This window comes from Ruegeria sp. D3 (assembly GCF_056534465.1).
In genome coordinates, this window is the sequence record NZ_JBQFPK010000003.1 from 111125 (window position 1) to 165187 (window position 54063).

Consider the following 54063-nt stretch of genomic DNA (forward strand, 5'->3'; position numbering starts at 1 on the left):
CCAACCATTTGGCCGTCAACGCCGGGCCCGCCGTAACGGTCAGGCTGGTGTCATTGCCCAGCCGCCGGGCCGCCTGCCACGCGGCTTGTAGCTTGGCGAACCCGTCTGCCGCACCGGGGGCCAAGGCGCGCCCGGCTTCCGTCAATTCTACCGCCCGGTTGAGGCGACGAAACAGGGGGCGTCCCAGATGCTCCTCCAGCGATTTGATCTGAAAGGACAAGGCTGCGGGCGTGACATGCAGTTCTTCTGCAGCCTTGGAAAAAGACATGTGGCGCGCGGCGGCATCAAAGGCCCGTAGGGCGGTAAGTGGCGGTAGGTAGTCGCTCATAGGGTAAGAATATCTTAACTGGGATCAGAAGAAAGCTCGTTTGTCGGCCGTAAAAATAAGCCTCATATAGATCTCAAGTCAAACAACGCTGAACTGAAAGGAGATATTCCATGATCGAGGCAACCTCCAGCCCATCTGTCGCCCGCGCCTTTCGGCGTGCCCATTTCGAACGGTCCCGCGCGATCGGTGACTTGGTGAAATGGCTATTCGGTTCCCGCTGAGCGCAGCGCGCGCGTTCTTACGGGATAAAAAAGGGCCGGTCTTAAAAGACCGGCCCGTTTTCGTTTTGCACAGGGATCAGACGAAGAACTGCGCACCGTTGGCCGAAATGGTCGAGCCATTGATGAATTGCGAGTCATCCGATGCCAGGAAAGCCACGCAGCGTGCGATTTCCTCGGGTTCACCCAAACGTCCTGCGGGGATTTGGCCGATGATCGACTCGCGTACCTTTTCAGGCACAGCCATGACCATCTCGGTTGCGATGTAGCCGGGGCAGATGGCGTTTGCGGTGATGCCGGCGCGTGCGCCTTCTTGGGCCAGCGATTTCACGATGCCCAGATCACCCGCCTTGGTCGCGGCATAATTCACCTGTGCGAACTGACCTTTCTGACCATTGATCGAGCTTATGACGATGATGCGGCCGAATTTGCGTTCGCGCATACCGGGCCAAACGGGGTGGACGGTGTTGAACACGCCGGTCAGGTTGGTGTCGATCACCTGATGCCACTGTTCCGGGGTCATCTTGTGGAACGGGGCGTCGCGGGTGATGCCCGCGTTGGCGACGACGATGTCGATGGGGCCAACCTCGGCCTCAACCTTTTCGATACCCGCTTTGGATTCGTCATAATCAGCCACGTTCCACTTGTATGTGGCGATGCCGGTTTCCTCGGTGAATTTTGCGGCCGCTTCGTCGTTTCCGGCATAGGTGGCTGCAACATTATACCCTTCGGCTTTCAGCGCCTTGGAAATTGCTGCGCCGATGCCGCGGGAACCGCCGGTGACGAGTGCTGTACGTGCCATTTAGGCTTCCTCCAATTTAAGTCGTCTTGGTAATGCTGTTACTTTGATAGGTAGTCTTGCGCAATATTATTTCGCCGAGAATCTTCGAAACCCATAGGGCAATATCGTCGCATCTTTGGGTCAGCCCCAATGTAACAAAAAAGGGCGCCTGCCGGGCGCCCTTTCTATGTTCAATGCTTAAAAGCTTAGTCGCGCTCCACGCACAGGGCGACGCCCATGCCGCCGCCGATGCAAAGGGTCGCCAGACCCTTTTTCGCATCACGGCGCTTCATTTCGAACAGCAGCGTGTTCAGAACCCGGCAACCCGAGGCACCGATTGGGTGGCCGATGGCGATGGCGCCTCCATTCACGTTCACGATCGACGGATCCCAACCCATGTCCTTGTTCACAGCACAAGCCTGTGCGGCGAAGGCTTCGTTGGCCTCGACCAGATCCAGATCGTCAACCGACCAACCCGCTTTCTCCAGCGCTTTGCGCGAGGCATAGATCGGGCCGACGCCCATGATCGACGGGTCCAGACCCACAGTGGCGAAGGAAGCGATGCGGGCCAGAGGCTCAATCCCGCGCTTTTCCGCATTCTCGGCCGACATCAGAAGTGTCGCCGCCGCACCGTCATTCAAACCGGATGCGTTCGCCGCCGTAACCGAACCCTCTTTGGTGAAGGCAGGGCGCAGTTTGCCCATGGCCTCCATGGTTGCGCCGTGGCGGATATATTCGTCGCTGTCCATCACGATGTCGCCCTTGCGGGTCTTGATGGTGAAGGGCGTGATCTCATCCGCGAACTTACCAGCCTTTTGCGCAGCTTCGGCCTTGTTCTGGCTGGCGACGGCAAATTCGTCCTGCATGTCGCGGCTGATTTGCCATTGCTCGGCTACGTTTTCAGCGGTCTGACCCATATGATAGCCGTTAAATGCGTCCCACAGACCGTCGCGGATCATGGTGTCGATGTATTTCATGTCGCCCATCTTGTGACCGGCACGCAGTGCTGCGGCGTGGGGCGACAGGGTCATGTTTTCCTGACCGCCGGCGGCGACAATATCGGCATCTCCCAGTTGGATGTGCTGTGCGCCCAGGGCAACCGCCCGCAGGCCCGAACCACAAACTTGGTTGATGACCCATGCGGCGCTTTCTTTGGGCAGACCCGCGTTGATGTGCGCCTGACGCGCAGGGTTCTGACCCTGTGCTGCTGTCAGAACCTGACCCATAATGGTCTCGCTGACCTCGCTCTTTTCGATGCCTGCACGTTCGACAACGGCTTCGAGAACGGCGGTACCCAAGTCATGCGCGGGTGTGTTTGCGAACGAGCCGCCAAAACTGCCGACACCAGTGCGTGCTGCGGATGCGATTACTACGTTGGTCATTAAGACAATCCTTTACCGTCAAGGTTCTGTGGGAAACGTGACGGCGCAGGCAACAGGGAAAGGTCCCTATCGGTTCAGAGCGCCTCATGATCCCCCGCTCCAACTGATATTGGAATAACGCAATGCTGCTGCTGCAGCAACGGTCAGCTTGTCTCAGGTAGGGTGCCGCTAGGTAATGGAGCTCACCCCGCTGTTTTTATTTCGTTTTTTGTCTTCCAAGGGGCGGACACCGTGGGGGCGCCGAACAAGAAACCTTGAAGGCAATCGACGCCGTTAGCGACCAGAAATTCTGCATCTTCTTTGGTTTCGACCGATTCGGCTGTAACCAGAATTTCGAACTCGCGCGCGACGGCAATAAGCGCGCGAACCAGGGCTTGATTGTCCGGATTCGCGCTGATCCCACGTATGAACTGGCCGTCAATCTTGGCTGCATCAAACAAAAATTCGCGGAAATGCCGAAAGCTGAAATTGCTGGCGCCAAAGTCGTCCAGTGCAAAGGCGACGCCGCGCGGCTGCATCCGGTCCATGAAGTCCATGACCAGTTCTGGAACTGTCATGGCAGAGTTTTCCGAGATTTCCAGGATCAGCCGCTCTCCGATACTGGTGTCTCTCTTCAGGAATCTTTCGAGGACGCGCGACCATCTGCTGTATCCAATTGATCGTGCCGACATGTTGACGGACATGCGTATCTCCGGATTCCGGGCCAATGCGCGCAGCCCCATTTCCAGCGCGATACAGTCCAACTCACGGCCAATTGGCGTGTTTTCCAGTTGAGGCATAAAGTCTCGCGCCGGTATCACCCGGCCGGTTTCATCCAGAACCCGAATGAACCCCTCGTAAAACGCGACACCATGCGGAGGGTTCGCCTGCATCACCGGTTGAAACGCCAGTTTACATTGTTTGTGCTTCACAGCGTCGGTTGCCATTTGAACCGTTGACGCATCTCGAGAGATCACGGCCGCATTTAAAGGGCTGTCGGACCCTTCTGGCAAATCCGCGAGTTTCTTGTCCGTCATGCGTGGTCCACCTTTTACCGTCATCGGTCATGGGTGGATTTCAGGACAAACTTGTGAATTTGCGGTTAATGCAGCTCGATTACGTTAGCGCGCGATCGGCGACATCCGTCCGACCGAAATGGCCGCCCCGATCACCGCTCCGGCAAAGCCGAGGGCCATCATGGCAAAACCGAGTGCCACGATCGGAGACGCTGCGCCGTTCAAAGCGGTCATCATGGCGATAACAAGACCCGTCAAACCCAACACTGTGGATATGGTCACTAAACGGGTCATTTCGGGTCTCCTGTCGGATGGCTACATATCAAAGTGATATGGGCGACGGTGACCGGTTTTCAAGGAACGACCCCAGGTCGGTCGGCGGGTTCAAGCCTGTTTTGCCTCAGAATTAGGCGCTTCGGGCTGGAAACGCTCGAATCCGGGCGTTCCGCGATCTTCGGGATGCATTGCGATGTGCTTGGCTTTGATCTGATCCGAGTTGTCACGGCTGCCGTCATGACTGTAGCCGGGCGGGGCAAAGCAATAGGCCATTCGCTGACGAAGGCTAAGGCCGGGTTGTGTTGCGTCGCGCCAGATCCCGACCCATTCATGGAAGGCCACGCGAAGCGGGTTAAAGGTTCCGATATTATGGACCAGCCCGAAATCGACGCGATCATCCTCTTGCTCGGGTACGAATGTACCAAACATCTTGTCCCAGATGATGAAGACACCAGCATAGTTGCAATCCAGATAGCGCGCATTTCGGCCATGATGGGCGCGGTGGTGGCTGGGTGTGTTCATCACAGCCTCGAACCAGCGCGGCATTTTGCCAATCGCTTCGGTGTGGATCCAGAACTGATAGATCAGGTTCAGTCCGCCCACGAACAGCACCATAGCCGGGTGGAACCCCAACAGGATCAGAGGCGCGCGCACCACCATCATGAAGGTGAAAGTATAAGTCCAAGTTTGCCGCAGCGCAGTCGTCAGGTTGTAGTGCTGTGAGCTGTGATGATTGACGTGGCTGGCCCAGACCCAGCGGATGCGGTGGCCGAACCGATGAACCCAATAGTACCTTAAATCGTCCAGTACAAAACACAGAATGATGACCGGGATCGAGGTGCCCAGGTTCAAGGGCGTGACCTGCCACAGCCACATGAAGAACGCATAGGCGATAAAGCCCAATAAGAGGCCCGAGGCGATATTCCCCGCACCCATGATCAACGAGGTCACCGCGTCACGCGTCTCGTACCGGCCACCTCTGCCTTTGACGGCGATCCAAAGGAACTCGGCCAGAATGGCGGCGATAAAGAAAGGAACGGCCCACTGAACGGCGTCGGGGAAGGTTACTTGGTCGGTCATACGGGCTCCATCAGGTTTTGCCAGTGCTGGCGCTCGAAATCGTCAAGACGGATAAGAACTTTGGGTGTGGCGAAATCGTGAAACCGGATTTCAAACCCTTCGGCGCGGTCAAGCCTGTCAAAATCCAGAAGGTGACGCGCCACGGTGTCGGCGCCGAACGACCAGACAAGGCCGTTGCCCACAGGTGTTCGGATCAAGGCCGTATGGCCGTCATTGGTGATTGTTACATCAACAACCTCGTCGCCGGGTACGTGTCGCAACCAAGCGGCTTTTGCGCTGTCCGGGGTTAGCTGCGTGATACGAGACTTGCCCGCAAGATGCATCATCAAGGTGATCCCCGCGATCCCCCCGATCACCAGAACCAGCAATATTCCAAGCGGCATGGCCATCCTCCCGCAGGGCAGAGTGCAAGTCGCTTGCGGCAGTGTCAAAGGTGGCGTTGCGTAAGCCTCTCGCAGAAAAAGACCAGCCCGCGAGGTACGGACCGGTTACCGCATTTTCAAAGTCGACTGCGATTAGCTTTCGCCGCCCACCAATGCGCCAACAATTGCTTTTGCACTGTCGGAGTTCCATTCGGCATCGCCGATCAGGCGGGCTATTTCATCCCCGTTGGGATCAAGGATCACAGTGATCGGCAAGGCAATCACGCCAAATTCTCGCGCCACAGCCGAGCCCGCGTCCTGATGGCGGGGCAGGTTGTCGATGCCGTTTTCCTCGAAGAACTTCTTGATCCCGGCAGGCGAATTGCGGCCGGTGGCCAGCGTCACGACCTCGAACTTGTCGCCGCCGAACTCTTCCTGTAGCTCAGCAATCTGTGGCATTTCCTTGCGGCAGGGTGCGCACCACGTGGCCCAGAAATTCACCAGAACGTATTTGCCCTTGTAATCAGCCAACGTTGCGGTGCCGCCGTCATCTTCCAACTGGAACTCAACGGGGGCCTTGGGCTTGGGTTCCTTGTGCAAGATCAGGCGTTTTAGAGTGCCGTCGCGCAGCGGCGCCAGAGTTTCGGCATCTGCGGCCAAAGCGGCATTTGCACCTAACGCAAGGGCCATATAAAGGGGGATCAGACGAAATAGGCGCATATCAACTCCGGGTTTTCTTACATGACCGATCAATCCTCGAACCAGATGTGGGGCGGCCGCTTTGCCGCCGGTCCAGACGCGATCATGGAGGCAATCAATGCCTCGATCGGGTTCGATCAGCGGATGGCAGCCCAGGACATCGCAGGCTCGCGCGCCCATGCCGCCATGTTAGCGGCCACAGGCGTCATAAGTGATAGTGATGCGCAGGCTATTCGGGAAGGGCTGCTCACAGTCTTGTCAGAAATCCAGTCCGGTTCGTTTCAGTTTTCGACCGCGCTGGAAGATATTCACATGAATGTCGAGGCGCGCCTGAAAGAAGTCATCGGAGAACCCGCGGGCCGTTTGCACACAGGCCGCAGCCGCAATGACCAAGTCGCGACCGATTTCAAACTTTGGGTGCGTGATCAGTTCGACGCTGCGGAAACCGGCCTTCTGGCCCTGATCCGGGCGCTGTTGATACAGGCCGAGGCTGGGGCCGATTGGGTCATGCCCGGATTCACCCACTTACAAACGGCGCAGCCCGTCACCTGGGGTCATCACATGATGGCCTATGTCGAAATGTTTGGCCGCGATCTGTCCCGCGTATGCGACGCGCGCGCCCGGATGAACGAATCCCCGCTGGGTGCGGCGGCGCTGGCAGGCACATCTTTCCCGATCGACCGCCAGATGACGGCTGAGGCATTGGGCTTTGACCGTCCCGCCGCAAACTCGTTGGATGCAGTCAGCGACCGGGATTTTGCGCTGGAATTCCTGTCGACGGCCTCGATCTGCGCGATCCACTTGTCGCGCTTCGCAGAAGAGCTGGTGATCTGGTCGTCGGCCCAGTTCCGGTTTGTGACGCTGTCGGATCGGTTCTCGACCGGCTCTTCAATTATGCCGCAGAAGAAAAACCCCGACGCGGCCGAACTGATCCGCGCCAAGGTCGGCCGGATCTACGGCGCGAACACCGCGCTGATGATGGTGATGAAGGGCCTACCGCTGGCCTATTCCAAGGACATGCAGGAAGACAAGGAGCAGGTCTTTGACGCCGCTGACAACTGGATGCTGGCACTGGCCGCGATGGAGGGGATGGTTAAGGACATGACCGCCAATCGCGACAGTCTGGCGGCTGCAGCAGGCTCGGGCTTCTCGACCGCAACAGATCTGGCCGACTGGCTGGTGCGCGTTCTGGGCCTGCCATTTCGCGACGCGCACCATGTCACCGGGTCGCTTGTGGCCATGGCCGAAACCAAGGGCTGCGATCTACCTGATCTGACGTTGGACGACATGCAATCGGTCCACGGCGATATTACCGATGATGTCTATTCTGTCCTTACGGTCGAAAATTCGGTAAACTCGCGACAATCCTACGGCGGTACGGCCCCCGATCAGGTTCGTACCCAGATCAAGCGATGGAAGGCTCGGCTGTAATGCGGATTGTGCAAGTTCTGGTTTTGATTGCTACCGGTTTCGGCCTTGCGGCCTGCGGAGCGGATGGCGAGCCAATCCAACCCACAATGAGCGCGAATATCGGTGTCGGAAGCAGCGGTACTTATGGTGGCGTAGGCGTTGGGCTGCGCAAAGGCGGCCTTGGTGTCTTTTTGGGGCTGTAACTGCGACGGCCTTGCTTGACGCACAACGTTTTTCACACGAGAGCAAAATGAAACTGACCGGCCTTATCCTGACCCTTGTCGTGCTTGCGGCATGTGACCCGAATTATGCACCACGCCCAGAACCAGAACCCGAAACCAGCGGTTCTGGCATTTCGATTTCCGGTTATGGTCGGGTGGGTGTGTCAACATCCAACTAAGGCAACGTTGCAAGTCGAACGGAATCCATTGATCCGCAGACCTCTTTTGGTCTAAGCGCGCAGGTATGGATCACTTTCTCTACCGCGACGGCGCGCTTTTCGCCGAGGATGTCCCGATTTCCGAGATCGCAGCCGCGGTCGGAACCCCCTTCTATGTCTATTCGACAGCAACTCTGCTGCGGCATTTCAAGCTGTTTGACGATGCGTTGGAGGGGATGGATCACCTTGTCTGCTATGCGATGAAGGCCGCCAGCAATCAGGCGATTCTGAAGACGCTGGCGCAGGCGGGCGCGGGGATGGATGTGGTCTCGGGCGGGGAATACCTGCGGGCCAAAGCCGCAGGCGTGCCCGGCGACAAGATCGTGTTCTCGGGTGTTGGTAAAACAGCGGATGAGATTCGCGCCGCGCTGACCGGCGGCATTCGCCAGTTCAACGTTGAATCCGAGCCTGAGATGGAAGTGATCAACGCCATCGCGCTGGAACTGGGCGTGGTCGCGCCGATCACCGTGCGGGTGAACCCGGATGTGGATGCCAAGACCCACGCCAAGATCGCCACCGGCAAGTCGGAAAACAAATTCGGCATCCCGATCGCCCGCGCCTCTGAGGTTTATGCTCATGCCGCCACCCTGCCGGGTCTGGATGTGATTGGTATCGATGTCCATATCGGCTCGCAACTGACCGAGCTGGCACCGTTCGAGCTGGCCTATACCAAAGTCGCCGAACTGACTGAACAGCTGCGCGCCGAAGGCCACAATATCCGCCGTCTCGATTTGGGCGGCGGGCTGGGCATCCCCTACACCCGCGCCAATGACGCGCCGCCGCTGCCGGTGGAGTACGGGGCGCTGATCCAGAAAACGCTGGGTCATCTGGGCTGCGAGATTGAGATCGAGCCCGGTCGGCTAATTGCTGGCAACGCGGGGCTAATGGTCAGCAAGGTGATCTATGTGAAATCTGGCGAGGGGCGCGATTTCCTGATCCTTGATGGTGCGATGAACGACCTGATCCGCCCCGCGATGTATGAGGCGCATCACGACATCGTCGCCGTGAACGAACCCGCGCCGGGTGTGGAACAACAGCCCTATGACATCGTGGGCCCCGTGTGTGAAACGGGCGATACATTCGCAAAACAGCGCAACATGCCGCCTCTGGCCGCTGGTGATCTGGTCGCTTTCCGCAGTGCCGGAGCTTACGGAGCGGTGATGTCCAGCGAATACAACACGCGCCCTCTGATCCCCGAGGTTCTGGTGCATGGGGATCAATTTGCAGTTATTCGTGAACGGCCAAGCTTTGACGAAATCATAAACCGCGATACCATACCCGAGTGGCTTTGACGCGATTGGCGCGTGGGCCTGCTGATGGAGGCTCGCCTTTATGGCCAAACAGACCTTGCCGATCCCAAGACTGTCCCTGTGGCTGACGCATGCGGGTATGCTGGCCGAACGGGTTTGGCGCGCATTTTGGCCTCTTTTCTCGGGTATTATGGCCGTTTTGGCCGCTTTGATGCTGGGCCTGCAAGATCTCGTATCGGTCGAGACCGTATGGATTATCGGTTCTCTGGCCGTGCTTGGCCTTATGGCGGCCTTGGCGTTTGGGGTGCAGCGATTCCACCTACCGACTCGGACCGAGGCGCTTGCGCGTTTGGACGAGACTCTGCCCGGTCGCCCCATTCAGGCGCTGATGGACGATCAGGCCATTGGGGCAATGGATGCGGATTCTGTGGCGTTGTGGCATGCGCATCAGCAGCGAATGGCGCAACGGGCGGCGCAGGCTGATCCGGTCAAACCCAACCTGCGTCTGGCAGATCGCGACCCCTATGCTTTACGCTATTCTGCTTTGCTGGCTTTGGTTGTCGCTGCCTTGTTCGGGTCGTTCTGGCGAATTGGGTCGGTGGCCGAGATGGCGCCCGGTGCAGCCGTCGCTGGGCAGGGTCCGACGTGGGAAGGCTGGGTGGAACCTCCGCGCTATACCGGATTGCCGACGCTTTATTTGGCGGACCAATCCGATCCGACACTGTCTGTTCCACAAGGCAGCCGCGTCACCCTGCGGTTTTATGGCGAAGTCGGCGCACACAGCCTGACCGAGACGACCACTCCGCTTGGCACCGAGGCTGCAACTGAACCCGAACAGGAATTTGTTGTGGACCGGCCGGGCGAGCTGAAGATCGAAGGCCCTGCGGGTAAGGACTGGGCGTTGAAGGTCATAGCCGATGCCCCGCCGATGATCAGCGTGGCCGACGTTGCCGAGGCCGAGGCCGGGGGGCAGATGAAGCTGCCATTCGCAGCCAGCGATGATTATGGCGTCGTGTCCGGTGCGGCCGTGATCGAGTTGGATCTGGCTTCGGTTGATCGTCGTTACGGCCTGACAACAGATCCCGAGCCGCGCGAGTTCATTCAGGTCGAGCTGCCCATGCCAATCACCGGTGATCGTGCGGATTTTGTCGAAGACCTGATTGAGGATTTTTCACAGCATCCATGGGCACATCTGCCTGTCAAAATCTCTCTGACAGCGCGTGACGCTGCGGATCAAGAGGGGCAGTCTGAGCCCTACATGACCGCTCTGCCAGCTCGTCGGTTCTTTGATCCGTTAGCCGCGGCGATCATAGAGCAGCGGCGCGATCTGCTGTGGTCGCGTGAGAACGCGCCCAGAGTGGCCCAGATGTTGCGGGCCGTTTCGCATCTGCCCGAGGGGTTCTTTCGCTCGGATACCGCATATCTGCGCCTGCGGGTGACCTTGCGCAGGCTCGAAACATTTACCGAATATGATCTGAAGCCGAAACAGCAGGAAGAGATCGCGCAATCGCTGTGGGAATTGGCGGTTCTGATCGAAGATGGGACGCTGGCTGATGCGCTGGAGCGTATGCGTCGCGCGCAGGAACGTCTGACCGAAGCGATGCAGAACGGCGCGTCGGACGAAGAAATTGCCGAGCTGATGCAAGAACTGCGCGAGGCGACGCAGGACTATATGCGCCAGCTGCAGCGCCTGGCGCAGGAAAATGGCGAAGGTGGTGAAAACCAGCAAGGTCAGAACGGCGAGACCATGCAAATGACGCAGGACGATCTGCAACGGATGATGGATCGCATTCAGGAGCTGATGGAACAGGGCCGCATGGCCGAGGCGCAGCAAGCTCTGGAAGAGTTCCAACAGATGATGGAAAATATGCGAGTCACCCAAGGCCAGGGTCAGGGGCAGCAGTCCGAAGGCCAACAGGCCATGGAAGGTTTGGCCGAGACTCTGCGCGAGCAGCAGGGCCTCAGCGACCAGGCATTCCGGGATTTGCAGGAGCAGTTCAACCCCGGCGCGCAGGCCGGTGAAAACCAGGGCAACGAGGGCCGCAATGGTGGTCAGGGCCGCGGTGAAAGCCACGAAGGCCAAGGGGGTCAGGGTCAAGGTTCGGATCAGGCTGGTGAGGGCCAACAGGGCCAAGGGTCACTGGCCGATCGCCAGCAGGCCCTGAGAGACGAGCTGGGACGACAACAGCAAAACCTGCCCGGTGCAGGAACGCCCGAGGGTGACGCCGCGCGGGATGCGTTGGGACGCGCTGGACGCGCCATGGATGAGGCCGAGCAAGCGTTGCGCAATGATGAATTGGCCGACGCAATCGACAACCAGTCCGAAGCTATGGAAGCTCTTCGCGAGGGAATGCGTTCGCTTGGTGAAGCGCTGGCTCAGAACCAACAGAACCAACCGGGTCAGGGCGCGCAGGAAGGCGACATGCAAGCCAACAATCGTGACCCGCTTGGTCGCAGCCCCGGTTCTTCAGGCACGATTTCGACTGATGACAGCCTGTTGCAGGGCGAAGATGTCTATCGCCGCGCGCGCGAGTTGCTGGACGAAATCCGCCGCCGCACGGGTGAGTCGGATCGCCCCGATATCGAATTGGAATACCTCAAGCGGCTTCTCGAACGGTTCTGATTACAGGATTAGCTTCCTGATCCCGTCTGTGCCTCAAGCCACAAACGGGCTTGGTCGACCAGTGAAACATAGCTGCCCAGAACCGGATCGGCTTGCGGTACGGCTTCGGAAATCTGCTGCGCGTTGGCATAGAGCAACAGCAAAACAACACCGATGACGATGGCGATCACAAAGCCGCGCTTGAAGCCGCTGCCCGAGCTGCGTGGCAGGGGCTGAACCTCATTTTTCTTCGCTACAGGTTCATCGCTGCGCAGGCTCGAGTTTATAGCCTCAACATCCGGTAGCGGTTCGACTTCGGCCGCATCCTTTGCTGCCTCGGCGCGGGTCAGTTCCTTGATACGTTCCTCGGGATCAGGCGCTTGCGGAGGATCCAGGCCCAGATCGGGCTGGGTCTCAAGGTTTTCGGCTTCTTTTGCGCGTAGATCAGCCTCGCGTGCGGCCTCTTCCTTAAGAATACTGGCAACGTCAGGATCGACATGGACAGATTTCTGCGTGTCTTCCGATTTGGCCGGTTGTTCAGCCGCAACGTCGGGTTTTTGTGGCGCAGGGGCCAGAGCCGGTTCGTCGACCGGCGGAGCAACCGGAACGGTCTCGGGCTCAACCTTTGACTCAACCTCTGCCGTATCGGCTACGGGGTGTTTGCTTTGAAACCAGGTCTTTTCACAGTTCGAACACTGCACATCCCGCCCCTCGGCGGGAATGACCTCATCTGGAACCTCGTACTGGGCACTGCAATTCGGACATGTAAGACGCATGCTGCCTCCGGGCCGGGGAACTGGCCTGATAATAGTTTTTTCAGGGATGATATTCCGTTAAGACCTGACAGCAAAGGGTGTTTTCGGTTTCGCCAACTAAGTGTCACCAATTCGACCCGGTGCAGGCATTGAAACAACAACGACGCTCGGGCAAGAAGAGCAGCAAGCAAACTGGGGGCTTTCGTGATCGAGCTGGAAAATGTCAGCTATACTTATGGTGGTGGCGCCCTGCTGAGCGATGTATCCTTACGGTTGCAGTCCGGATCATTCCATTTTTTGACCGGTCCGTCGGGGGCAGGGAAAACGACGCTGCTCAAACTCTGCTATGGCGCTTTGTTGCCGACGTCGGGTCGGTTGTCCGCATTTGAACAAGACATTGCCGGGCTGGACCGGGACCAGATGGCGCTGCTGCGCCGCCGGATTGGTGTAGTGCATCAGGATTGCCGATTTCTGGATCACATGTCCCTTGCCGAAAACGTAGCGCTGCCGCTGATGGTGTCAGGGCGCGGTGAAGCTGCGCAACAAGAGGACCTTTCGGAGCTGCTGAACTGGGTTGGTTTGGGAGACCGCAAGGACGCGCTTCCGCCGGAACTGTCCGGGGGTGAGCGCCAACGCGCGGCACTGGCGCGTGCGGTGATCCTGTCTCCTGACGTCGTTTTGGCAGATGAACCCACCGGCAACGTTGATTGGGAAATGTCCCAACGACTGCTGCGCCTGTTGGTCGAGTTGAACAAGATGGGTAAGACGGTGCTGATCGCTACGCATGACCTTAGCCTGATACGGGCGGCCAAAAGTCAGGTTCAGGCACGGGTGTTGCGTATTTCTCAGCGACAAGTGCAATTGGCGGGGGCGGATCTATGAGTAACGGTGCCATCCGCAACCTGTTGACGCGGGACACCAGCGCTGATCGTGTTGTCCCGCCCACCGGCTATACTGCGCAACTGACCGTGTTCGTGTCAGGCGCTATGGCGTTCCTGGCCGTTTTTGCCTTGGCTTTGTCACTAGCTTCGGGACGGTTGGCGGATCGTTGGGCCACCGAGCTGGCCGGGGCGGCGACCCTGCGCATCAACGCGCCCGCAGATCAGCTTGCGGCCCAAACCGAGGCTGCGCTGGCCGTTCTGTCGCAAACACCTGGCGTGGCGTCAGCCCGTGCTTTGACGGCCGAGGAACAAATCGCCCTGCTCTCTCCTTGGTTCGGTTCTGATCTGCCACTGGACACGCTGCCGGTCCCGCAATTGATCGAAGTGATCGAAGGCGAGCCCGGTATGGATGCCGCAGGTTTGCGTCTGCGCCTGGGGGCCGAGGTGCCCGGAGCGGTGTTGGATGATCATACCCGATGGCGCGAGCCTCTGGTCGATGCGGCGATGTCCTTACGCAGGCTGGGGTGGGTCTCGATCCTGCTGATCGGGGGCGCTACAGCGGCGATGATCACGCTAGCGGCCAATGCGTCGCTTGCCGCAAATGCCCAGATCATCGAGGTTCTGCGTCTTGTTGGGGCGCAGGACCGGTTTATCGCCAATGCGTTTGTCAGACGGTTCACGTATCGTGCGTTCTTTGGGGCGATGGTTGGAATGTTTCTTGGTATGACCGGTGTTCTGCTGTTGCCCGAGGCTTCGGATGAAGGTGGTTTTTTGACTGGGCTTGGTTTCAAGGGGGTCGGCTGGCTACTGCCAATCCTGATTCCGATACTGGGGGCCACTGTCGCGTTTCTGGCGACATGGAGCGCCGCCAGCCGTAAACTGAAGGAGCTTTCTTGATGGCAACAACGGTTCAGTGGTTTCGCTCTTTGGTTTTCATGATCGTCATCTATGTTTGGATGCTGATCCTTGGTATCGTCTTCGCGCCTTACGCCATCTTTGCAAAGCAGGGGGCTCGGAAGGCGTGCAAGTCCTATGCGCGTTCTACTATGTGGCTGGCGCGTTGGATGGTTGGTATTCGATGCGAAGTGCGTGGAATCGCGCCAGTAGATGAGGTTGTCGTAGGCGCGAAGCACCAGTCTTTCTTGGATATCATCATGATCTTCAACGCGATGCCGCAGGCCAAGTTCATCATGAAACGAGAGCTTATGTGGACCCCGATTATCGGAGTTTACGCGCGTCGTTTGGGGTGCATTCCTGTGGACCGCGGTAAAAAAGGTGCGGCGGTGGCAAAGATGGTCAAGGACGTCGCGAAAGAATTCTCCGAACCCGGTCAATTGGTCATCTATCCCCAGGGAACGCGCGTCGCGCCTGGGGTGCAGAAACCTTATAAGGTGGGCACTGCGGTCCTGTACGAGGGGCTGGGTTTTCCCTGTGTACCTGTCGCCACAAATGCAGGTGTGTTCTGGCCGCGCTCGGGCATCATGCGTAAACCCGGCCTGGCGATTGTCGACTTTCTTGATCGGATCGAACCGGGTGTTGAACGGGGTTCATTTTTGGAACGCCTAGAAGATGTGATAGAGGATCGCTCGAATACGTTGATGAAAGAAGTGGGGTTTGATCCTGATGAATTTCGTTGAGGATATCGAAACCCTAAAGGGTTTGTATGGTACGCCGGCGGCGCCTTCGCTGCGCAAGGTGGTGCACAGGATGACGCCATTGTATCGCAAGTGGATAATGGCCTCACGCCTATGCGTTCTCAGCACTGTGGGCCCCGAAGGCGTAGATGGCAGTCCACGCGGGGATGACGGCCCGGTGGTTCTTGAATTGGATCCGCACACAATTGCCATGCCGGACTGGCGCGGAAATAATCGCCTCGATAGCCTGCGCAACATAGTCCGCGATCCTCGCGTATCACTGATGTTCGTGGTGCCCGGTTCCAACAACGTCGTGCGCGTGAACGGAACCGCCAAATTGACTGCTGACGAGAATCTGGTGGCTCGGTTCGAAAAACAGGGTAAACGACCGACCACCGTGATTGTCGTTCAAATCGCCGAAATCTATTCGCAATGCGCCCGCGCCTTGATGCGCGCTCGAACCTGGAACAACGGGGACGAGACGGCCGATCTGCCCACAGTTGGTGAACTTCTGGCCGAAGCGTCAGATGGAGACGAGGGCGGCTTGCGCTATGACCGGGAGTGGGGCGCACGCGCCGCACAAACGATGTGGTAAGCAGAATGTCAAATTGCGGCTGCTCCGATCTTAGCGATATGTGAGATCCATTGTTCCACGAGGCCTTCTTTGGGTTGGCTCGCCCCGGCGAAATAAGTGAATCGGGTCGGTTTAAAGCCGACAAATCCAAGAATCTGACCTTTGATCTGCCTTACCAGAGCCTGCCGGTAGACAAGCCGCATAAACCAGCCAGGTGTGTCTGACGTCAGGATCACGCGCGCTGTGCGGCCGGAAAGTAAGGGTGCGGGCAAGCCTGCCAGGGTGGTGTTTCTGGTGTCAAAGGTTCGGCCGGGGATGAACATCCGGTCTATCAATCCCTTCAGCTTGGCGGGAAGACCACCCCACCACATGGGTGTCGTCAAAACCAGATGATCACTCCATTCGACGTCTTGCAAAACCTGCTCCAACACCCGCTCCAACGGTTTGAAATTCTGGTAATTGCCCTGGCCAAAGTCGTGATCGAACTGCAGTTCGCTCAGATGAACCATCCTTATTTCATGTCCTTTGGCGCGTGCAGCGTCTGCGTAGGTCTGTGCGAAAGTCCGGGACAGGCTGTTTTCAGCCGGGTGCCCATCAAGGATGAGGATCTTTTTGAGTTTCATTTGATTTCTCCTAAAATTGACCACGGTCATTTATTTAGAATCAAAAATGACCATGGTCAATAAAAAATTTGACCATGGTCAAAAACTGTGCGAAAGAACCTTATGCAAAAACGTACTTTGAAAACTCGAGCGCGCCTGTTGGCTGCTGCGGCAGAAGTTGTTGAGAGCGGCGGGTTTGAAGCTCTGCGCGTTGAGGAAGTGGTGCAGACTGCCGGCGTGGCAAAGGGCACGTTCTTTGCGCATTTCAAAGACAAGGACGCCTTGATGGAAATCCTGATTGGCGAAAAGCTAAGCGCGTGTTTTGATTCTGTCGAAGCTGGATCGTCCCCGCAAAACGTGCACCAAATTGTAGTAGCGTTGGAGCCGATACACAGTTTTATGATGTCCGAACGCTATGTGTTCGATCTGATACTGCGTTATTCAGGGGCGGCGGCGATCGCTGAAATAGGCCCGATTGCGCAGTGTTTCGAAAGGTATTTCCGTCTGGTTTCCGATTGGTTGAAAACCGCCCAATTGCGTCAGGATATTCCGGCGGACCTACAGGCCGAAGGGGTTCAGGCCTTTGCCTTGCAAGCGATGTCGCTGAAATTCTGCGCGCTACACTCGGCCAGCACGTTTACAGACCGACTAGAGGGATATTTGATAGCGTGGTTGACCCCGGCAAAGTAGTCGCCGGGGTCACATGACTTAACTGTGGATCGGACCGTCGCCGCAGGCCAGCGCCGCTTCGCGTACCGCCTCTGAATAGGTCGGGTGAGCGTGGCAGGTCAGGGCCAGATCCTCGGCCGAGGCCCCGAATTCCATTGAAACGCAGACCTCGTGGATCAGATCACCCGCTGCGGGGCCGATGATGTGGGCGCCAAGAATGCGGTCGGTCTCTTTGTCGGCCAGAATCTTGACGAACCCATCAGCGGCAAAGTTCGCCTTGGCACGTCCATTGCCCATGAACATGAACTTGCCGACCTTATAGGCGCGACCTGCAACTTTCAGGGTTTCCTCGGTCTCACCTACATTGGCGACCTCCGGCCAGGTGTAGATGACGCCCGGAATGACGCCATAATTCACATGGCCATGCTTGCCCGCGACCTGTTCGGCTGCGGCCATGCCTTCATCCTCGGCCTTGTGTGCCAGCATCGGGCCCTCGGTCACATCGCCGATGGCATAGATGCCGGGCACGTTGGTCTGCCAGTCGGCCCCGACTTTGATCTGACCGCGCTGGGTCATCTCGACGCCCAAGGCCTCTAGTCCCAGACCGTCCGAGAATGGCTTGCGCCCGGTGGCGACCAGCACGGTGTCAGCCTCAATCACATGCTCGCTGTCATCTTTGCGCAGCTTGTAGGTGACCTTGGCCTTCGTCTTGGTGGCTTCGGTCTTTTGCACGGCGGCGCCCATGACAAATTTCAGGCCCTGCTTCTTGAGGATACGCTGGAAGGTCTTTTGAACCTCGGGGTCCATGCCCGGCGTAATCACGTCGAGGAATTCGATCACCGTCACCTCGGCCCCCAGACGCTGATAGACCGAGCCCAGTTCCAGCCCGATTACGCCCGCGCCGATCACGACCATCTTTTTCGGGATCTTGCCCAGCGACAGCGCGCCGGTCGAGGTCACGACGACCTTTTCATCCACCTCAACTCCGGGCAGCGAGGACGGCTCGGACCCGGATGCGATGATGATGTTCTTGGCGGTATGAACCTCATCCCCCACTTTGACCTGACCGGCAGCGGGGATCGAACCCCAGCCTTTCAGCCAGTCGATCTTGTTCTTCTTGAACAGGAACTCGATGCCCTTGGTGTTGCCGTCGATCACTTCATCCTTGTAGGACTGCATCTGCTTCCAGTCGACCGAGGGGCTTTTGCCCTTGAGGCCCATCTTGGCAAAGTTATGCTCGGCCTCGTGCAGCTGATGGCTCGCGTGCAGCAGCGCCTTGGACGGGATGCAGCCCACGTTCAGGCAGGTGCCGCCCAGCGTGTCACGCCCTTCGACAACGGCAGTTTTCAGGCCCAGCTGGGCGCAGCGGATGGCACAGACATAGCCGCCGGGGCCGGCTCCGATTACGATGACGTCATAGTTTGCCATTCAAATGGTCCTTTGTTGTTCTATGGTGTGGGCGTGCGCCCTGATCCCTAGGCGATTTATTCTAACCTGAGAAACACGGTTAAAACAGCGCCGCAAGCAGCATTGCGACAGTTGCTAAAAAGCCGGCCATCCAGATGATTGTGCGCCACGGTGTCCAGCCCAGCGCATAGGCCGGAACATAGAGAACGCGCGCGATCAAAAAAATCCAGGCGGCAGTGGCGGTGAATGAGGTCGACTGTCCGGTCACGGTAATGACAAGGGCGGCAATGGCGAACAGGGTCAGCCCCTCGGTCATGTTGCTGAGCGCGCGGTGCATCCGGCCCGACGCTCCGGGGCGATCAACCTCCGTGTCGCGGGGGCCAATGGCTTTGTTCAGGTCGATCTTGCCGTGGCCGACGGCCAGATATGCGATGAACTGAACGGCCCAAAGCAGGGCGGCCAAGGTAAGAACTGTGGTTTCGGGGGTCATGTCATCATCCGGTTTTCGTTGCGGGGCCTGAGCATGGCCTTATGGGGCAGGGCCGCGCCATTTAGGAGCGCAACCCCTCGCGCTTCACAGCGCCTGAAGGTAAAGGTAAGCCGTTGCCAGAAAACCTGCCAGCCAGACTGTGGTGCGCAGGAACGGAACGGGGATGGCAAAGGCGTAGATCGGCACAAAGGCGATCCGCGCGATCAGGAAAATCTGGGCGGCCAGCAATGTGCCGCCGGTAAAGGCGTCTTTGGCGGACAGGATTAGGATGGCCGGTGCAAACAGGGCCATGGCCACGACCGAATTGGTCAGCGCCCGTTCCACGCGCCCCGCAACACCGGTCAGCGGCGGCATGTCATCGCGCGCCCCACCCAGCGTCATCAGCCCGACCTGAGACATGGCCGTCAGCACGTTCAGCAGCACCACAACAATGACCACAAGGCCATAGAGGGCAAGAATCGAAAGCTCGGAAGACATGATGTTTATCCTTTTGTAAATCTCAGTCCGGTCTTGCGATTACCATCCGCCGGGGGTGAAGGCAGGCTGGGTTCACAGGTATGTGCGTGCCCGTGTGCGAGATCGTCCCGCACACGGGCTGTTTTAGTGTCAGACAGGCTGCAACAGTTTCACCTGGATATGGGCAACGCCGCCGCGTTCGTGGTGCATCGCCAATTCCTGCGAATCCAGAAAAGCACGGGCCTTGTCCAGATCGCGCACCTCAAACATCGCGATGGCGTGATCGCGCTGATCGGGGTCGCGCCAAACGTGCAGGTCATGGATACCTGCCGCTTTGCGCATAGGCTGATCTTCGCGGAACACGGTCAGCCAGGCATCGAAATCGGCCACATCGGCCTGCCAGAGAACATGGGTTGCCATGATTACAGATCCATTAGCAGGCGGCGCGGATCTTCCAGCGCCTCTTTCACGCGCACCAGGAAGGTCACAGCGCCCTTGCCATCTACGATCCGGTGGTCATAGGACAGCGCCAGATACATCATCGGACGGATCACAACCTGACCATTGATCGCCATCGGGCGATCTTGGATCTTATGCATGCCCAGAATACCCGATTGTGGGGGGTTCAGGATCGGCGAGGACATCAGAGAGCCGTAAACACCACCGTTCGAGATGGTGAAGGTACCGCCCTGCATTTCCGCCATCGACAACTTACCGTCACGGGCGCGTTTGCCTTTCTCGGCGATGGCTTTTTCGATCGCCGCAAAGGACATGCTGTCAGCGTCGCGAATGACCGGAACCACCAGACCGGTCGGCGTACCGGCGGCCACGCCCATATGGACGAAGTTTTTGTAGACAATGTCGGTGCCGTCGATCTCGGCATTCACCTCGGGCACTTCTTTCAGCGCGTGGCAGCAAGCCTTGGTGAAGAAGGACATAAAGCCCAGACGCACACCGTGTTTCTTCTCGAACTGGTCTTTGTACTGGTTGCGCAGAGCCATCACCTCGGTCATGTCCACCTCGTTATAGGTGGTCAGCATGGCGGCGGTGTTTTGGCTGTCTTTCAGGCGTTTGGCGATGGTCTGACGCAGGCGGGTCATCTTGACCCGTTCCTCGCGCGCGGCATCGTCAGCGGCCACGGGGGCACGCGGCGCAGGGGCCGGAGCGGGAGCCGCGGCGGGCGCAGGGGCCGCAGCGGTTGCCACCGCGCGGGCCACGTCCTCTTTCATGATGCGTCCGTCACGGCCAGTGCCGGTGACCTGATCCGCCGACAGGCCGGCCTGCGCCATCGCTTTCTCAGCCGAAGGCGCGTTGGACACGTCCTTGCCGGTGGCCGCCGCAGCCGGGGCCGCCGCTGCTGGAGCGGCCGCCGGGGCCGCAACAGTACCTGCGCCCGAGATCACGGCCAGCTTGGCCGAGGCATCCACCGTGGTGCCTTCGGGGGCGGTGATTTCGGCCAGAACGCCCGCCGCCGGGGCCGGAACTTCGACCGAAACCTTGTCGGTTTCCAGCTCACACAGCATTTCGTCCTGCGCGACGGCGTCGCCAACCTGTTTGAACCATGTGGACACAGTCGCCTCGGTCACGGATTCGCCCAGTGTGGGGACCATCACGTCGACACTGTCGCCTGATGCTGCCGGGGACGCCGCAGGGGCCGGGGCTGCCGCCGCAGGGGCAGGGGCCGCGCCTTCGCCGGCTGCAATCGTGGCCAGCAGCGCGTCAACACCAACGGTTTCACCTTCGGCGGCGACGATTTCACCCATTACACCTGCAGCGGGAGCGGGGACCTCGACGGTGACCTTGTCGGTCTCTAACTCGCAGAGCATTTCGTCAACTGCCACCGCATCTCCGGGCTTTTTGAACCAGGTGGCAACCGTAGCTTCAGTGACCGACTCGCCCAGCGTGGGAACACGAACTTCAATGGACATCATTACTTTCCTTCAATGCTCAGCGCTTCGTTCACCAGCGCTTCTTGTTGGGCTTTGTGTTGGCTGGCCAAACCCGTCGCGGGCGAGGCCGAAGTGGCGCGACCGACATAGCGGGGCCGTGTATGTTTGGCTTTAATCCGGGTCAGAACCCATTCGATGTTGGGTTCGATAAAGGTCCAGGCACCTTGGTTCTTGGGCTCTTCCTGACACCAGACGATCTCGGCGCCCTTGAAACGCTCAAGCTCGTTGATCAGCGAGTGCGCCGGGAAAGGATAATATTGCTCGATCCGCATTAGATAGACGTCGTCGATGCCGCGCGCGTCGCGTTCTTCCAGCAGGTCATAGTAGACCTTGCCCGAACACAGAACGACTCGCTTGATCTTGTCATCCTTGACCAGCTTGGTGTCAGAATTGCCATGCTGCGCGTCATCCCACAGCACCCGATGGAAGCTGGATCCGGTGGTGAAATCCGCAGCCGTGCTGACGGCCAGCTTGTGCCGCAACAGCGATTTCGGCGTCACCAGGATCAGCGGTTTGCGGAAGGTCCGGTGCAGCTGACGGCGCAAGATGTGGAAATAGTTCGCAGGGGTCGTACAGTTTGCCACGATCCAGTTGTCCTGACCACACATCTGCAGGAACCGTTCCAGACGCGCTGACGAGTGTTCGGGGCCTTGCCCTTCGAACCCGTGCGGCAGCAGGGTCACTAGGCCAGACATCCGCAGCCATTTGCTTTCGCCCGAGCTGATGAACTGGTCGAACATGATCTGCGCGCCGTTGGCAAAGTCACCAAACTGCGCTTCCCACAGGGTCAGCGCGTTGGGTTCGGCCAGCGAATAGCCATATTCGAACCCAAGCACCGCATATTCCGATAGCATCGAGTCGATCACCTCGTATTGTGACTGACCGGCCCGGATGTTGTTCAGCGGATAGTACCGCTCTTCCGTTTCCTGATGGACAAAGCCCGAATGGCGTTGGCTGAACGTCCCGCGTGTCGCATCTTGGCCAGACAGACGCACCGGATAGCCTTCGGTCAAAAGCGAGCCGAAGGCCAGCGCCTCACCCGTGGCCCAGTCAAAGCCTTTGCCATTGTCGAACATCTGCTTTTTGTGGTCCAAAAGACGGCCCACTGTTTTGTGCAAAGCAATGTCTGCAGGAACATGGGTCAGGGCTTTGCCGACCTCGGCCATAGTTTCTGGCGTGATCGCGGTATCGCCCCTGACATATTCGTCTTTATTTTTGTCCAGATGTGACCAGCGCCCGTCCAACCAGTCGGCCTTGTTGGGCTTATAGTCTTTCCCGGCCTCGAACTCATCGTTCAGCTGCGCCTGGAAGGCGGCTTTCATATCCTCGATCTCGCCTTCGGGGATCAGGCCGTCTTTGACCAGACGCTCGGTATACAGCGACAGCGTGGTCTTATGCGTCTTGATCTTCTTGTACATGATCGGGTTGGTGAACATGGGCTCGTCGCCCTCGTTGTGACCAAACCGGCGGTAGCAGAAGATGTCGATGACCACATCCTTGTGGAACTTCTGGCGGAACTCGGTCGCGACCTTGGCGGCGTGAACCACCGCCTCGGGGTCGTCACCGTTCACGTGGAAGATCGGTGCCTCAACCATCAGCGCGATATCGGTGGGGTAGGGGCTGGAGCGGCTGAAGTGCGGCGCAGTGGTGAACCCGATCTGGTTGTTCACCACGATATGCATGGTGCCGCCGGTTTTGTGACCGCGCAGACCCGACAGGCCAAACCCTTCGGCCACAACACCCTGACCAGCGAAGGCCGCGTCGCCATGCAGAAGGATGCCCATCACAGCGGTACGCTCGTTGTCCTTCAACTGATCCTGTTTGGCGCGGACCTTGCCCAGAACGACGGGGTTCACCGCCTCAAGGTGCGAGGGGTTGGCCGTCAGCGACAGGTGAACGCTGTTGCCATCAAACTCGCGGTCGCTCGAGGCGCCGAGGTGGTATTTTACATCGCCTGAGCCATCCACATCCTCGGGCTTGAAGCTGCCGCCCTGGAATTCGTTGAAGATCGCGCGATAGGGTTTGCGCATCACGTTGGCCAGAATGTTAAGACGGCCTCGGTGCGGCATCCCGATAACAATGTCACGCACACCCAGCGCGCCGCCGCGCTTGATGATCTGTTCCATCGCGGGGATCAGAGCCTCACCGCCGTCCAGGCCGAACCGCTTGGTGCCCATGTATTTGACGTGCAGGAATTTCTCGAAGCCCTCGGCCTCGACCATCTTGTTCAGGATCGCCTTGCGTCCTTCCTTGGTGAACGCGATTTCCTTGCCATAACCTTCGATCCGTTCCTTCAGCCAAGCAGCCTGTTCTGGATCCGAGATATGCATGTATTGCAGCGCAAAGGTGCCGCAATATGTGCGTTTCACGATATCAACGATCTGCCGCATAGAGGCCATCTGCAGGCCCAGCACGTTGTCGATAAAGATAGGCCGGTCCATGTCGGCCTCGGTAAAGCCATAGGTCTTGGGATCCAGCTCGGGGTGGTTTGTTGCGGCGCGCATCCCCAGCGGGTCGAGATCGGCGGCCAGATGGCCCCGAATCCGATAGGCCCGGATCAGCATCAACGCCCGCAGGCTGTCCAGCACCGCGCGCTTGATCTGGTCTTCGCTGACCTCAACGCCCTTGGCCGCCGCCTTGTCTTTGATCTTGTTGCCCGCCGCCTTGGCGTCAATCTCGGCCCACTCGCCCGTGAGCGCCCCGGTCAGGTCATCCGCCGGCATCGGCGGCCAGTCGGTGCGCGCCCAGGACGGCCCCTCGGCCTCGCGCTGCACATCCGGCGAGGCATCGCCCATGGCGCGAAAGAACTCGGCCCAGGCCGCATCAACCGCGTTCGGGTCGCGTGTGTATTGGGCGTAAAGCTGCTCCAGGTATTCAGCGTTATGCCCCTGCATGAAGCTTGAGGCATGAAAGGCGGAGTTGGGCGAGTGCTCGGTCATTGTGTTACCTCATATGGGTTGGGACCGTATTTGTTGGTACCTGGTTGGCTGGGGCGGGTCAGCCACCACAGCACCAGAAGCGGTGAGATCATCAGGATTAGAAGGGTGGGTATAACAATCAGTAAAGTCGCGCGGGTGAACAGGACATCCAGGTTGCCACCATGCTGGAAGCTGGACGCCATGCCGATACCGAACACCAGCACAGCAATGGCCCCGGCCATCAGTAGCAGCGGAAACAGAGCATAAAGACCGCTGCGTCCGGTATCATGCATCCGCCGCCATGCGACCGCGAGATGCGGGAAGAAGACGATTAGGCTGACAATGCTCTGCACCGGTTGACTCGATGTGGCAGCGACGGATTTCGTCGTTTCGGTCTCGGTCGTGGCGACTTGCGTGAAAAACTGAAGGTCGATGAAACCTGCGACGAGGCTCCAGATCACGATGAACAGGAAAAAGAACCAATACTCAGACCGCGAGGCGCGACCCGAGAACGTGAAGAACTTGGAGAAACAGGTGCGGATGGCATCGGAGAAGGTCATGGCGATTTAAACTCTTCCTCCTCTTTAGTTTACACCGGTGCAATCAAACGTAGTTTGACGACGTTCGAGCAACCAGTAGTAACGTCCCACTTGCACGTCTGAAACCAAACGCGCTTTTCCGTCAAATTGTGAACACCATAATTCGGCCGCTGCACGCATTTCGGCGTCGTCAACTCGAATGTTCAGATAGGTGAAAGCGATCTTGTCGTTCTCTAGTAAATCTGTTTCGGCACCATCGAGGCCTGGAACAGCTCGAACAACGAATTGATCCATTGGAACAATACCAGAGTTTTCGGATGCAACAGATGTTCCTAGAAAAGAGAGCAAAATTAAGAGACCCGAACGGTGGGCACCGCCGGGCATCGCCCAACCCGCCCCAAAGGGCGGGTGCTTCTTGCCCACCCCTTGGGCGGGCGCTGCCCTCAGTTCTGAGATCAGCGCCTGTTCCATTTTACCCAATCGCTTCCAGCACGGCCTCACCCAGCGTTGCCGGGCTTTCTGCCACGACGATACCGGCCGAGCGCATGGCTTCGATCTTGTCCTCGGCACCGCCTTTGCCACCGGCGACGATCGCGCCTGCGTGGCCCATGCGGCGGCCCGGAGGGGCTGTGCGGCCTGCAATGAAGCCAGCAACCGGCTTTTTGCGGCCCTTCTTGGCTTCATCCGCCAGGAACTGTGCGGCTTCCTCTTCGGCTGAACCACCGATCTCACCGATCATGATGATCGAGTGGGTCTCGTCATCCGCCAGGAACCATTCCAGCACGTCGATATGTTCGGTGCCTTTGATCGGGTCGCCGCCGATGCCGACGCAGGTGGACTGGCCCAGACCCACGTCAGTGGTCTGTTTGACAGCCTCATAAGTGAGGGTACCGGAACGAGACACAACGCCGACCGAGCCGCGCTTGTGGATGTGGCCGGGCATGATGCCGATCTTGCAGGCATCCGGCGTGATGACGCCGGGGCAGTTCGGGCCGATCAGGCGCGATTTGGAGCCTTCCAGCGCGCGCTTTACCTTCATCATGTCCAGAACCGGAATGCCTTCGGTAATGCAGACGATCACTTCCATCTCGGCGTCAATCGCTTCGAGGATCGAGTCAGCTGCGAAGGGCGGCGGGACATAAATCACCGAGGCGTTCGCTTCGGTCACATGCTTGGCCTCGTGGACCGAGTTGAACACGGGCAGGTCAAGATGGGTCATCCCGCCTTTGCCGGGGGTCACGCCGCCGACCATCTTAGTGCCATAGGCGATGGCCTGTTCAGAGTGGAATGTGCCCTGCGAGCCGGTAAAGCCCTGACAGATCACTTTGGTATTTTCGTCGATGAGGACTGCCATCTGGCGTTCTCCTTTATAGGGCGGGCCTCAGCCCACCGAAATCTTGGGAAAGATGGGCCGAAGCCCATCCAACGGGATGACATCAGCCTTTGACGGCCTTCACGATCTTCTCGGCACCGTCTTTCAGGTTGTCCGCTGCGATCACGTCCAGGCCAGAGGTGTTGATGATCTCTTTGCCTTTCTCAACGTTCGTGCCTTCCAGACGCACGACCAGCGGAACCTTGAGGCCGACCTCTTTCACCGCGGCGACAACGCCTTCGGCAATCACATCACAGCGCATGATGCCGCCGAAGATGTTGACCAGAATGCCTTTGACGTTCGGGTCCGAGGTGATGATCTTGAACGCCTCGGTCACTTTCTCTTTGGTGGCACCGCCGCCCACGTCGAGGAAGTTGGCAGGCTCGGCACCATACAGTTTGATGATGTCCATGGTGGCCATCGCCAGACCAGCGCCGTTCACCATGCACCCGATCTCACCATCCAGCGCGATGTAGTTCAGGTCGTATTTCGAGGCTTCGAGTTCCTTGGGGTCTTCCTCGGTTTCGTCGCGCAGCTCGGCGATGTCGGGGTGGCGGTAAACCGCGTTGCCGTCAAAGCCCAGCTTGGCGTCCAGCACCTTGAGGTCGCCGCCTTCGGCCACGATCAGGGGGTTGATCTCCAGCATCTCCATGTCCTTCTCGACGAAGGCCTGGTACAGCTGACCCATCAACTTGACGCATTGCTTGACCTGCGCGCCTTGCAGACCCAGCGAGAAGGCGATGCGGCGGCCGTGATAGGCCTGATAGCCGGTCACAGGGTCCACCGAGAAGGACAGGATTTTCTCGGGCGTGGACTCGGCCACTTCTTCGATGTCCATGCCGCCTTCGGTCGAGCAGACAAAGGAAATGCGGCTGGTCTGGCGATCCACCAGAAGGGCCAGATACAACTCACGCTCGATGCCGGAACCGGCCTCGATATAAATGCGGTTGACCTGCTTGCCTGCGGGGCCGGTCTGATGTGTAACCAGCGTGCGGCCCAGCATCTTTTTGGCTTCTTCGGCGGCCTCTTCGACCGATTTGGTCAGACGGACACCGCCCTTTTCACCGGCGTCGGCCTCTTTGAACGAGCCCTTGCCGCGGCCACCTGCGTGGATTTGGGCTTTGACAACCCAAAGGGGGCCATCCAGTTCACCGGCTGCGGTTTTGGCTTCCTCGGCGCGCAGAACCGCGCGACCTTCGGAGACCGGAGCGCCATAGCTGCGAAGAAGAGCCTTGGCTTGGTATTCGTGAATATTCATCGAAATTGTCCCGTCTGACTACGATTAGATCGTTATAGGGGTGTCAGGGGGACAAGTTTAAAGGTTTTTTTGCCGCCGACGCAGTTTTTAGCAAAGATTTTCAGCATTTGTGATCACAGTATTTTCTGGTGTGATCACAAATTTTGTAGGCGGCGTATGTTGATTCGATATCTGGATGCGCATGGCCATTGGTGCCAACAAATAAAGGATTTGCGACGTTTGCGCCAACATTGGCGACAAGTCTAACATCAGCCTTGATTGCAAAAGAAAACCGGCCCAAAGAGGACCGGTTTTTTTGAATTTTGTGCTGTGGAAGGATCAGGCCAGAGAGCTGTCGATACCCTTGCACGCTTCGATCAGGCCCTTCACAGCGTTGACCGAGTTGTCGAAACCGGCTTGCTCTTCTTCGTTGAGCTTAATGTCGACAACACGCTCGATGCCGCCTGCGCCGATCACTGTGGGGACGCCGACATACATGCCATCTACGCCCAGCTCGCCATTGCAATAGGCGGCACAGGGCAGAACGCGCTTTTGGTCTTTCAGATAGGCTTCGGCCATTTCGATCGCCGAGGTGGCCGGAGCATAGAAGGCCGAGCCGGTTTTCAGCAGGCCAACGATTTCGGCGCCGCCGTCACGGGTACGCTGAACGATGGCGTCCAGTTTCTCCTGTGTGGTCCAGCCCATTTCAACCAGATCGGGCAGCGGGATACCGGCAACGGTCGAGTAACGCACCGACGGCACCATGGTGTCGCCGTGGCCGCCCAGAACGAACGCGGTGACGTCGCGCATCGAGACGTTGAACTCTTCCGACAGGAAATGGGCAAAACGGCCCGAGTCCAGAACGCCGGCCATGCCGCATACCTTGTTATGGGGCAAGCCCGAGAATTCGCGCAGCGCCCAGACCATTGCGTCCAGCGGGTTGGTGATGCAGATGACGAATGCATCCGGAGCATTGGCAGCGATGCCTTCACCCACGGATTTCATGACCTTCAGGTTGATGCCCAGCAGGTCGTCGCGGCTCATGCCCGGTTTGCGGGGCACACCGGCGGTGACGATGCAGACGTCCGCGCCTGCGATGTCTTCGTAGGACTGGGTGCCCTTCAGCTTGGCGTCGAACCCTTCGGAGGGGCCGGATTCTGCGATGTCCAGCGCCTTGCCTTCGGGGGTGCCTTCGGCGATGTCGAACAGGACGACGTCACCCAGTTCTTTCATTGCAGCGAGGTGGGCGAGCGTGCCGCCGATCTGACCTGCGCCGATCAGCGCGATCTTTGGTCTGGCCATGTGGAAAATCTCCGATGGGGTTAGAAATCGCGGTTGTGCTAGTCGGTAAAACGGATTTGTGCAAGGGTTGTGCTGCGTGGCATACAACCGCATACCGTATTTGTGCCGTCCGAGGGGCGCGATTCCTGAAGTATTCGGAAGACTAAATGTTCGAACTGGACCTGATGTTTTTTGCCGTGGCGATCCCGGCCGTGATCTTCGCCGGCATTTCCAAGGGCGGGTTCGGGTCGGGCGTGGCCTTTGCGTCTTCGTCGATTCTGGCGCTGATCCTGACGCCGGGACAGGCGCTGGCGCTGATGCTGCCGATCCTGATGGTGATCGACGTCGCCACGCTGAAACCCTATTGGAAACGCTGGAGCTGGCCGGATTCGCGCCTGCTGATCCTTGGCGCTGTGCCTGGTATCACGCTGGGCGCGTGGCTGTATCGCGTGACAGATGACGATTTGCTGCGTCTGCTGATCGGGGGGATCTCGGTCGGGTTCGTGATCTGGCATGTGGCGCAAAGCAAGGGCTGGATTCGCGGCTTTGCCAACCGGCTGCCACCCTCGGCCGGGCTGTTTGCGGGGTTGGTGGCCGGGTTCACCAGCTTTGTCAGCCACGCCGGCGGCCCGCCCGCAGCCGTATACCTGCTGTCGCAACGCCTGACGAAGACCGAGTTTCAGGCCAGCACCGTGCTGGTTTTCTGGGTCATCAACGCAGCGAAATTCGTGCCCTTCGCCTATTTGGGCCTGTTCACATGGCACACGGCGCTGGCGGATCTACTACTGACCCCTTTCGCCATTCTTGGCGCGTGGCTGGGCGTCCGGGCGCATTTCATGCTGTCCGAGCGCCTGTTCTTTGGCATCGCCTACGTCCTGTTGACCCTGACCGGCAGCAAACTGATCTGGGATGCGTTGACCTAGACATTGGGCGGCAGCGCCTCGGCCATGTCCTCATAAGACTGACCGGACGCGATGAGACAGGTCATTCCGTCTGGCATCGTCACCGTGATCGTCCAGCTGCCGCTTGTGTCCGAGGCATAGACCTCCATCACCGCACCTCGGCGCGCGATGCCGATGCCCTGACGGGTCTCGCCATAGGTTTCGGTCAACCGCTTGACCACGTCTTCGCGCGGGGCGCAGTTCCGGGCCTGTACCTGCTGGGCGGCCAGGACCATGATGCCCAGCCCCATCGTCATCTTGAACAGCGTCTTTTTCATTAGTGCACCCTTTCGATTCCATCTGCCCCAAAGGGTGCAGGCGAGGCACCGAAATCCGGTTAAGCCAACGCACGTTGCGTCGCTTATGCTGCAATGCGGCGATTTTGCTCTTGAACTTTCCGGCAAAAAATGCCCCATTCCGCGCAACTTTATTTCTTAAGGGAGAGGCCAATGGACCCCCGTCAGCGCCCCTATCGTTCTGTTCTGTATATCCCCGGCTCGAAAGATCGGGCGCTGGACAAGGCGCGCACCTTGCCGGTCGACGCGATCATCTTCGATCTGGAAGATGCCGTCGCAGCGGATGAAAAAGAGAACGCGCGTGAAACGCTCAAGGCCGCTCTGGCCGCTGGCGGATACGGCGCGCGGGTCAAGATCGTGCGCATCAACGGGCTGGACACCGAATGGGGTCGCGCCGATGCCGAGGCCGTGCGGGGCATGGACGCCGATGTGGTTTTGCTGCCCAAGGTGAATTCAGCCGCTGATGTGGACGCGCTGGCCGCGATCACCGGCGATATCCCTATCTGGGCGATGATGGAGACACCACGCGGTATGCTGAACGCCGCCGAGATCGCCGCACATCCACTGATGGCGGGGTTCGTGATGGGCACCAACGACTTGGCCAAGGAATTGCAGACCCGTTTCCGTCCCGATCGCCTGCCGCTGATGACCTCGCTGGGCCTGTGTCTGCTGGCCGCCAAGGCCGAGGGCCTGATCATCGTGGACGGCGTTTATAACGCCTTCAAGGATGACGAGGGGCTAGCCGCAGAATGTACGCACGGCCGCGATATGGGCTTTGACGGCAAGACGCTGATACACCCGGCTCAGGTCGAAATCACCAACGCGGCCTATGCGCCCTCGGATGCGGAAATCGATCTGGCCCAACGTCAGATCGCGGCCTTTGAAGAGGTCGAAGCGCAGGGGCAGGGCGTCGCTGTCGTGGATGGCAGAATTGTTGAGAACCTGCACGTTGCAACCGCCCGCGAAATTCTGGCAAAAGCAGAGGCGATTTCAGCTTTGCAAGCGGGGTAAGCCAGCATGGGCTTTGTTCTTCTGATCCTTGGTGTGGCGCTTTGGTGGGCCGCACATTTGTTCAAACGCGTCGCGCCTGCGCGGCGCCCGGCCATGGGCAATGGCGGTAAAGGTGCGGTGGCACTGGCGCTGGTGGCGGCGATCTTGCTGATGATCTTCGGCTATCGCATGACCGATTTCATCTATGTCTGGGCGCCGCCCACATTCCTGATCCACGTCAACAACCTGCTGGTGCTGATCGCCATCTTCCTGATGAGCCCCGCACCCAAGAAAGGCCGCCTGCTGAACAAGCTGCGCCATCCGATGCTGGGCGGGTTCAAGCTGTGGGCCTTTGCGCATCTGCTGGTGAATGGCGATCTGGCCTCGATCGTCCTGTTCGGCGGATTGCTGGCCTGGGCCGTGGTCGAAGTGATCGTGATCAACAAGTCCGAGCCTGACTGGACACCCGGTGAACCCGGAACCTACGGCAAAGACGCGATGTTCTTTGTGGCCTCGATCGTTCTGCTGGGTGTCATCGGCTATATTCACGGGCTTGTTGGCCCGTCTCCGTTCGGATCGTGAGGGGAATAAAATGGCAAAACTCTATCGTCTGCTGACGGAAGAGGACACCTCGGCCTTTTGCCACAAAGTGTCCGATGCTCTGGCCAAAGGGTGGGAGCTGCATGGCGACCCGTCTTATGCCTTTGACGCCACCAATAACGTGATGCGCTGTGCGCAGGCCGTGACCAAAGAGGTCGCGGCCGACTATTCACCCGATATGAAACTGGGACAGCAATAATGGCAAAGACCAATCCGGGCCGCTTTTTCGAGGACTATTCCGTCGGGCAGGTGTTGCAACACGCGGTGCCGCGCACCGTTACCGATGGTGAGCGGGCGCTGTATCACGCGCTCTATCCTGCGCGTCATGCGCTCTATTCCTCGGACGAGTTCGCCCGGGCATCCGGCTTGCCGCAAAGCCCGTTGGACGATCTGGCGGCGTTTCATGTGGTGTTCGGCAAGACAGTGCCGGATGTCTCTCTGAATGCAGTTGCCAATCTGGGCTATGCCGAGGGGCGCTGGCTGAAACCGGTCTATGCTGGTGACACGCTGCGGTCAGAATCCGAGGTGATTGGGGTCAAGCAGAACTCGAACGGCAAAACCGGGGTGGTTTATGTGCGCACCCGTGGCCTTAATCAGCGCGATGAGGCTGTCATGGAATACGTCCGCTGGGTGATGGTGCGCAAATCAGACCTGTCCGCCGCCGCGCCCGAAGCGGTTGTGCCGCAGTTGAAAAAGGCGTTGGAGCCAAGTGATCTGGTCATTCCGCAGGGTTTGAATTTCTCGAACTACGATTTTGCCCAAGCCGGTGACGCGCATCGCTGGGGCGATTATGAGATCGGCGAAAAGATCGACCACGTGGACGGTGTCACGATAGAAGAGGCCGAGCACATGCTGGCCACCCGCCTTTGGCAGAACACCGCCAAAGTGCATTTCGACCTGACCTTCCGCCCGGAGGGACGCCTGATTTATGGCGGTCACGTGATCTCGATGGCGCGGGCATTGTCTTTCAATGGTCTGGCCAATGCGCAGATGGTGGTGGGCCTGAATGGCGGCGCACACGCCAACCCGTGTTTTGCGGGCGATACAATCAAGGCGTGGTCCGAGGTTCTGGACAAGGCCGAAACCGGCGTGCCCGGCGTGGGGGCGATCCGTCTACGCTTGGTCGCAACAAAGTGCGGCGAACCCTTCCTGCTGAAAAACGAAGACGGGCGCTATATGCCCAACGTGTTGCTTGATCTGGACTACTGGGCATTGATGCCTGTTTGATACCTACCCACATTCATGTGATCGCAGCCCGCGTCATTCGTGCTAGGCTGCGGTCATGCGCGCGTTCCGATCCATAGCTTTGAGTTTTTGCCTGGCTTCACCCGCCATGGCCTGCGATCTTGCGCTGGCGTTGGCAGTGGATGTCTCTGGATCGGTTGATTCCTCGGAATACCGTATTCAGATGGACGGGTTGGCTGCAGGTTTGCGCGATCCCATCGTGTCTGAAGCACTGGTGCGTGGTCAGGCCCGCTTGATGCTTGTGCAATGGACAGGCGCCTCGCGGCAGAAGATCACAATCCCCTGGACCAATATCGACAGTTTCGAAACGCTGGATCTGTTTGCAGATCAGGTGGCTGCTGACCCGCGCGTCTGGCGTAATTTCTCGACCGCAATAGGCGAGGCCCTGGAAATGACGCTGTCGAGTTTTGACGAAGTCGCCACCTGCAAAAGGCATCTTATCGATATCTCGGGCGATGGAACCTCTAACGAAGGGGTTGAGCCTAGCGAGATACATGAAGTTTTGCGTAGCCAAGGTGTAACAGTGAACGCGATTGCGATCGAAGAAAGCGAACCAGACCTGACCGCCTACTTCTTTGAAAACGTGATCGTGGGCGAAGGGGCCTTTGTGGTCTCGGCTGCGGGGTTTGAGGACTACCCCGAACGTATTCGCAAGAAATTGTTGCGGGAAGTGACGCAGCAAACCGCAGGTCTGGACTGAGTGAATGCAGATTCGGAAGTCGCGGCGCTAACACTCGATGGACTTGAATTCATTTGTGATCACGTCATTATTTTGTGTGATCACAATTCTCAAATATGCGTCATTTTGCTCCAATATTAGGCTTTTTTGCATCTGCAGCACGTGACAGAGTCGCAAAAAACAGTAAAACGTTCGGTAGCCAACCGAAAAGGAGCCGCCATGGCCGATGTTAACCGGGGCAATCGCCCGTTATCGCCGCATCTGTCGATCTATCGCCCGCAGTTGACCTCGGTCACCTCTATTCTGACCCGTATCACCGGGAACGCGATGATCGTGGCGGCCTTGCTGATCGTATGGTGGTTTCTGGCCGCCGCATCCTCGCCCGAAGCATACGAGCGTGCGAATTGGTGGCTGACATCGGTTTTGGGTGATCTTGTGATGGCTCTGTCCCTGTGGGGGTTGTGGTACCACACGCTGGCAGGTGTTCGGCACCTGATCTGGGACAACGCGAAGGGGCTGGAGTTGCCGGTCGCGGAGAAGCTGGGTTGGGCGGTTGTCATCGGGTCGGTTGTCCTGACCCTGCTGACCCTGATCATCGTTGCGTAAAGGAGGCCAGACATGCGTTATCTGACAGACCGCAAACGCGCCAGTGGCCTTGGATCGGCCAAGGCAGGCACAGCTCATTTCTGGCGGATGAAGGTCAGCTCGGTGGCATTGCTGATCCTTGTTCCGCTGTTCATCTTCACCTTTGGTCCCATGCTGGGGCAGCCTTATGATGTGGTGCTGGACTACTATTCGCGCCCGTTCCCGGCAATTGTTGCGGCACTGACGCTTGTGATCGGCATGAAACACTTCGCCGAAGGGGCGCAGGTGATGCTTGAGGATTATACCCACGGCACGACCGAGAAGGTCCTGATCATCCTGACCACCTGCTTGTCCTACGGCGCGGCTGCGGCGGGCCTATTCGCCATCGCCCGCATTGCCCTCTAATTCCCGGAGCTGAAAGAAATGGCTGCATACGAATACGAAACGCACGAATATGACGTGGTCGTTGTCGGCGCCGGTGGGGCGGGTCTGCGGGCCACCCTGGGCATGGCCGAACAAGGGTTGCGCACCGCCTGTGTAACCAAGGTTTTTCCGACCCGCTCGCATACAGTGGCGGCGCAGGGCGGCATTGCCGCGTCACTGTCGAATATGGGTCCGGACCACTGGCAGTGGCACATGTACGACACCGTCAAAGGCTCGGACTGGCTGGGCGATACTGACGCAATGGAATACCTCGCGCGTGAGGCGCCCAAGGCCGTGTACGAGCTGGAGCACTACGGTGTGCCTTTCAGCCGGACCGAGGAAGGTAAGATCTATCAGCGCCCGTTCGGTGGCCACACCACCGAATTTGGCGAAGGCCCTGCAGTGCAGCGCACCTGTGCGGCTGCTGACCGGACCGGCCACGCGATCCTGCATACTCTGTACGGGCAATCGCTGAAGAACAACGCTGAGTTCTACATCGAATACTTCGCCATCGACCTGATCATGTCCGACGATGGGCAGTGTCAGGGCGTCGTCTGCTGGAAGCTGGACGACGGCACGATGCATGTTTTCAATGCCAAGATGGTTGTGCTGGCGACCGGCGGTTACGGTCGCGCCTATTTCAGCGCAACCTCGGCCCATACCTGCACCGGCGACGGCGGCGGCATGGTGGCCCGTGCAGGCCTGGCCTTGCAGGATATGGAGTTCGTGCAGTTCCACCCCACCGGCATCTACGGTTCGGGCTGCTTGATCACCGAAGGCGCGCGAGGAGAGGGCGGATACCTGACCAACTCGGAAGGCGAGCGGTTTATGGAGCGCTATGCGCCCCAGTACAAAGACCTGGCGCCCCGTGACTATGTAAGCCGTTCGATGACGATGGAAATCCGCGAAGGCCGTGGCCACGGTGACAATGGCGACCATATCCACCTGAACCTCAGCCACCTGCCTGCCGAGGCGCTGGCCGAGCGTTTGCCGGGCATTTCAGAATCTGCGCGCGTCTTTGCGGGCGTGGATGTCACCAAGGAACCGATCCCGGTTCTGCCGACGGTTCACTACAACATGGGCGGTATCCCCACAAACTATTGGGGCGAGGTTCTGAACCCCACCGCCGATAACCCAACCGCCGTGGTTCCCGGCCTGATGGCTGTGGGCGAGGCCGGTTGTGCCTCAGTTCATGGGGCAAACCGCTTGGGCTCGAACTCTTTGATCGACCTTGTGGTCTTTGGCCGCGCGGCCGCGATCCGGGCCGGTAAGGTTGTAGATGCCGAGGCTGCGAATCCGGTGCTGAATCAGGCGTCGGTCGATAAGGCTTTTGACCGGTTCGATGCGGCACGCAACGCCAATGGTTCGATTCCGACCGCCGACCTGCGGCTTGAGATGCAGAAAACCATGCAGGCTGACGCGGCAGTATTCCGTACCGCCAAGACCATGGCCGAAGGCGTCGAAAAGATGACGGCCATTGCGGCTAAGATGGATGATCTGAAAGTCACCGACCGCTCGTTGGTGTGGAATAGCGACCTGATGGAGACGCTGGAACTGGGCAACCTGATGCCGAGCGCATTGGCAACGATCGTCGGAGCCGAAGCGCGTAAGGAATCTCGTGGTGCCCATGCCCATGAGGATTTTGCCGAGCGCGATGATGAGAACTGGCGTGTTCACACCGTCAGCCGGGTCGAGGGTAATAAGGTTGAGCTCAGCTATCGTCCTGTGATTGCGGACCCGCTGACGACCGAAGCCGAAGGCGGAATCAGCCTCAAGAAAATCGCACCGAAGGCGCGGACTTTCTGACGCATTTGTTTAAAAACCACGAAAAAAGCCACCCATAAGCTGGGTGGCTTTTTTAATGGGGCAGTCTCCCTATGTGAGTTCTGCGAGAGCTTGCTTCAACTGACCAGAAATATGGGCTGGTTGGCGGGCAACAGCGAATTGCAAGCAGGCTCGGCGTTTTTCGTTCAGTTCGTCTTTTGACATCTCCATCACCCGCATCATCGTCCGGATCAATCCGCGCGGGTTTTGCGCCGGATACAACAGGTCATGACAGGCTTCGGGGGTCGTGTGTTTGTGTGGTTCAATGTCCGGACCAATGATCGGAAGTCCGAAGGTTTGGGCCAGCATGGCAGTTCCCGACGTAAACGTGTTCATTGATGGCAAGGTGTAGACATGCGATTGCGAGAAAATCGTGGGAATTTCGTCGTCCGGAACACGGTCGGAAATCACGGTCACATTCGGATTCACCTGCATTCGACGCATTAGCCTGCGTCCCGAGCGAAAGACTTTCCCGACCACCGATAGCTCGAACGAATGTCCGCGATTGGTCAATTTGCGGGCGGCTTCATGCAGCTTGTCCAGGTCACGATTTCCACGCATTGCACCAAAAGCCAGGAACCGGATCGGTTGGTTTGCGTGCGCTGACCGGTTAAGCGTGACCTCTGTCGGCTCATAGACGCCAAGGTAACTTGGATGGGGAATCAATCGAATCTTCTCTGAATCTGCACCATATTCCGAGATCATGTGACGCGCCGCGTGGGGTGTATGCACATGAATCAGGTCAGACATCTGAGTCAGTTGCTGGCGAATCTGCCGAAAATTGTCGGTAAGCTCGGCCTGCGAATGCGCTGCCTGGTTGTGGATGGTCCAAATCAGACGCCCGCCGTTTTCCCGGTAGCGCTCTAGCCCTCGTTTGACTTCATGAAAAAGCGGACTTGTGTCATCGGATTCGACGATACGGAACAGGCGGTCATCCCAATGAAGATGAATAATCCTGTGTGCTGCTCTGAAATCGGGGTTTGCGAATTGCGCAAACGAAACCTCGCGTGGGGCGGACAGAGTGAATTCGGGGCTGCAAGCCGAATACATCATATCCTGATAAGGGTTCTTCGTGCCGTATGGGAAATTGGCGACTTTGGTTTGCATTTAGAGTCCCGGATACTGCTCATCATTTGCGGGGTCTTGCCTGATTGCTAAATCCCGGTGCATAGGCGAATTTGCCTAATTTTATTGGGTGTTTTCAAGGCTAAATGGTTGGCTTTCAGCGGTTCTGAGTGTATCAATGCGCAGGAATTTAGCGAGGTCGGAAATGGTACAGCTCACCCTGCCAAAGAATTCCCGGATCACAACCGGAAAAACCTGGCCCAAGCCGGATGGCGCAACCAACGTGCGCAAGTTTCAGATCTATCGCTGGAACCCGGATGATGGTCAGAATCCTAGGGTTGATACCTATTTCGTTGATATGGACAACTGTGGTCCAATGGTTTTGGACGCACTGATCAAGATCAAGAACGAGATTGACCCAACCCTGACTTTCCGCCGGTCCTGCCGCGAAGGCATTTGCGGATCCTGCGCGATGAACATCGACGGGATCAACACGTTGGCCTGTATCTATGGCATGGATGAGATCAAGGGCGATGTTAAGATTTACCCGCTGCCGCATATGCCGGTCGTCAAGGACCTGATACCGGACCTGACGCATTTCTATGCTCAGCATGCCTCGATCATGCCGTGGCTGGAAACCAAGACCAACCGCCCTGCGAAAGAGTGGAAGCAGTCCATCGAAGATCGCAAAAAGCTAGATGGTCTATATGAGTGCGTGATGTGCGCAAGCTGCTCGACCTCGTGCCCCAGCTATTGGTGGAATGGCGATCGCTATCTTGGACCCGCAGCATTGTTGCACGCCTATCGCTGGATCATCGACAGCCGCGATGAGGCCACGGGTGAACGTCTGGACGAGTTGGAAGATCCCTTCAAACTGTATCGTTGCCACACGATCATGAACTGCGCCAAGACGTGCCCCAAGGGTCTGAACCCGGCCAAGGCGATTGCCGAAATCAAAAAGATGTTGGTCGAACGGGCAGTTTGATCACAGTTTCAAAAAATGACAAACCCTGGGATGGAAACCTCCCGGGGTTTTTCGTGTCATGCGGGTATTGAAATATCGGAGTACCTCAATGACTAGAATGCTGACAAAGGTTTTTCCCCTCGTTGCGCTTGCGGTTGTGTCCGCATGCAGCGGATCAAATGGCAGCCGGGCGGACCTTGTTTTCAAACAGGTGGATTGCGCTAATCAAGCCGGGATTGAAGGCCAATTCACCACTCAGATTGTCCGTAAGGATGGCAAACACACCGAGGTTTTTGTTCCGGGCAACGGGGTTAGCGAAGCGCAGGCCGCCCAAGCGAATGCCTGTGTCACCGCGTAAATCAAATGACCCGCAAGGTTGGCAAAACCATATGCCAGCCTTGCATGCAAATGAGGAATGGCGAGACTGCAAAAAGATGAGGTGACCCCCGCAGCTTGACAGCCTATTTTCCGCACAGGGAGGAACGATGGAACCGGAATGGGATCGCTCCGATGCAAGTGCAAGAATCTAAAAACAATTCGAACGCAGCTAAGGCGCTGGCGCTTTTGGAACAGGCATGGGCTTACTACATGCCTGAACCCACCGAAACTGCAGAGCTGCGCGAACCTGAGCTCTTTGAATACGCGAACGCGGCTTGATGCGATGGACGGAATGGGCAATGGATAGCCATGCCTGTTCTGTTGCTTTTACTTGCCGCCGGTGTTTTCGCCTACCTTTATTGGCGGTCCAGAACGACGTCACTGTCCCGCGATTGCCGGTGGCGTCAACATCGAAAGGAAGGCATCTGGGTCTGCGCGTTTTGCGGCGCCCAGCATGAGGGTAAAGACGCGCCGAACATATGTCTTAGAGAGCGCTAAACAAGCAGGGCAGTTTCGCCCTGCTTGAATCTATGCTGCGGGAAAGGCTGCGTGCAGAGCGATCTCGACCATATCGCCAAAGCTGCTTTCACGCTCGGAAGAGGGCAGAGCCTCTCCGGTCAGCAAGTGGTCCGAGACGGTGAGAACGGCTAGTGCCCTGCATTGATGGCGGGCGGCCAGAATATACAACTCCGCAGCTTCCATTTCGACGCCCAGGATACCATGACGCACCATCTGTTCATTCAAGTCGGGGCGCTCATCATAAAAAACGTCGGACGAGTAAATGCCCCCTACATGGGTCGGCGTACCCTTTGCGGCTGCAGCCGTCGCGGCGTCTTGCAACAGGTCCCAATCCGCACACGGGGCAAAGTTCAGCTCTTTCATGATCCCGCGGGACGGCGTGCTAAGCGTGGTCGATGTCATGGCAAGGATCACGTCGCGGATATTGACCTTATCCTGCATGCCGCCGCATGAACCGATGCGGATCAGGGTCTTGGCTCCATAGTCGCGGATCAGCTCGTTCACGTAGATCGAGAGCGAAGGCATACCCATCCCGCTGCCCTGAATGGTTACGCGGTTGCCCTTCCAGGTCCCGGTGAACCCCAACATGCCGCGCACATTGTTGACTTGTTTTACGTCGTCCAGAAACATCTCTGCCGCCCATTTAGCCCGGTATGGGTCGCCGGGCAAAAGAACCGTTTCTGCAATTTCGCCTTTTTCGGCACCAATATGAATTGTCATGTCAAAGTTAATTCCTATCAGATTTCCAAATCGGCTATATCCGCTCCGGAATTGAGCGCGTCATGAACCCATTGCGGTTTGCGTCCGCGTCCAGACCACGTTTGAGTTGGCTCAGAAGGGTTGCGATATTTGGCATTTGCTTTTGGTTTGCTGCCCGATCCGATGCCGCCATCCGACAATTCAGACAAGGAAAAGCCGAATTCTGCCGCAGCTTTTTCTGCAGCTTTCAAAGCCTCTTGCCGTTCGCGTTTTTCTGCTTTTATCAATGCCTTATCTAACTGTCCGCGCAGGTCAATCAGCTCTTTGCGCGACATTTTTTCAAGGTTAATCGCCATTCGTGCTCTCCCAGCCCAAGTTTTATTACGGCGTTTTCAAAGCAATGCCGTAAATCTAACAACGGGCGATATCTATCCCAATTTACCATGGAATAGATATTGAAAAAGAACAGGTAATGCGACTGTTATTGAGCGGCAATGTTTTGAGGGTCAACCAGCGTAACAATATCCCCCATTATTGCGTTCAGCTCAAAGTTCTTGGGGGTATAGATTTGCGCGACGCCCATTGCCTTAAGCTTTTCCGCATCATCTTCGGGGATGATCCCGCCGACAATTACCGGAACGTCTAAGCCGGCGGCATTCAGGCGCGCCATGACATCCTGCACCAGAGGAATATGGCTGCCCGACAAGATCGAAAGGCCAATCACATGGGCCTGATCTTCCATTGCTGCGGTGACGATTTCTTCGGGTGTCAGGCGGATGCCTTCATAGCTGATGTCCATGCCGCAATCGCGGGCGCGGAAAGCGATCTGTTCCGCGCCGTTTGAATGGCCGTCCAACCCTGGCTTGCCGACCAGAAACTTCAGACGACGACCCAGCTTGTCGCTGACCGCATCCACAGCGGCGCGCAGGTCTTCCAAACCTTCGGTTTTATTCGATACCGACCCGGACACACCAGTCGGCCCACGATATGTGCCATAAACCTTGCGCATTTCTTCGGCCCATTCGCCAGTGGTGACACCGGCCTTGGCAGCTGCGATCGAAGGCTCCATGACGTTCGCGCCTGTCTGCGCCGCTTCGCGCAATGCCGCCAACGCTGCCGTAACGGCGGCGTCATCGCGTTCGGAGCGCCATACGTTGAGACGGCTGATCTGCTCTTGCTCGACCGCTGGATCGACAACCATGATGCCGCCGTCCTCGGTCTGCAGCGGTGAGGGTTCACCTTCAGTCCACTTATTCACGCCGACGACAACGGTTTCATTACGTTCGATGCGATTCAGGCGCTCGGCGTTCGAGTCCACCAGACGGGATTTCATGTATTCGATCGAAGCGACCGCGCCACCCATCGAATCCAGATTTGCCAACTCGGCGCGCGCGCCTGCTTTCAGTTCTTCGACCTTGGCGTCGACAGCGGGGTTGCCGTCGAACAGATCGCCGTATTCCAGAAGATCGGTCTCATAGGCCAGAATCTGCTGCATCCGCATCGACCATTGCTGATCCCATGGGCGGGGCAGACCCAACGCCTCGTTCCAGGCAGGCAACTGAACCGCGCGGGCGCGTGCCTTTTTCGACAGAGTCACGGCCAACATCTCGATCAGGATGCGATAGACGTTGTTTTCTGGTTGTTGCTCGGTCAAGCCAAGCGAGTTCACCTGCACGCCGTAGCGGAAGCGGCGGAACTTGGGATCTTCGACTCCATAGCGGTCTTTCAGAATCTCGTCCCAAAGATCCACGAAGGCGCGCATCTTGCACATCTCGGTCACGAAACGGATTCCTGCGTTCACAAAAAACGAAATCCGACCGCAGAGCGCGGGGAAATCTTCGGCCGGTACGCGCGGGCGCAGCTCGTCCAGAACAGCGATTGCTGTTGCAAGGGCATAGGCCAGCTCTTGTTCGGGCGTCGCGCCAGCTTCTTGTAAGTGATAGGAACACACGTTCATCGGGTTCCATTTCGGAACGTTGGTATAGCAGTACTCCGCTACATCCGCGATCATCTTCAGCGACGGTTTCGGCGGGCACACGTAAGTACCGCGGCTCAGATATTCCTTGATCAGGTCGTTCTGAACCGTCCCTTGCAGCTTGGATACATCAGCACCCTGCTCCTCGGCCACGGCGATATACAGCGCCAGCAACCATGGTGCCGTTGCGTTGATGGTCATCGAGGTATTCATCTGTTCCAGCGGAATTTGGTCGAACAGAACTCGCATGTCGCCCAAGTGACTGATAGGAACGCCGACTTTCCCGACCTCGCCCCGAGCCAACGTATGGTCGCTGTCATAACCAGTTTGAGTGGGCAAATCGAAGGCCACTGACAGCCCGGTCTGACCCTTTGCCAGATTGCCGCGATACAATGTGTTCGACGCCTTTGCGGTGGAATGACCGGCGTAGGTTCGGATGAGCCAGGGGCGATCTTTCTGCGTCTGCGTCATGGCGGGCCTCGTGTCCTTGGTGGGCAATAAAATTACTCTGAAGGCTTCTAAAGCGCAATTTTTGGGATATGTCAATTCGCTGCGATGCGGCATATGCAGTTCTTGTGATTGTAGGACGCAACGTTTGCTGTCAGGGTGCGCGCATGACTGAGACCGTGGAGCTTCCGCTTTGGCTGTTTTTGCTGATCCTGGTGTTTGCCGCGGTCACATTTGCTTCGCATTTTCTGTTTCCGTCCGTGCGGTGGTTCTTTCGTCGTCGCCTTGAACGTGCGGTGAAGCGCCTGAATACGCGGCTGCAGCGCCCGATTCAGCCTTTCAAGCTGGCCGAGCGGCACGACATGATCCAGCGCCTGATTTACGACCCCCAAGTGGGACAAGCGGTTCAGGATCATGCACATGAAACCGGCGTCCCCGAAGCGGTGGCTTTCGAAACCGCCCGCCGTTACGCGCGCGAGATCGTGCCATCTTTCTCGGCGGTGGCGTATTTCAGTTTTGCAATTCGGATCGCCCGCATGCTGAGCAATGCGTTCTACGATGTGCGCCTCAGCTATCAGGATGAGGAGGCGATCAAAAACATCGACCCCGACGCAACCGTTGTGTTTGTGATGAACCATCGCAGCAACATGGATTATGTTTTGGTCACGTATCTGGCCGCGCAGCACTCGGCTTTGTCCTACGCGGTGGGCGAGTGGGCGCGCGTCTGGCCGCTCAGCCGCTTGATCCGGGCCATGGGCGCTTACTTTATCCGCCGCAGATCGGGCAGCGAGCTCTACCGGCAGGTCCTGGCCTGTTATGTGCGTCACGCGACCGAAGCAGGGGTAACGCAGGCTATGTTCCCTGAAGGGGGGCTAAGCCTAAGTGGTGCTCTGGGGCGCCCTAAGCTGGGTCTTCTAAAGTATATTCTGGATGGAACCAAACCAGATGGACGAGATGTGGTCTTTGTGCCTGTCGCGCTGAATTACGACCGGGTTCTTGAAGATACGATCCTGACCAAGGCTGCACTGGGGAATGAAAGGCGTTTTCGCGCCCGTACTGGGGTGATCACGGGTTGGATTCTCAAGCAGATCGGTCGCCGTTTGATCGGGCGGTACACTCGGTTCGGACTCGCGTCGGTGCGGTATGGGAAACCGATCTCTTTGCAGGAGTTTCGTACCGAGCATGAGCGGGACGTTATGACGGATCTGGCGCGTGCCCTGATGGGCCGTATCAAAGATGCTATCCCGCTTGTCCCTCTGCCGGCGATCTGCAAGCTGATCCAGGAACGTGGTGAATTGCTGGAAGATGACGTCCGGCGTATTGTTTCGGATTCCATGCGACGCGACGGAACTTCGGCAGGTCCAGACGACACTGTGATTACCCAGGCTCTGGACCAACTCGTGCAGAGGCGGATCCTGAAGCAGGTGGATGGAAAAATATCCCAATCTGGTCAACGGGTTGACCTGTTGAACTACTATGCGGCCTCTGCGCGGGAAGATATCGAGTTTGGAGATGCTGCGCCAGCAAGAGAAATTTCTGCACCCGCTGGGTCATAAAATTACAAAATAGATGCAAATTCTATTGCAATATTGCTCTGGTCCAAATATCTCATCTGGTAACGCAGGCGATTCTGCATCGCGGCGAAGGGTTAGATAAAAGGAGGCCAACATGGCTCTGGACACCGAAAGCGGTATCGCGTCCTACGACGCGCCGGAAAAAGACCTCTATGAGATGGGCGAAATCCCTCCGATGGGATTTGTACCTAAGAAAATGTATGCGTGGGCGATCCGTAAGGAACGCCATGGCGAGCCGGACACGGCCATGCAGCTGGAAGTGGTCGATGTGCCCAAGCTGGACAGCCACGAGGTGCTGGTTCTGGTGATGGCGGCTGGTGTGAACTACAACGGCGTCTGGGCGTCGCTGGGTAAGCCGATCAGCCCCTTTGACGGCCATGGTCAGCCCTTCCACATCGCGGGTTCGGATGCCTCGGGCATCGTCTGGGCCGTGGGTGAGAAAGTCACCCGCTGGAAAGTGGGCGACGAGGTCGTGATCCATTGTAATCAGGACGATGGTGACGACGAGCACTGCAACGGTGGCGACCCGATGTATTCGGACAGCCAGCGCATCTGGGGTTACGAGACGCCCGATGGCTCGTTCGCGCAGTTCACCAATGTGCAAGCCCAGCAGCTGATGCCGCGCCCCAAGCACCTGAGCTGGGAAGAAAGCGCCTGCTACACGCTGACCTTGGCCACCGCCTACCGGATGCTGTTCGGTCACGAACCGCATGACCTGAAGCCGGGCCAGAACGTTCTGGTTTGGGGCGCGTCGGGCGGTCTGGGATCGTATGCGATCCAGCTGATCAACACCGCAGGTGCGAATGCGATCGCTGTGATCTCGGACGAAAGCAAGCGTGACTTTGTGATGGGTCTGGGTGCCAAGGGCGTGATCAACCGCAAGGATTTCAATTGCTGGGGTCAGCTGCCTACAGTCAACACGCCGGAATATGCCGAGTGGTTCAAAGAGGCCCGTAAATTCGGCAAAGCCATCTGGGACATCACAGGCAAGGGTGTGAATGTCGACATGGTGTTTGAACATCCTGGCGAAAGTACCTTCCCAGTCTCGACCTTCGTGGTGAAAAAGGGCGGTATGGTCGTCATCTGTGCTGGCACCACCGGATACAACCTGACCTTCGACGTGCGTTATATGTGGATGCACCAGAAGCGTCTTCAGGGTTCGCACTTTGCGCATTTGAAGCAGGCATCGGCGGCAAACCAGCTGATGGTCGAGCGTCGTCTGGACCCCTGCATGTCTGAAGTCTTTGCGTGGAACGAGCTGCCCGAAGCCCACATGAAAATGATGCGCAACGAGCATAAGCCCGGCAACATGTCGGTTCTAGTTCAGGCACCGCGCACCGGAATGCGCACCCTCGAAGAGGTTCTGGACGCACGCGGGTAACCGGCCTGCTTCCTAGAAATTGCGCCCGCGAATCGTTAATTCGGTTCGCGGGTGCGCTGCGTTTTGGGCGCGGGTGATCGTTTTCAACGACTTGCAAAACCCGACCCCGCTATTTTTGGGGAGTAGAAACCAGTGAATAGCCGCAAAAACACTGCACATGTTATGGTTGTGTTAACCCTTCGTTAACCGTTTCGGAGCGACTCTAGATGGCGAAAAATGAGTGGATACTGGACGTTTTGTCGGATCTCAACGCATTCGCCGTTGAGAACGGTTTGACCGCGCTTGCCGAGCAGTTGGATGACACCAAGCTGATCGCAGCGGCCGAGATTGCGTCCTTGAAGGATGAGGCTCGGACGCACGCGAATGGGAACAACACCGGATATGGCTCAGGTCCTGGAGGACTTGGAAAACACCAGCACGCTTGATGAACTAAGCGATGTTGCCGTCAGGTTGCGCGACCGGCTACAGGTTGAACATCTTATATATCATTGGGTTGACGGGGCAGGTGACCAGTACGGTTATACCACCTATCCTGACGCCTGGGCAGAACGATACCGCGAGCGGAATTACCACCGTATTGATCCGGTAATTCTGGGCTGTTTCCAACGCTTTCACCCGGTGGATTGGAAGTCCTTGGACTGGTCGGGCAAGGTGGCGAAGAATTTTCTTCAGGATGCGCTCGAACACGGGGTGGGCAATCAGGGCTATTCTATCCCGATCCGAGGTCCTAATGGTCAGTTTGCCTTGTTCACCGTTAACCATTCCTGCGACGATAACAGCTGGAAAAGATTTATTGATGCGCATGGGCGCGAGCTGATTTTGATTGCTCATTATTTAAATCGCAAAGCGCTTGAATTTGAGACCGACCGTCAACCGGACGCGCCGCGTGGATTGTCACCCCGCGAGGTGGACGCCATGACCCTACTTGCGCGGGGCCACAGTCGCGCACAGGTGGCGCATTCTCTGTCGATCTCCGAGCATACACTGAGGGTCTATATCGAAAGTGCCCGTGCCAAACTTGGGGCACAGAACACGACCCATGCGATCGCAACAGCGTTAAGCCGGGGATTAATAGTCGTTTAACGGCCGCGCGCACCTCGAACGGTAAATTAACCACGACTTCGTACCCCCTTCGTTCCTGCACAGGACGACAGGGGGAAATGTCATGTTGCGCTATTTGTTTGCCGACGAACTTAACAAGTTTCCGGAGCTCGCCGACGGAATGTTCCGCGACCGAGCCGATCAGTTCAAAACCCGACTGGGTTGGGACGTATATGTCAATGAAAGGGGGGAAGAGCGGGATCAGTATGATGATCTGAATCCGCTCTATGTTATCTGGGAAGAAGAAGACGGTGGTCATGGCGGCTCGATGCGTGTGTTGCCGACAACCGGACGCGTCATGGTAAACGAAGTCTTCGGACATTTGACCGGAGGTGAGCCGATCCACAGCCCACTGATCTGGGAGGTAACGCGGTTTTGCCTGTCGCGCACCGCTAGCCCGCATACCGCCGGTGCTATCATGCTGAGCGGGGGGGAAATCATGGAAGGGTTCGGCCTGACCCACATCGCCGGCGTGTTTGATGCACGAATGATCAGGATTTACCGCCTGATCGGGTCGTCTCCGGTGGTGTTGGGGTCGCAAGGAACGGGGCGTGATCAGATTTCGGTAGGGCTGTGGCCTTATTCTTCTGACGATTGCAACCGTGTGGCCGAACGGGCCGGTATCCCGCGTGAACTGTCGCGTCTTTGGTTCAAGACCGCTTTCGGAACCGCGCGGCAGCATCGGTTTGCTCTGTCGGCATAACTTGCGGAAAAGCGGAAACCGCATCTGGTGATAGCTGGCGCGGCCTTGTAGGGTCGCGCCATGTCTACGCCCCTCGTGACCTTCTCGGACGATCAGGCCGCCGCCTATGACAACATCGCAGAGATGTTGAGGTCGGCAGGCGTTGATCTGGATGACGATGCCTTGCTGAAACTGCCGGGCAACGGAAAATCCGGTGTGATGGCGGTGATCGGCAAGGCTGGGTCGGGCAAGACGCTGCTGTTGGCCGAGCTTTATAAGGCGCTGGCTGAAACTGGCGTTCAGATCGTCTCGGGCGATTTTGAAAGCCGCAAGGCGCGGGACAAACGCAGCCTTGCAATTCTGGCCCCCACCAACAAAGCGGCCAGCGTATTGCGGTTGCGCGGAGTTCCTGCGACCACAATCCACCGCATCCTCTATACCCCGGTCTATGACCCAGAATATGAGCGGATTGCCGAGTGGCTGGCCGGAAACGACGAACGCCCCGAGATCGAGGGGCTGACGGACGAGGCACTGGACCGTGCTGCCGCGTTTTATGAAAACAACAAGTCCATTCCCGGTGCTTTGGCCGCGGCGGGGCTACGTGGTTCGGATTTCATTACTGGTTGGAAGCGTCGGGAAGAGCCCTTGGATATCGGGTTCGTGGACGAAGCTTCGATGTTGGATGACCGGCAGTTCGAAGACCTGCAGGAGATTTTCCCAACGCTGTTGTTGTTTGGCGATCCGGCGCAGCTGGCACCGGTCAATCAATCGGGCAGCATGGTGTTTGACGGTCTGCCCGAGCCGCGTAAGCAGATCCTGCACCGGGTGCACCGCCAGACGGCAGACAATCCCATTTTGGACCTGGCCCATGCGCTGGCCGATCCGGCCATGGGTTTTGAAGATTTTGAGCGTCTGGTTGAACAAACGGCCCGGCAGGATGATCGCGTCGTGTGGGGACAACGGGTCGAGGTTGATCTGATGGCCCGCAGCCCGGTTCTGGTGTGGCGCAATGCGACACGTATCCGTTTGATTCAGGCGTTTCGACAAGTGCATGGCGCTCCGGACACTGAACTGCTAGAGGGCGAGCCGCTGATCTGCGACGGGATCGAACTGCCCTTGAAGCACCGCAAGAAACGTTTGGACCTTGAGGCGCGCGGGCTGATCAAAGGGGCGCAGGTTGTCTATCTGGGGCCGGGTCGAAAGCCCGGTTTTTCGCGCCTGCACGTCATGGGGGCCGAGGACCCGCAGGTCAGCGCGGCCTCGATCGTCAAAATCGAAATGCCGGATGAAGAAGAGCCATTCATCCCCTATGCCGCCCGCATGGGCGCGACCTTTCTGCATGGGGCGGCCGTGACCATCCACAAGGCGCAGGGCTCTCAATGGGACACGGTGCAGGTCTTTGCACCCGATATCTACGCGGCTGCTCGGATGGGCCGAACCGAAGCGGGGCAGCCCCTTTGGAAACGTCTGGCCTATGTGGCCATCACGCGTGCGCAGGAACGGTTGATTTGGGTGGTACGGAACCGTTTGGCCAAGCCGACTTATCCTCTGCGCGTGGATGATCTGAGGGCGGTTCCGGCGGCCTCGCTGACATTGGAGGCGGAAGAGACATGAAGACGATCATCGTAACCGGCGCAAGCTCTGGCATAGGGCGCGCCACAGCCGAGCTGTTTCTGAATGAGGGCTGGACCGTAGGTCTGTTGGCCCGCAGTGCCGATAAGCTAGACGAAATTGCGCAACAGCACCCCAAGGCGATCGTTCTGGCTGCCGACGTGACGGATCCGGTTGCGGTATCTCGGGCCTTTCGGACGTTTTCCAATAGGGCGGACAGGCTGGATGTCCTGTTCAACAATGCGGGTATCTTTGCCCCCGGCGGCACCATTGATGAGATCGCGTTGGAAGACTGGTACCAAAGTGTAAACGTCAACTTGAACGGAATGTTCCTATGCGCGCGCGAAGCCTTTCGGATCATGCGACACCAAACGCCTCAGGGCGGCCGGATCATCAATAACGGATCGATTGCAGCCCACGTACCGCGACCAAACTCGGTGCATTATTCGGCAACGAAACACGCGATCACTGGGTTGACACGTAGCTTGTCTTTGGACGGGCGGGCATTTGGCGTTGCCTGCGGTCAGATCGATATCGGCAACGCGCGGACGCAGATGGTGCAGGATTTGGTAGACAAGGCCGTCGCAGCGGGGCAGCAGCCGGACCCCACGATGGACGTTGGTGACGCTGCCCGTTCGGTGCTTCACATGGCCAGTTTGCCGCCCGATGCGAATGTTCAGTTCATGACGGTTATGGCGACCACGATGCCTTATATTGGGCGTGGGTAATTCAGGTTTCGCGTAGTAGCCGGAAGGCGGTAGAAGCGCCCCAGCCAGCGGCAATCGCGATGACCAGAGACATCAGCCCATACCAGACGGGTTGTTCGCGGGACATTGTATAAAGGAACCGTTCCAGCCCCACTTTGCGCACGTCGATGATGGTTTCAAACTGCGACACGACTGCGCCGCCACGGGTGAGGAAAATGCGCGCCGCATACTCTCCTTCGGTCAGGTCCGCTGGCATGTCGATTGAGGTCCGAAATAAGGTTTGTTCGTCCACTGCAACCGTGTCCTCGCGAATGGAATACAGCCCTTCGTCTTCGCGGATTCGCACCACGGCATCGGCGAAGTCCTGTGCCCCGCGAATGTGCATCGCTGCACCGACAGATCGGATCGCACGTTCAATCGAAACACGATAGCGTAGGTCTTCGGTATCCGATAAAATGTCATCCAGCGGCGCGCTTGTTGCGACGGCGTAGAAACTGGGCGCAAGGTCGACCAGAACGCTGTCGGTATTGACCCAAATGCCAAGCTTGCGTTCTTTTCTGCGAACGGTCACCGGGCTGGATGGCCCCGCAACGGCGACGATGACCTCAAGCGGGGGACCGGACGGAATGGGTGTTTCGCGTTTGACGGCCCCGAAAATCAGAATCTCGGACCCGTCAAACGTGGCTGTGATCGCCACGCGATCCTGGCTAAGGCCAAGAACAACGGATTCTTCTTCGGCCAACGCGGGCGTCACGCACAGGGCAAGCAAAAGGATCAGGCGCTTCAGCATGATCAGTGCCCCCCTTCCACGCCCAGCGAATACAGCTCGGACGGTTCTAAAAGCAGATCAAGCGCCAGCTTTCCGCAAACGACCAAAACCAACGCAGCCAGCAGAACGCGCAGCTGCTCGGCCGGCATACGCGCGCCGATCACCGTGCCGATCTGCGCGCCTATGACGCCTCCGACCAGCAGCAGAACAGCCAGAACGATATCGACCGTATAGTTCGTTGTCGCGTGCAGCATCGTGGTGAACGCTGTTACGAAAATGATCTGAAAAAGCGAGGTGCCGACGACAACTTTGGTGGGCATTCCCAGCAGATAGATCATAGCAGGCACCATGATAAAGCCGCCTCCGACCCCCATGATCGCTGAAAGAACCCCAACGCACAGCCCGACCACAATCGGCGGGATGACCGAGATATAAAGGCCCGAGGTGCGGAAACGCATTTTGAAGGGCATGGCGTGCACCCAGCCACGCTGTCGTCGTTTCGCAGGCGCAGCGCCACCTTTTTTGGACTTTCGCAGCGCATTTAGGCTTTCGATGAACATCAGGCTGCCGACCACGCCGAGGAAGACGACATAGCACAGGGTAACCAGCAGATCGACCTGACCAAGACTTTTGAGGTAGTTGAATACCACCACCCCAAGGGCCGCGCCCATTAGACCTCCCGTCAGTAAGACAGTGCCCATCTTGAGGTCGACGGTCTTACGCCTGAAATGGGCCAGAACACCGGAAAACGAAGACGCGACGATTTGGTTCGCCTCGGTTGCCACAGCAACGGCCGGAGGGATGCCGATAAAGAACAGAAGCGGCGTCATCAGGAACCCGCCGCCGACGCCAAACATGCCGGAGAGGATACCGACCATACCGCCCAAACCCAGCAGCAGAAAAGCGTTAACAGAGACTTCGGCGATAGGAAGGTAGATCTGCATGGGGCACTAGGTCTTGTTAACAGGTGTGTTAGGTGATGATATGCGGTCCGTTTCCGGAAAGAGCTTTGAATTCTGCGTGAGGCGTGGCTTTGAACCCATTGGGCAATTTACCCGGGTGGGTATGTGTCCGGAATTGGCTGGCACAGGAAACACTCGCATACCTCTTTAGAGCGTCTGCGGCATGCAAAATCAACTGTGCATGCCGCTCTGCAGCGAACAGGACTGAAATCTGTCCGAAACTGGACTTATCACCGCTCTTTCACATAGGGCTCGCCACCCGCGCGGGGTGGAACAGCTTTGCCAACGAACCCGGCGAGAATCACCACGGTCAGGATATAGGGCAGGGCATCCATGACCTGTACCGGGATGACAACACCGCCCAGATCAATATTCTGGAATCGCAGCGCAACAGCCTGAAGCAAACCGAACAGCAGACACGCACCCATCGCATGCCAAGGCCGCCATTTGGCAAAGATCAGCGCGGCCAGTGCGATGAAACCCCGTCCGGCCGTCATTTCCTTGACGAACCCGGCTTGCAGGGCGGTCGCCAGATAGGCGCCCGCGATCCCGCACAGCACGCCGCAAATCGCCACGGCGGCAAAGCGCAGTCCCACGACCGAGACACCTGCGGTATCTACAGCGGCCGGGTTTTCGCCCACCGCCCGCAGGCGCAAGCCAAAACGGGTGCGATAAAGAATCCACCACGTCAGCGGTACCATCAGGAAGGCGACATAGACGAGGATGGAATGCCCCGACAGAAGCTCGGAGTAGATCGGTCCAACGATGGGTACGCCGCTTATGGCGTCGGCAAAGGGGAAGTTGATCGGCTCGAACCGGCCGCCGCCGAACAGGGACGGAGTTCGCCCGCCCTGCTGGAACCAGCTTTGTGCGACCAGAACGGTCATCCCAGAGGCCAGGAAGTTGATCGCGACGCCCGAGATCAGCTGATTGCCCCTGAACGTGATCGACGCAACGCCATGCAGGGCCGACAGGATCAGTGAAGCCCCGATTCCTGCCAGAAGGCCCAGCCAGACCGAGCCGGTCACAGCGGCCACGGCGGCCGAGAAGAAGGCGGACATAAGCATCTTGCCCTCAAGCCCGATATCAAAGATACCAGCGCGTTCGGAATAGAGCCCCGCCAGACAGGCCAGCAGCAGTGGTGTTGCAAGTCGGATGGTCGAGTCGAGGACTTGGACGAGGGTTACGAAAGCTTCCATCACTGCGCTCCTTTCCGCAGGCTCAGGAACAGCTTTTCAAGCGGCATCCGTACCATGTTGTCCAACGCTCCGGTGAACAGGATCACAAGCGCCTGAATGACCACGATCAGCTCACGCGGGATCGAGGTCCACAGCGCAAGTTCTGCACCGCCCTGATAGAGGAACCCGAACAGGATCGCTGCAAGGAACACCCCGAACGGGTGCGACCGCCCCATCAGCGCCACGGCGATGCCGATAAAGCCCGCGCCCTCGGTCGAGTTCAGGACCAGACGTTCCGCCTCGCCCATGACGTTGTTGATGGCCATCATTCCGGCCAATCCGCCCGAGATCAGCATGGCGATGATGGTAATGCGCACCGGGGAAATCCCGGCATAGACGGCCCCGGTTTCCGAATGGCCATAGGCGCGGATTTCATAACCCAGCCGCGTCCGCCAGATCAGCGCCCAGACCGCGACACAGGCCAGCAAGGCCACGAAGAACGAGATATTCGCGGGCGCGCCCCGGAACAGAGCATTCTCGGCGGTTGAGAACATGGATTGGAAGGTTGGCAAATGCACCGTTTCGGGGAAACGCGCGGTTGCCGGGTCTTGCGAGCCCTGCGGGCGCATCACGTTGACCAGCATATAGTTCAGGAAGGCTGCCGCGATGAAGTTGAACATGATCGTTGTGATCACGATGTGGCTGCCGCGCTTGGCTTGCAGGTAGGCGGGGATTGCCGCCCACATGGCACCGAACAGGGCCGATCCGACACAGGCGGCCAGCAGGGCAATGCTCCAATGCGGCCAGGGGATGTACAGGCAGACCATGGCGACACCCAGACCGCCCAGCATGGCCTGACCCTCGCCACCGATGTTGAACAGGCGCGCGTGGAATGCCACGGCGACAGCCAGGCCGGTGAACATGAAATTGGTTGCATAGTAGAGCGTATAGCCCCAGCCATAGGTCGACCCCAGCGCGCCTGTAACCATCAGGTTAACAGCCTCGATGGGGTTTTCTCCGATGGCGAGGATGACCAGCGCCGAGAGGATTGCGGCCAGTATCAGACTGATCAGCGGGATCAGAACGACATCGGCCCATTTGGGCATTTTATCCATGCTTCACGCGGCCTTTCCCGCAACACCGGCCATCAGCAGGCCCAGCTCTTTTTCATCCGTCTCATGGGGCAGGCGTTCGCCCATGATATGTCCGTCAAACATCACCGCAATCCGGTCGGACAGCGAGAAGATCTCCTCCAGCTCGACCGAGACCAGCAAGATCGCCTTGCCCTGATCGCGCAGAGCAACGATCTGTTTGTGAATGAATTCGATCGCGCCAATATCCACGCCGCGTGTTGGCTGACCAACCAGCAACAGATCGGGGTTCCGCTCGATCTCGCGCGCGACGACAATTTTTTGTTGGTTTCCGCCCGAGAAGTTTTTGGCCGCCAGCCAGCCATCGGGCGGGCGGACGTCGAACTTTTCCATCTTGGCCTCGGTATCAGCGCGCAGGGCCGCGTTGTCCATGAACAAGCCCCGCTTGTAGGCCGGGTCGCGATGATAGCCGAAGGCCACGTTTTCCCACGCGTGGAAATCCATGATCAGACCTTCGCGCTGGCGGTCCTCGGGTACATGCGCGATCCCTTGGGTACGGCGGGTTTGACCATCCGAGCCCGCTCCGCTCAGCGCCAATGATGCGCCGTTCAGCCGGATCGTGCCTTGGCCCTGACGCATCCCGCCCAGAACCTCAAGCAGTTCTGACTGGCCATTACCGGCGACGCCAGCGATGCCCACGATTTCACCCGCGCGGACGGTCAGGTCGATGCCTTTGACCCGCTCGACACCCGCACCATCGGTGACACTCAGATTTTCAATCTCAAGCACGG

General features: G+C 58.1%; 60 protein-coding genes (2 of these 60 only partly in view). 29 read left to right on the plus strand and 31 right to left on the minus strand.

What is annotated here, in order from left to right; all coding sequences use genetic code 11:
• From ACR0DX_RS05350 to ACR0DX_RS05385, 8 genes are all read right to left on the minus strand, one after another.
• Positions 1-328, minus strand: the beginning of a protein-coding gene (locus ACR0DX_RS05350; protein ID WP_170353551.1) for a transcriptional regulator GcvA. Its footprint begins 620 nt before the window's first position; the window shows 328 of its 948 coding nt (coding positions 1-328); the start codon lies at positions 326-328; its stop codon lies beyond the left edge, outside the window.
• A gap of 297 nt (positions 329-625) precedes the next feature.
• Entirely contained in the window at positions 626-1348 is a 723-nt protein-coding gene (gene phbB / locus ACR0DX_RS05355) for an acetoacetyl-CoA reductase (RefSeq protein WP_170353550.1), read from the minus strand.
• Positions 1349-1533: 185 nt separating this feature from the next.
• A complete protein-coding gene (locus ACR0DX_RS05360) occupies positions 1534-2709 on the minus strand; it encodes an acetyl-CoA C-acetyltransferase (RefSeq protein WP_170353549.1) in 1176 nt (391 codons plus the stop codon).
• Positions 2710-2891: 182 nt separating this feature from the next.
• The gene (locus ACR0DX_RS05365) at positions 2892-3725 is read right to left on the minus strand and encodes an EAL domain-containing protein (RefSeq protein WP_170353548.1); all 834 of its coding nucleotides are present in this window, start codon (positions 3723-3725) and stop codon (positions 2892-2894) included.
• A gap of 84 nt (positions 3726-3809) precedes the next feature.
• Positions 3810-3998, minus strand: coding sequence for a hypothetical protein (locus tag ACR0DX_RS05370; RefSeq protein WP_170353547.1), 189 nt, complete (start codon positions 3996-3998; stop codon positions 3810-3812).
• A 90-nt stretch (positions 3999-4088) separates the two neighbouring features.
• Positions 4089-5060, minus strand: coding sequence for a sterol desaturase family protein (locus ACR0DX_RS05375; protein ID WP_170353546.1), 972 nt, complete (start codon positions 5058-5060; stop codon positions 4089-4091).
• Complete coding sequence (locus ACR0DX_RS05380) at positions 5057-5443, minus strand: hypothetical protein (protein WP_170353545.1); 387 nt, start codon at positions 5441-5443, stop codon at positions 5057-5059. The genes ACR0DX_RS05375 and ACR0DX_RS05380 overlap by 4 nt, the downstream gene beginning before the upstream one ends.
• 132 nt (positions 5444-5575) lie before the next feature.
• Positions 5576-6142 (minus strand): TlpA disulfide reductase family protein, encoded by a 567-nt coding sequence (locus ACR0DX_RS05385; RefSeq protein WP_170353544.1) that lies wholly within the window; start codon positions 6140-6142, stop codon positions 5576-5578.
• Between the two features lie 21 nt (positions 6143-6163).
• Between ACR0DX_RS05385 and argH the strand changes: the two genes are divergently transcribed.
• From argH to ACR0DX_RS05410, 5 genes are all read left to right on the plus strand, one after another.
• Positions 6164-7552, plus strand: coding sequence for an argininosuccinate lyase (gene argH, locus ACR0DX_RS05390; protein ID WP_480845420.1), 1389 nt, complete (start codon positions 6164-6166; stop codon positions 7550-7552).
• Positions 7552-7734 carry an argininosuccinate lyase gene (locus ACR0DX_RS05395; RefSeq protein WP_170353542.1) on the plus strand — a complete coding sequence of 61 codons (183 nt, stop codon included), beginning with the start codon at positions 7552-7554 and terminating at the stop codon, positions 7732-7734. Before argH ends, ACR0DX_RS05395 begins: the two co-directional genes overlap by 1 nt.
• 47 nt (positions 7735-7781) lie before the next feature.
• Positions 7782-7931, plus strand: coding sequence for a hypothetical protein (locus ACR0DX_RS05400; protein ID WP_170746516.1), 150 nt, complete (start codon positions 7782-7784; stop codon positions 7929-7931).
• A gap of 65 nt (positions 7932-7996) precedes the next feature.
• Positions 7997-9262 (plus strand): diaminopimelate decarboxylase, encoded by a 1266-nt coding sequence (gene lysA / locus ACR0DX_RS05405; protein WP_480483086.1) that lies wholly within the window; start codon positions 7997-7999, stop codon positions 9260-9262.
• 40 nt (positions 9263-9302) lie between these two features.
• A complete protein-coding gene (locus ACR0DX_RS05410; RefSeq protein WP_170353540.1) occupies positions 9303-11843 on the plus strand; it encodes a TIGR02302 family protein in 2541 nt (846 codons plus the stop codon).
• 8 nt (positions 11844-11851) lie between these two features.
• Here the strand turns inward: ACR0DX_RS05410 and ACR0DX_RS05415 are convergent, their stop codons facing one another.
• Positions 11852-12598 (minus strand): zinc-ribbon domain-containing protein, encoded by a 747-nt coding sequence (locus ACR0DX_RS05415; RefSeq protein ID WP_170353539.1) that lies wholly within the window; start codon positions 12596-12598, stop codon positions 11852-11854.
• A 183-nt stretch (positions 12599-12781) separates the two neighbouring features.
• On the opposite strand from ACR0DX_RS05415, the gene ACR0DX_RS05420 reads away from it, so the two are divergent.
• Genes ACR0DX_RS05420 through ACR0DX_RS05435 form a run of 4 tightly spaced genes read left to right on the plus strand, consistent with a single transcriptional unit; the run spans position 12782 to position 15687 of the window.
• Entirely contained in the window at positions 12782-13459 is a 678-nt protein-coding gene (locus tag ACR0DX_RS05420) for a cell division ATP-binding protein FtsE (protein WP_170724088.1), read from the plus strand.
• The gene (locus ACR0DX_RS05425; protein WP_170353537.1) at positions 13456-14355 is read left to right on the plus strand and encodes an FtsX-like permease family protein; all 900 of its coding nucleotides are present in this window, start codon (positions 13456-13458) and stop codon (positions 14353-14355) included. The genes ACR0DX_RS05420 and ACR0DX_RS05425 overlap by 4 nt, the downstream gene beginning before the upstream one ends.
• Positions 14355-15095 carry a lysophospholipid acyltransferase family protein gene (locus ACR0DX_RS05430; protein ID WP_170353536.1) on the plus strand — a complete coding sequence of 247 codons (741 nt, stop codon included), beginning with the start codon at positions 14355-14357 and terminating at the stop codon, positions 15093-15095. The genes ACR0DX_RS05425 and ACR0DX_RS05430 overlap by 1 nt, the downstream gene beginning before the upstream one ends.
• Positions 15082-15687: a pyridoxamine 5'-phosphate oxidase family protein gene (locus ACR0DX_RS05435; protein ID WP_170353535.1), complete on the plus strand. Its 606-nt coding sequence runs from the start codon at positions 15082-15084 to the stop codon at positions 15685-15687. Before ACR0DX_RS05430 ends, ACR0DX_RS05435 begins: the two co-directional genes overlap by 14 nt.
• An 8-nt stretch (positions 15688-15695) precedes the next feature.
• Here ACR0DX_RS05435 and ACR0DX_RS05440 read toward each other — a convergent pair whose 3' ends face one another.
• A complete protein-coding gene (locus tag ACR0DX_RS05440) occupies positions 15696-16289 on the minus strand; it encodes an NAD(P)H-dependent oxidoreductase (RefSeq protein WP_480845425.1) in 594 nt (197 codons plus the stop codon).
• Between the two features lie 102 nt (positions 16290-16391).
• On the opposite strand from ACR0DX_RS05440, the gene ACR0DX_RS05445 reads away from it, so the two are divergent.
• A complete protein-coding gene (locus ACR0DX_RS05445; RefSeq protein ID WP_170353533.1) occupies positions 16392-16958 on the plus strand; it encodes a TetR/AcrR family transcriptional regulator in 567 nt (188 codons plus the stop codon).
• An 18-nt stretch (positions 16959-16976) separates the two neighbouring features.
• Here ACR0DX_RS05445 and lpdA read toward each other — a convergent pair whose 3' ends face one another.
• The 11 genes from lpdA to mdh all read right to left on the minus strand — a co-directional run bounded on the left by lpdA (position 16977) and on the right by mdh (position 28607).
• Positions 16977-18365 (minus strand): dihydrolipoyl dehydrogenase, encoded by a 1389-nt coding sequence (lpdA, locus tag ACR0DX_RS05450; RefSeq protein ID WP_170353532.1) that lies wholly within the window; start codon positions 18363-18365, stop codon positions 16977-16979.
• 79 nt (positions 18366-18444) lie between these two features.
• Positions 18445-18834, minus strand: coding sequence for an MAPEG family protein (locus ACR0DX_RS05455; RefSeq protein ID WP_170353531.1), 390 nt, complete (start codon positions 18832-18834; stop codon positions 18445-18447).
• 84 nt (positions 18835-18918) lie between these two features.
• Positions 18919-19311 (minus strand): MAPEG family protein, encoded by a 393-nt coding sequence (locus ACR0DX_RS05460; RefSeq protein WP_170353530.1) that lies wholly within the window; start codon positions 19309-19311, stop codon positions 18919-18921.
• Positions 19312-19440: 129 nt separating this feature from the next.
• Positions 19441-19710 (minus strand): hypothetical protein, encoded by a 270-nt coding sequence (locus ACR0DX_RS05465; RefSeq protein ID WP_170353529.1) that lies wholly within the window; start codon positions 19708-19710, stop codon positions 19441-19443.
• Positions 19711-19712: 2 nt separating this feature from the next.
• Positions 19713-21218, minus strand: a complete 1506-nt coding sequence (odhB, locus tag ACR0DX_RS05470) for a 2-oxoglutarate dehydrogenase complex dihydrolipoyllysine-residue succinyltransferase (protein WP_170353528.1) — start codon at positions 21216-21218, stop codon at positions 19713-19715.
• A 2-nt stretch (positions 21219-21220) separates the two neighbouring features.
• Positions 21221-24178, minus strand: a complete 2958-nt coding sequence (locus ACR0DX_RS05475; protein WP_170353527.1) for a 2-oxoglutarate dehydrogenase E1 component — start codon at positions 24176-24178, stop codon at positions 21221-21223.
• Positions 24175-24717 (minus strand): DUF805 domain-containing protein, encoded by a 543-nt coding sequence (locus ACR0DX_RS05480; protein WP_170353526.1) that lies wholly within the window; start codon positions 24715-24717, stop codon positions 24175-24177. The genes ACR0DX_RS05475 and ACR0DX_RS05480 overlap by 4 nt, the downstream gene beginning before the upstream one ends.
• 24 nt (positions 24718-24741) lie before the next feature.
• Positions 24742-25167 carry a hypothetical protein gene (locus ACR0DX_RS05485; RefSeq protein ID WP_170353525.1) on the minus strand — a complete coding sequence of 142 codons (426 nt, stop codon included), beginning with the start codon at positions 25165-25167 and terminating at the stop codon, positions 24742-24744.
• Between the two features lies 1 nt (position 25168).
• Positions 25169-26050, minus strand: coding sequence for a succinate--CoA ligase subunit alpha (sucD, locus tag ACR0DX_RS05490; protein ID WP_170353524.1), 882 nt, complete (start codon positions 26048-26050; stop codon positions 25169-25171).
• Between the two features lie 82 nt (positions 26051-26132).
• Positions 26133-27326 (minus strand): ADP-forming succinate--CoA ligase subunit beta, encoded by a 1194-nt coding sequence (gene sucC / locus ACR0DX_RS05495; protein ID WP_170353523.1) that lies wholly within the window; start codon positions 27324-27326, stop codon positions 26133-26135.
• Positions 27327-27644: 318 nt separating this feature from the next.
• Positions 27645-28607 (minus strand): malate dehydrogenase, encoded by a 963-nt coding sequence (gene mdh / locus ACR0DX_RS05500; RefSeq protein ID WP_170353522.1) that lies wholly within the window; start codon positions 28605-28607, stop codon positions 27645-27647.
• A 146-nt stretch (positions 28608-28753) separates the two neighbouring features.
• On the opposite strand from mdh, the gene ACR0DX_RS05505 reads away from it, so the two are divergent.
• On the plus strand, positions 28754-29509 hold the full coding sequence (locus ACR0DX_RS05505) for a sulfite exporter TauE/SafE family protein (protein ID WP_170353521.1): 756 nt from the start codon (positions 28754-28756) through the stop codon (positions 29507-29509).
• On the opposite strand, the gene ACR0DX_RS05510 is transcribed toward ACR0DX_RS05505, so the two are convergent.
• Positions 29506-29805 carry a hypothetical protein gene (locus tag ACR0DX_RS05510; RefSeq protein WP_170353520.1) on the minus strand — a complete coding sequence of 100 codons (300 nt, stop codon included), beginning with the start codon at positions 29803-29805 and terminating at the stop codon, positions 29506-29508. The genes ACR0DX_RS05505 and ACR0DX_RS05510 overlap by 4 nt on opposite strands.
• Positions 29806-29976: 171 nt before the next feature.
• Between ACR0DX_RS05510 and ACR0DX_RS05515 the strand changes: the two genes are divergently transcribed.
• From ACR0DX_RS05515 to sdhA, 8 genes are all read left to right on the plus strand, one after another.
• Entirely contained in the window at positions 29977-30834 is an 858-nt protein-coding gene (locus ACR0DX_RS05515) for an HpcH/HpaI aldolase/citrate lyase family protein (protein ID WP_170353519.1), read from the plus strand.
• 6 nt (positions 30835-30840) lie between these two features.
• A complete protein-coding gene (locus ACR0DX_RS05520; protein ID WP_480845432.1) occupies positions 30841-31395 on the plus strand; it encodes an NnrU family protein in 555 nt (184 codons plus the stop codon).
• Positions 31396-31405: 10 nt separating this feature from the next.
• On the plus strand, positions 31406-31612 hold the full coding sequence (locus ACR0DX_RS05525; RefSeq protein WP_170353517.1) for a DUF1737 domain-containing protein: 207 nt from the start codon (positions 31406-31408) through the stop codon (positions 31610-31612).
• On the plus strand, positions 31612-32640 hold the full coding sequence (locus tag ACR0DX_RS05530) for a MaoC family dehydratase (RefSeq protein ID WP_170353516.1): 1029 nt from the start codon (positions 31612-31614) through the stop codon (positions 32638-32640). Before ACR0DX_RS05525 ends, ACR0DX_RS05530 begins: the two co-directional genes overlap by 1 nt.
• Positions 32641-32695: 55 nt before the next feature.
• On the plus strand, positions 32696-33358 hold the full coding sequence (locus ACR0DX_RS05535) for a DUF1194 domain-containing protein (protein WP_170353515.1): 663 nt from the start codon (positions 32696-32698) through the stop codon (positions 33356-33358).
• A gap of 198 nt (positions 33359-33556) precedes the next feature.
• Positions 33557-33943 (plus strand): succinate dehydrogenase, cytochrome b556 subunit, encoded by a 387-nt coding sequence (gene sdhC / locus ACR0DX_RS05540; RefSeq protein ID WP_170353514.1) that lies wholly within the window; start codon positions 33557-33559, stop codon positions 33941-33943.
• Between the two features lie 12 nt (positions 33944-33955).
• The gene (gene sdhD, locus ACR0DX_RS05545; RefSeq protein ID WP_170353513.1) at positions 33956-34327 is read left to right on the plus strand and encodes a succinate dehydrogenase, hydrophobic membrane anchor protein; all 372 of its coding nucleotides are present in this window, start codon (positions 33956-33958) and stop codon (positions 34325-34327) included.
• 18 nt (positions 34328-34345) lie between these two features.
• The gene (gene sdhA / locus ACR0DX_RS05550; RefSeq protein WP_170353512.1) at positions 34346-36151 is read left to right on the plus strand and encodes a succinate dehydrogenase flavoprotein subunit; all 1806 of its coding nucleotides are present in this window, start codon (positions 34346-34348) and stop codon (positions 36149-36151) included.
• Positions 36152-36220: 69 nt separating this feature from the next.
• On the opposite strand, the gene ACR0DX_RS05555 is transcribed toward sdhA, so the two are convergent.
• Positions 36221-37276, minus strand: a complete 1056-nt coding sequence (locus tag ACR0DX_RS05555) for a glycosyltransferase family 4 protein (protein WP_170353511.1) — start codon at positions 37274-37276, stop codon at positions 36221-36223.
• A gap of 163 nt (positions 37277-37439) precedes the next feature.
• Here ACR0DX_RS05555 and ACR0DX_RS05560 point away from each other — a divergent pair, with 163 nt between their 5' ends.
• From ACR0DX_RS05560 to ACR0DX_RS05570, 3 genes are all read left to right on the plus strand, one after another.
• The gene (locus ACR0DX_RS05560; RefSeq protein ID WP_170353510.1) at positions 37440-38219 is read left to right on the plus strand and encodes a succinate dehydrogenase iron-sulfur subunit; all 780 of its coding nucleotides are present in this window, start codon (positions 37440-37442) and stop codon (positions 38217-38219) included.
• 97 nt (positions 38220-38316) lie between these two features.
• A complete protein-coding gene (locus ACR0DX_RS05565) occupies positions 38317-38556 on the plus strand; it encodes a hypothetical protein (protein WP_170353509.1) in 240 nt (79 codons plus the stop codon).
• Positions 38557-38708: 152 nt separating this feature from the next.
• Positions 38709-38855, plus strand: coding sequence for a hypothetical protein (locus tag ACR0DX_RS05570; protein WP_170353508.1), 147 nt, complete (start codon positions 38709-38711; stop codon positions 38853-38855).
• A gap of 249 nt (positions 38856-39104) precedes the next feature.
• On the opposite strand, the gene deoD is transcribed toward ACR0DX_RS05570, so the two are convergent.
• The 3 genes from deoD to ACR0DX_RS05585 all read right to left on the minus strand — a co-directional run bounded on the left by deoD (position 39105) and on the right by ACR0DX_RS05585 (position 42240).
• Positions 39105-39815 carry a purine-nucleoside phosphorylase gene (gene deoD, locus ACR0DX_RS05575; protein WP_170353507.1) on the minus strand — a complete coding sequence of 237 codons (711 nt, stop codon included), beginning with the start codon at positions 39813-39815 and terminating at the stop codon, positions 39105-39107.
• Positions 39816-39832: 17 nt separating this feature from the next.
• Positions 39833-40150: an H-NS histone family protein gene (locus tag ACR0DX_RS05580; RefSeq protein ID WP_170353506.1), complete on the minus strand. Its 318-nt coding sequence runs from the start codon at positions 40148-40150 to the stop codon at positions 39833-39835.
• Positions 40151-40275: 125 nt separating this feature from the next.
• Positions 40276-42240 carry a protein meaA gene (locus ACR0DX_RS05585; protein ID WP_170527267.1) on the minus strand — a complete coding sequence of 655 codons (1965 nt, stop codon included), beginning with the start codon at positions 42238-42240 and terminating at the stop codon, positions 40276-40278.
• A gap of 143 nt (positions 42241-42383) precedes the next feature.
• Between ACR0DX_RS05585 and ACR0DX_RS05590 the strand changes: the two genes are divergently transcribed.
• The 7 genes from ACR0DX_RS05590 (at position 42384) to ACR0DX_RS05620 (ending at position 49293) form a co-directional block, all read left to right on the plus strand.
• On the plus strand, positions 42384-43772 hold the full coding sequence (locus ACR0DX_RS05590; protein WP_480845439.1) for a 1-acyl-sn-glycerol-3-phosphate acyltransferase: 1389 nt from the start codon (positions 42384-42386) through the stop codon (positions 43770-43772).
• A 112-nt stretch (positions 43773-43884) separates the two neighbouring features.
• Positions 43885-45171, plus strand: a complete 1287-nt coding sequence (gene ccrA / locus ACR0DX_RS05595) for a crotonyl-CoA carboxylase/reductase (RefSeq protein ID WP_170353503.1) — start codon at positions 43885-43887, stop codon at positions 45169-45171.
• 206 nt (positions 45172-45377) lie between these two features.
• Complete coding sequence (locus tag ACR0DX_RS05600) at positions 45378-45596, plus strand: hypothetical protein (protein ID WP_170353154.1); 219 nt, start codon at positions 45378-45380, stop codon at positions 45594-45596.
• Positions 45535-46254: a LuxR family transcriptional regulator gene (locus tag ACR0DX_RS05605; RefSeq protein ID WP_170353502.1), complete on the plus strand. Its 720-nt coding sequence runs from the start codon at positions 45535-45537 to the stop codon at positions 46252-46254. Before ACR0DX_RS05600 ends, ACR0DX_RS05605 begins: the two co-directional genes overlap by 62 nt.
• An 82-nt stretch (positions 46255-46336) precedes the next feature.
• Positions 46337-46975, plus strand: coding sequence for an acyl-homoserine-lactone synthase (locus ACR0DX_RS05610; RefSeq protein WP_170353501.1), 639 nt, complete (start codon positions 46337-46339; stop codon positions 46973-46975).
• A 60-nt stretch (positions 46976-47035) separates the two neighbouring features.
• Positions 47036-48568, plus strand: coding sequence for an ATP-dependent DNA helicase (locus tag ACR0DX_RS05615; protein ID WP_170353500.1), 1533 nt, complete (start codon positions 47036-47038; stop codon positions 48566-48568).
• Positions 48565-49293, plus strand: a complete 729-nt coding sequence (locus ACR0DX_RS05620; RefSeq protein WP_170353499.1) for an SDR family oxidoreductase — start codon at positions 48565-48567, stop codon at positions 49291-49293. Before ACR0DX_RS05615 ends, ACR0DX_RS05620 begins: the two co-directional genes overlap by 4 nt.
• A gap of 1 nt (position 49294) precedes the next feature.
• Here the strand turns inward: ACR0DX_RS05620 and ACR0DX_RS05625 are convergent, their stop codons facing one another.
• From ACR0DX_RS05625 to ACR0DX_RS05645, 5 genes are all read right to left on the minus strand, one after another.
• Positions 49295-50062: a TIGR02186 family protein gene (locus ACR0DX_RS05625; protein ID WP_170353498.1), complete on the minus strand. Its 768-nt coding sequence runs from the start codon at positions 50060-50062 to the stop codon at positions 49295-49297.
• A gap of 2 nt (positions 50063-50064) precedes the next feature.
• On the minus strand, positions 50065-50985 hold the full coding sequence (locus ACR0DX_RS05630) for a sulfite exporter TauE/SafE family protein (RefSeq protein ID WP_170353497.1): 921 nt from the start codon (positions 50983-50985) through the stop codon (positions 50065-50067).
• A 248-nt stretch (positions 50986-51233) separates the two neighbouring features.
• Positions 51234-52202, minus strand: coding sequence for an ABC transporter permease (locus tag ACR0DX_RS05635; protein WP_170353496.1), 969 nt, complete (start codon positions 52200-52202; stop codon positions 51234-51236).
• Entirely contained in the window at positions 52202-53296 is a 1095-nt protein-coding gene (locus ACR0DX_RS05640; RefSeq protein ID WP_170353495.1) for an ABC transporter permease, read from the minus strand. The genes ACR0DX_RS05635 and ACR0DX_RS05640 overlap by 1 nt, the downstream gene beginning before the upstream one ends.
• Positions 53297-53299: 3 nt before the next feature.
• Positions 53300-54063: the final stretch of an ABC transporter ATP-binding protein gene (locus tag ACR0DX_RS05645; RefSeq protein ID WP_170353494.1), read on the minus strand. The gene runs 766 nt beyond the window's last position; only the last 764 of its 1530 coding nucleotides appear in the window; its start codon lies beyond the right edge, outside the window — the gene reads right to left on this strand; the stop codon is at positions 53300-53302.

What these genes read in the sequence shown, in the direction of transcription:
- phbB (WP_170353550.1), bottom strand. Translation starts at nt 1,348, where the DNA reads ATGGCACGTACAGCACTCGTCACCGGCGGTTCCCGCGGCATCGGCGCA.
- ACR0DX_RS05360 (WP_170353549.1), bottom strand. Translation starts at nt 2,709, where the DNA reads ATGACCAACGTAGTAATCGCATCCGCAGCACGCACTGGTGTCGGCAGT.
- ACR0DX_RS05365 (WP_170353548.1), bottom strand. Translation starts at nt 3,725, where the DNA reads ATGACGGACAAGAAACTCGCGGATTTGCCAGAAGGGTCCGACAGCCCT.
- ACR0DX_RS05370 (WP_170353547.1), bottom strand. Translation starts at nt 3,998, where the DNA reads ATGACCCGTTTAGTGACCATATCCACAGTGTTGGGTTTGACGGGTCTT.
- ACR0DX_RS05375 (WP_170353546.1), bottom strand. Translation starts at nt 5,060, where the DNA reads ATGACCGACCAAGTAACCTTCCCCGACGCCGTTCAGTGGGCCGTTCCT.
- ACR0DX_RS05380 (WP_170353545.1), bottom strand. Translation starts at nt 5,443, where the DNA reads ATGCCGCTTGGAATATTGCTGGTTCTGGTGATCGGGGGGATCGCGGGG.
- ACR0DX_RS05385 (WP_170353544.1), bottom strand. Translation starts at nt 6,142, where the DNA reads ATGCGCCTATTTCGTCTGATCCCCCTTTATATGGCCCTTGCGTTAGGT.
- argH (WP_480845420.1), top strand. Translation starts at nt 6,164, where the DNA reads ATGACCGATCAATCCTCGAACCAGATGTGGGGCGGCCGCTTTGCCGCC.
- ACR0DX_RS05395 (WP_170353542.1), top strand. Translation starts at nt 7,552, where the DNA reads ATGCGGATTGTGCAAGTTCTGGTTTTGATTGCTACCGGTTTCGGCCTT.
- ACR0DX_RS05400 (WP_170746516.1), top strand. Translation starts at nt 7,782, where the DNA reads ATGAAACTGACCGGCCTTATCCTGACCCTTGTCGTGCTTGCGGCATGT.
- lysA (WP_480483086.1), top strand. Translation starts at nt 7,997, where the DNA reads ATGGATCACTTTCTCTACCGCGACGGCGCGCTTTTCGCCGAGGATGTC.
- ACR0DX_RS05410 (WP_170353540.1), top strand. Translation starts at nt 9,303, where the DNA reads ATGGCCAAACAGACCTTGCCGATCCCAAGACTGTCCCTGTGGCTGACG.
- ACR0DX_RS05415 (WP_170353539.1), bottom strand. Translation starts at nt 12,598, where the DNA reads ATGCGTCTTACATGTCCGAATTGCAGTGCCCAGTACGAGGTTCCAGAT.
- ACR0DX_RS05425 (WP_170353537.1), top strand. Translation starts at nt 13,456, where the DNA reads ATGAGTAACGGTGCCATCCGCAACCTGTTGACGCGGGACACCAGCGCT.
- ACR0DX_RS05430 (WP_170353536.1), top strand. Translation starts at nt 14,355, where the DNA reads ATGGCAACAACGGTTCAGTGGTTTCGCTCTTTGGTTTTCATGATCGTC.
- ACR0DX_RS05435 (WP_170353535.1), top strand. Translation starts at nt 15,082, where the DNA reads ATGAATTTCGTTGAGGATATCGAAACCCTAAAGGGTTTGTATGGTACG.
- ACR0DX_RS05440 (WP_480845425.1), bottom strand. Translation starts at nt 16,289, where the DNA reads ATGAAACTCAAAAAGATCCTCATCCTTGATGGGCACCCGGCTGAAAAC.
- ACR0DX_RS05445 (WP_170353533.1), top strand. Translation starts at nt 16,392, where the DNA reads ATGCAAAAACGTACTTTGAAAACTCGAGCGCGCCTGTTGGCTGCTGCG.
- lpdA (WP_170353532.1), bottom strand. Translation starts at nt 18,365, where the DNA reads ATGGCAAACTATGACGTCATCGTAATCGGAGCCGGCCCCGGCGGCTAT.
- ACR0DX_RS05455 (WP_170353531.1), bottom strand. Translation starts at nt 18,834, where the DNA reads ATGACCCCCGAAACCACAGTTCTTACCTTGGCCGCCCTGCTTTGGGCC.
- ACR0DX_RS05460 (WP_170353530.1), bottom strand. Translation starts at nt 19,311, where the DNA reads ATGTCTTCCGAGCTTTCGATTCTTGCCCTCTATGGCCTTGTGGTCATT.
- ACR0DX_RS05465 (WP_170353529.1), bottom strand. Translation starts at nt 19,710, where the DNA reads ATGGCAACCCATGTTCTCTGGCAGGCCGATGTGGCCGATTTCGATGCC.
- odhB (WP_170353528.1), bottom strand. Translation starts at nt 21,218, where the DNA reads ATGTCCATTGAAGTTCGTGTTCCCACGCTGGGCGAGTCGGTCACTGAA.
- ACR0DX_RS05475 (WP_170353527.1), bottom strand. Translation starts at nt 24,178, where the DNA reads ATGACCGAGCACTCGCCCAACTCCGCCTTTCATGCCTCAAGCTTCATG.
- ACR0DX_RS05480 (WP_170353526.1), bottom strand. Translation starts at nt 24,717, where the DNA reads ATGACCTTCTCCGATGCCATCCGCACCTGTTTCTCCAAGTTCTTCACG.
- ACR0DX_RS05485 (WP_170353525.1), bottom strand. Translation starts at nt 25,167, where the DNA reads ATGGAACAGGCGCTGATCTCAGAACTGAGGGCAGCGCCCGCCCAAGGG.
- sucD (WP_170353524.1), bottom strand. Translation starts at nt 26,050, where the DNA reads ATGGCAGTCCTCATCGACGAAAATACCAAAGTGATCTGTCAGGGCTTT.
- sucC (WP_170353523.1), bottom strand. Translation starts at nt 27,326, where the DNA reads ATGAATATTCACGAATACCAAGCCAAGGCTCTTCTTCGCAGCTATGGC.
- mdh (WP_170353522.1), bottom strand. Translation starts at nt 28,607, where the DNA reads ATGGCCAGACCAAAGATCGCGCTGATCGGCGCAGGTCAGATCGGCGGC.
- ACR0DX_RS05505 (WP_170353521.1), top strand. Translation starts at nt 28,754, where the DNA reads ATGTTCGAACTGGACCTGATGTTTTTTGCCGTGGCGATCCCGGCCGTG.
- ACR0DX_RS05510 (WP_170353520.1), bottom strand. Translation starts at nt 29,805, where the DNA reads ATGAAAAAGACGCTGTTCAAGATGACGATGGGGCTGGGCATCATGGTC.
- ACR0DX_RS05515 (WP_170353519.1), top strand. Translation starts at nt 29,977, where the DNA reads ATGGACCCCCGTCAGCGCCCCTATCGTTCTGTTCTGTATATCCCCGGC.
- ACR0DX_RS05520 (WP_480845432.1), top strand. Translation starts at nt 30,841, where the DNA reads ATGGGCTTTGTTCTTCTGATCCTTGGTGTGGCGCTTTGGTGGGCCGCA.
- ACR0DX_RS05525 (WP_170353517.1), top strand. Translation starts at nt 31,406, where the DNA reads ATGGCAAAACTCTATCGTCTGCTGACGGAAGAGGACACCTCGGCCTTT.
- ACR0DX_RS05530 (WP_170353516.1), top strand. Translation starts at nt 31,612, where the DNA reads ATGGCAAAGACCAATCCGGGCCGCTTTTTCGAGGACTATTCCGTCGGG.
- ACR0DX_RS05535 (WP_170353515.1), top strand. Translation starts at nt 32,696, where the DNA reads ATGCGCGCGTTCCGATCCATAGCTTTGAGTTTTTGCCTGGCTTCACCC.
- sdhC (WP_170353514.1), top strand. Translation starts at nt 33,557, where the DNA reads ATGGCCGATGTTAACCGGGGCAATCGCCCGTTATCGCCGCATCTGTCG.
- sdhD (WP_170353513.1), top strand. Translation starts at nt 33,956, where the DNA reads ATGCGTTATCTGACAGACCGCAAACGCGCCAGTGGCCTTGGATCGGCC.
- sdhA (WP_170353512.1), top strand. Translation starts at nt 34,346, where the DNA reads ATGGCTGCATACGAATACGAAACGCACGAATATGACGTGGTCGTTGTC.
- ACR0DX_RS05555 (WP_170353511.1), bottom strand. Translation starts at nt 37,276, where the DNA reads ATGCAAACCAAAGTCGCCAATTTCCCATACGGCACGAAGAACCCTTAT.
- ACR0DX_RS05560 (WP_170353510.1), top strand. Translation starts at nt 37,440, where the DNA reads ATGGTACAGCTCACCCTGCCAAAGAATTCCCGGATCACAACCGGAAAA.
- ACR0DX_RS05565 (WP_170353509.1), top strand. Translation starts at nt 38,317, where the DNA reads ATGCTGACAAAGGTTTTTCCCCTCGTTGCGCTTGCGGTTGTGTCCGCA.
- ACR0DX_RS05570 (WP_170353508.1), top strand. Translation starts at nt 38,709, where the DNA reads ATGCAAGTGCAAGAATCTAAAAACAATTCGAACGCAGCTAAGGCGCTG.
- deoD (WP_170353507.1), bottom strand. Translation starts at nt 39,815, where the DNA reads ATGACAATTCATATTGGTGCCGAAAAAGGCGAAATTGCAGAAACGGTT.
- ACR0DX_RS05580 (WP_170353506.1), bottom strand. Translation starts at nt 40,150, where the DNA reads ATGGCGATTAACCTTGAAAAAATGTCGCGCAAAGAGCTGATTGACCTG.
- ACR0DX_RS05585 (WP_170527267.1), bottom strand. Translation starts at nt 42,240, where the DNA reads ATGACGCAGACGCAGAAAGATCGCCCCTGGCTCATCCGAACCTACGCC.
- ACR0DX_RS05590 (WP_480845439.1), top strand. Translation starts at nt 42,384, where the DNA reads ATGACTGAGACCGTGGAGCTTCCGCTTTGGCTGTTTTTGCTGATCCTG.
- ccrA (WP_170353503.1), top strand. Translation starts at nt 43,885, where the DNA reads ATGGCTCTGGACACCGAAAGCGGTATCGCGTCCTACGACGCGCCGGAA.
- ACR0DX_RS05600 (WP_170353154.1), top strand. Translation starts at nt 45,378, where the DNA reads ATGGCGAAAAATGAGTGGATACTGGACGTTTTGTCGGATCTCAACGCA.
- ACR0DX_RS05605 (WP_170353502.1), top strand. Translation starts at nt 45,535, where the DNA reads ATGGGAACAACACCGGATATGGCTCAGGTCCTGGAGGACTTGGAAAAC.
- ACR0DX_RS05610 (WP_170353501.1), top strand. Translation starts at nt 46,337, where the DNA reads ATGTTGCGCTATTTGTTTGCCGACGAACTTAACAAGTTTCCGGAGCTC.
- ACR0DX_RS05615 (WP_170353500.1), top strand. Translation starts at nt 47,036, where the DNA reads ATGTCTACGCCCCTCGTGACCTTCTCGGACGATCAGGCCGCCGCCTAT.
- ACR0DX_RS05620 (WP_170353499.1), top strand. Translation starts at nt 48,565, where the DNA reads ATGAAGACGATCATCGTAACCGGCGCAAGCTCTGGCATAGGGCGCGCC.
- ACR0DX_RS05625 (WP_170353498.1), bottom strand. Translation starts at nt 50,062, where the DNA reads ATGCTGAAGCGCCTGATCCTTTTGCTTGCCCTGTGCGTGACGCCCGCG.
- ACR0DX_RS05630 (WP_170353497.1), bottom strand. Translation starts at nt 50,985, where the DNA reads ATGCAGATCTACCTTCCTATCGCCGAAGTCTCTGTTAACGCTTTTCTG.
- ACR0DX_RS05635 (WP_170353496.1), bottom strand. Translation starts at nt 52,202, where the DNA reads ATGGAAGCTTTCGTAACCCTCGTCCAAGTCCTCGACTCGACCATCCGA.
- ACR0DX_RS05640 (WP_170353495.1), bottom strand. Translation starts at nt 53,296, where the DNA reads ATGGATAAAATGCCCAAATGGGCCGATGTCGTTCTGATCCCGCTGATC.